Source organism: Allocoprococcus similis (assembly GCF_054660775.1).
In genome coordinates, this window is sequence record NZ_BAAHSG010000044.1 from 1 (window position 1) to 57,014 (window position 57,014).

The window sequence follows — 57,014 nt, forward strand, 5'->3', positions numbered from 1 at the left end:
TCCATCAGAAAGGTGAAAAATGTTAAAAGAAAAGATTCAAACGTTGATGAAATCTCAGATGCTGAGAAACGTGACGAAGATTTCATCTGGTACAATGCTAGGTCAAGCAATTTCAATCGTCACATTGCCCATTTTCACTCGTTTATATGGTGCTACAGTTATTGGTTACTGGACATTATTTACATCTGTTGCTGTAATTGTTAATGCATTTTCGGATTTGGGTTTGTCAAACGCCATTATGATGGATGATGAAGGTGAACAGAGTGAAAAACTATTTTCAGTTATAACGACTATTTCATTTATTATTAGTCTTATTGTAGGAGTTGGGTATTTTGTCATTAAATCTGTTACACCCGATCCAAGTGGTTTACATCCGCTATTTTATTCGATTGTACTGTTTGTTTTGATATTCACACAGCAGCAAGTCAATGTATGTTATAATTGGTTAAATAAGAAAAAACAATATAATATATTGATGAAGAATCCGATTATAAATAATGTTTCAGTAGCAGTTATTGCTATTCCTTTGGGCTTAATGGGATTCACAAAATACGGATATTATATTGGTCTTGTGTTAGGTCAGGTATTTACACTTTTTCATATGAGAAGATACCTTCCACGTATATTTTTTGATTTTAAGTTTCGAGATCACTTCGATGTTATTCGAAGTCATTTGACTTATGTTAAATTTCAAATGCCAACATATTTGGTTGCCCAAGTTAAGAACCAAGCACCGGTATTTTTTATTCGTAGTTTCTTTGGAGTTGAAATACTTGGTTATTATTCAGTTTGTATGCGAGTTTTAAATATACCAGTAAACCTCTTAGCGTCATCTATAGGAAAAGTATATTATCAGACAGCGGCTGAAATGAAGAAAAAAGGGCAAGAGGTAGGAGATTTTACTTTCCGTAATATAAAGCGCGCTATGTATGTGGCAATAGCTCCAATGATTGTTATTATGTCTTTTGGAGACATTGTATGTACGTTATTTTTGGGAAACGATTATGTTATAACAGGTAATCTTTCTAGAATTATTGTATTTATGACATTTTTCCAATTTCTTATGATGGCAACACAAGGCATTACAATTGTTTTAGAAAAACAGCATTATGCTTTGATATCAGGAATTGTGCAAATCATAGGTTATGTGGCTGGTCTTTCAATTGGTAAGTATGTTTTTTCAAGCTTATACATTGCAGTTGCTCTTATGACAGTTGTATTTTGTGTAATTCAAATTATTTATTTTAGCAAATTATTTAAAATTGCTGGTGTAAGCGTAACACTATATCTTAAACATGTGTTTAGTACCTTGGGATTAATTATTGTGATAACAGCAGTTATTAGAATTACACTAATAGCGTTAAATATCGTTCCAAATTTATAAAGGGAGGATATCTATGGACAGATTATATATGGCTGCAAAAAGTATTTCAAATGATGTGAGAAGAAAAAGCGCTTCAGGTGGTATTTTTTTTGAGTTAGCAAAACTTGTTTTGGATGAAAATGGAATTGTGTATGGGGCGGCATTTACAGAATCATGGGAAGTGCAGCATATAAGAGTATCTAAAGAGGAAGAACTTCCAAAATTACAGGGTTCTAAATATCCGCAAAGTACAATAGTTACTGTATTGGCCGATATAAAAAAAGATTTAAATGAAGGAAGAAGGGTATTGTTTTGCGGGACACCTTGTCAGGCAAACGCGGTGTTAGCCTATGTGGGATATTCCAATAGAGATAAATTACTATTATGCGACATTGTCTGCCATGGAGTGACGAACTCTCGATTATTTAAGGATTTTATCGAATTATTAGAAAAAAAACATGGACGAATCGCTGAGTTTAAATTTAGAAATAAAGAAGCTGGATGGAAAAAGCAGAAATGGTCAGCTGTATTTTATACCGGAAAAGAATGCATAGAAACAGAGGAAATTAATGCATTTCACAATTTATATAGTAAAAATCTAATACAAAGACCAAGTTGCTATAAGTGTCCGTTTACAACATTGGATAAACAAACAGATATAACATTAGGTGATTTTTGGGGAATTGAGCGCCTTAACAGCAATATCGAAGATACATTAGGTGTAAGTTTAATTATTATACATAGCGATAAAGGACTTAAATATATTAATAAGTTAAATGACAAAATTATTACAATAGAGTGTTCTAAAGATCAATGTTTACAACCACAACTTATATCGCCAACTGTGAAACCGACAGATTACGATGATTTCTGGAATGAATATGTGCGATGCGATCAGTTTATAACGGTTCTAAAGAAATATGGATACCCACCGATTATGAGGCGTATAAAGAATAGAATTAAACATATCATAAGTAAAGAGGATTAATAGGATGGTCGGTTGTGTTAAAATGAGTCCAGAGGAATGCTGTGGTTGCGGTTTGTGTGCAGCTATATGCCCAGCTGGAGCTATTGAGATGAAAGTTGATGATTGTGGTTTTTCTTACCCTGTTGTACAACAGGATAAGTGCATACGCTGTGGTATGTGCATTAAAAGATGTATCTTTAGCCTGAGCGAGAAAGAGGGATAAAATGCAAAGAATCAATAATATTGAACTGAAGTTTATTTGTGTTGAAATACTATCAGAGATTGATAGAGTTTGTGCAAAGTATGGACTCCACTATTTTGCAAATTTTGGTACACTTATAGGTGCAGTCAGGCATAAAGGATTTATTCCTTGGGATGATGATGTTGATGTTTGTATGCCAAGAAAGGATTATGAGCAATTTTTGGTCATAATGGAGAAAGAGTCGAAGTATCAAGTAATGCATGATGGCAATAGTGAAAACTATTATTTTAATTTTGCTCGAGTGTATGATCCTAAGACAATTTTGGAAATATCTGGTATAACGGAATTGAAAGGTTTAGGCGTATTTGTAGATGTTTTTCCTTTAGACAATGTGCCAGAGAATGAAGAAGAACGTAAAAAGTTTTTTGCTGAAATTAATGAATTGAATGCTATGGTAACAATTTCTATGCCTGAAAGACTTAATAGAACGATTCCAATTAAGAAAAGAATTCGTACGATAATGCGTTTGGATAGGTTTGTGAAGTGTAAAATACTAGGACCTAAAAAACTTATTGAGCGTAGAAAAGCAGCAATGCTTCGATATGAAGGACAAACAGCCGTAATCTCTTGTATGTGCCCTCCGGATGATAGAATGACATTTGAAAGTGATATATATCAAGGGACGATAGAAATGCCATTTGAAAATCTAATGGTAAAAGTGCCTGTAAATTATGATACTATTTTGAGAAAATACTATGGAGATTATATGGAACTTCCTCCAGAAAATCAGAGAGTATCTGCACACCATTTTAAAGCGTTTTATATTAAAGAATGAATCAAGTGAAGTTTGAGGATTTGAAAAACGAAAGATAAAGGGAGAAGGCTATTTTTAAGGTAGGTACAGTAACGCAAAAATAAGAGGGATACAGGTGAATTTCTGCTATGGCCATTATCTTTTCTTAGAATATTGTGCCGGGGAAAATAACAAGTCCTGTATTTGGAAAGCTGAGATGTTTAAATAACATGAATCTATACTAAGGCACAATTAATCCGGTCTTTTTGGAGAACATCCGGAAGATCGGATTGTGTTTGATTTTATGTTCATGAAAAAGAAAGAGAGGAAGTATATGAACAAGCAAGAAAGCGATGTTTTAAATGTGCTTTTGCTGGAGCCTTTTATTAATCAGAGAATTTTGGCGGAAGTATCAGGCCATTCATTGGGAGTAGTAAACCGTTCGATTAAGGAACTTATCAAAGCAGATTACCTAGATGAATCCATACGCCCGACAATGAAAGCAATAATGGAATTTAAACAAAAAAAACCACAACGTGCTGTTATTCTAGCTGCGGGATTTGGTATGCGAATGGTTCCCATCAATACCGAAATGCCAAAAGGTCTTCTGGAAGTCAATGGCGAGCCGTTAATCGAGCGTATTATCAAACAGCTTCATGAAGTGGGAATCAAGGAAATCTATGTTGTTGTAGGCTTCATGAAAGAAAAATACGAGTATTTGATTGATGAGTATGGTGTAGAACTGCTAGTGAATGCCGATTATGCTGCAAAAAATAATCTGCATTCGGTCAAACTTGTAATAGAGCATTTAGAGAATGCATACATTATTCCTTGTGATATTTGGTGTGATCGAAATCCATTCCATCAGCATGAACTATATTCATGGTATATGGTCAGCGATCTTGTAGACAACGACAGTAATGTCCGAGTTAACCGTAAAATGGAGCTGGTAACTGTACCAGAAAGTTCTGGCGGTAATGCAATGATAGGTATCTGCTACCTGGTAAAAGAGGATGCCGACACAGTTGCAAAACGTATTGAAGAACTATGCAAAAATCAGAGGTACGATGGAGCATTCTGGGAGGAGGCACTTTATAATAAGGATCGGATGATAGTAGCAGCTCGTGTGGTTCATTCAGCAGATGTAGTGGAAATCAATACTTATGAGCAACTCCGGGAAATTGACAGCGATTCTAACCAGTTGAAAACAGATGCAATTCAGGTGATTTGTGAGGCTCTGGATGCAAAGCCAGAAGCAGTTACAGATATTACAGTTCTTAAAAAGGGCATGACGAATCGTTCTTTCCTGTTTACCTGCAAGGGAAAAAAATATATCATGCGAATTCCGGGCGAAGGAACTGATCAGCTCATCAATCGTCGTCAAGAGGCAGCGGTTTATCAAACTATTGATGGAAAGCATATTTGCGATGATATTGCATATATCAACCCTCAAAATGGCTATAAAATCACGGAATTCTTGGAAGGCGCGAGAGTATGTGATCCTTTGAATTATGAAGATGTTAAAAAGTGTATGAAGCGGCTACATGCGTTCCATGACTTAAAATTGAAAGTAAACCACGAGTTTGATATTTTCGGACAGATGGAGTTTTATGAAACGCTATGGGAGGGGACTCCTTCTGTTTATAAAGACTATGAAAAAACAAAAGCAAATGTTCTGTCGCTAAAGCCTTATATTAATGCACATGTTGGAGAAAAAGTCCTGACCCATATTGATGCAGTGCCGGATAATTTCCTTTTTGCGGAGAAAGATGGCAGGGAAGAAATCCGACTGATTGACTGGGAGTATGCAGGAATGCAAGATCCTCATGTGGATGTGGCAATGTTCTGTATTTATTCTCTTTACAATAAACGTCAGGTCGATCGTCTGATTGCAGCCTATTTTACGGAAGCTTGTAGTGATGAGACTAGAATCAAGATTTATTGCTACATCGCTGCTTGTGGTCTGCTGTGGAGTAACTGGTGTGAGTATAAGAGAAACCTCGGCGTAGAGTTTGGTGAGTATTCACTTCGGCAGTACCGATATGCCAAAGACTATTATCGAATTGTTCAAGAAGAACTGAAAAAACAAGGGGAGGAAGAATAAATGCCAAAAGTAGAAAGAGCCATAATTATGGCGGCCGGCTTAGGAAATCGAATGCACCCGGTGACGCTGACAACACCGAAACCGTTGGTTAAAGTGAATGGGGTGCGGATGATTGATACCGTGATTGATGGACTACATAAAAACGGAATCAATGAGATCTATGTTGTTGTTGGATATCTGAAAGAGCAGTTTGTGACACTTGAAAAGGAGTATCCTGGTGTTAAGCTGATTGAAAATTCTTATTATGATACCTGTAATAACATTGCATCGCTTTACGTGGCAAGAGATTATATTGAAAATGCGATTATTCTGGATGGTGATCAGATTATTTATAATCCGGAAATTCTTGCACCAGAGTTTGAACGCTCTGGATATAACAGTGTTTGGACAGATGGAGAAACGGATGAGTGGCTTCAGACTGTAGAAGATGGCATCGTTACCTCCTGCAGTCGGACAGGTGGAAAAGGTGGATGGCAGCTGTACAGTATTTCCCGCTGGACTGCAGAGGATGGAAAAAAACTGAAACGCCACCTTGAAATTGAGTTTGAACAAAAGAAGAACCGACAAATCTACTGGGATGATGTGGCGATGTTCTGTTACCCGGAGGAGTATCAATTGGGTATCCGTCCTATGAATAAGGACGATATTATAGAAGTGGATAATCTGAGCGAGCTAATTGCTCTGGATGTCAGCTACAAAAAATATGTGGAGGAAAAGTAAGTGAATACGAAAAAAGAACATGGAAAAATAGACTGGATGATAACACTGGTGCCTTTGGCAATCGTGATTGCATTATGTGTTCTATTCTTTTTTGTACCGGAACAATCGAATGCTGTACTGAGTCAGATTCGTTTTTTCTTTGGTGATACCTTTGGTACATATTACTTAGTAATTGGATTAGGAATTTTTATTCTTTCTCTGTATATTGCTGGTTCTAAGTACGGTAATATCGTCCTTGGCGAGCAGAATGAGAAGCCGAAGTATTCCTTCTTTGCGTGGGGCTCAATGATGTTTACCTGTGGTCTTGCAGCAGATATTTTGTTCTATTCGTTCTCGGAATGGGTGCTGTATGCGACTGATCCGCATCTGGCAGAGATGGGAAGTATTCAGGATTGGGCAGGCGTATATCCACTGTTCCATTGGAGTTTCATTCCATGGGGATTCTATCTGGTACTGGCCGTTGCATTTGGCTTTATGCTCCATGTGAGAAAAAGAAACCGTCAGAAGTATTCAGAGGCTTGTCGCCCGATTCTTGGAAAGTGTACCGATGGCTGGGCAGGTCGCATTATTGATCTGTTAGCTGTGTTTGCCCTCCTTGCTGGTACTGCTACTACTTTTAGTGTAGCAACACCGCTTATGGCAACCATTATCAGTGAATTGTTCCATGTTGCCGTTAGTCGTACTGTAATCAACATTATTATTCTTCTGATTACCTGTGCTGTATATACATATTCCTTGCTGCATGGATTTAAGGGAATCAGCAAGTTGGCAAACATTTGTATTTATATGTTCTTTGGTCTGATTGCCTTTGTGCTGCTGTTTGGTGGAGAAACAAGGTACATTATTGAAACTGGTTTTTCTTCCCTTGGACGGATGATTCAGAACTTTGTTGATCTGTCTACGTTCACTGACCCGCTCCGTACATCGAATTTCCCACAGAACTGGACGATTTACTATTGGGCTTACTGGATGGTCTGGTGCGTGGCTGCTCCGTTCTTTATTGGCAGCATTTCTCGTGGCAGAACAGTACGTCAGACGATTCTTGGTGGCTATGTATTTGGTGTTGGCTCTACGTTGACGAGCTTTGTTGTACTTGGTAACTATTCTATGGGAATGCAGGTCACTGGAAAGGCTGACTTTATTGCACAGTATCTGGAAAGCGGAGATCTATATGGCATGATTGTGTCTATCATCAAAACGATGCCGGGTGCGCCTGTTATCATGGTGGTTGTTCTGCTGACGATGATTGCTTTCTATGCGACTTCTTTCGATTCGATCGCTTTGACAGCATCCTGCTATAGCTATCACACACTGGAGGATGGTGAGCAACCAAATAAAGGCATTCAGTTGATGTGGTGTATTCTGCTTATTTTGCTTCCGATTGCTTTGCTGTTTGCAGAAAGCTCCATGAACAATCTTCAGTCGGTGAGTATTGTTGCAGCTTTCCCGATTGGTGCGGTAATCGTGATGATTGCAGTCAGCTTTATGAAGGATGCTAAAAAATACATGGAAGAACTCGGTAACAAAAAATAATTTATGGTTTTGTAATTTTAAACGAAAGAGAGAAATTAAGATGAAAACAACATTACTTATCATGGCCGCCGGTATTGGCAGTCGCTTCGGAACAGGAATTAAGCAGTTGGAACCAGTGGACGATGCTGGACATATTATCATGGACTACTCAATCCACGATGCAATTGAAGCCGGATTCAATCATGTAGTATTTATCATCCGCAAGGATATCGAGAAAGAGTTCAAAGAGGTGATCGGTGATCGCATTGCCTCCACTTGCTCTTCTCATTACGTAACTGTAGACTATGCTTTCCAGGATATCAATGATATCCCGGGAACTCTGCCAGAAGGCAGGACAAAGCCGTGGGGAACGGGTCAGGCTGTGCTTGCAGCGAAAAATGTCATCAAGACCCCGTTCATCGTCATTAACGCAGACGATTACTACGGCAAAGAAGGTTTCAAGGCTGTTCATGACTATTTGGTGAATGGCGGCGAGTCCTGCATGGCAGGCTTTGTTCTGAAGAACACCCTGTCTGACAATGGCGGTGTGACTCGTGGTATCTGCAAGATGGACGAGCAGAATAATCTAACTGAGGTTGTTGAGACTAAGAATATTGTAAAGACTGCGACTGGAACAGAGGCGGACGGCGTGACTGTTGACGTGAATTCACTGGTCTCCATGAATATGTGGGGCTTAACTCCTGATTTCCTGAGTGTACTGGAAGAAGGCTTTAAAGAGTTCTTCGAGAAGGAAGTGCCGGGTAATCCTCAGAAAGCCGAGTATCTGATTCCTATTTTCATCGGTGAGCTGTTGCAGCAGGGCAAGATGTCTGTGAAGGTTCTGAAGACCAACGACACCTGGTACGGAATGACCTACCACGAGGATGTCGCAGTCGTAAAGGACAGCTTCAAGAAAATGTTAGAAAAAGGCGTATACAAGGCTGACCTGTTCAGTGACCTGTAATGGAAATAATAAAAGTATTGGCCAAAATCCTCACAAACATCCTGACTGCACTCTATGAGCCGTTTGGATTCTCACTCCTGCTTTCCTTTTTGGCTATGTTTTTCTACTTATATGCTTATGAGCCTCAAGACGCCGGCAAAGGTTGGAAGAGTGCCATGGTGACATGGTATCAGAAGTTCAAAGAGGACGTGTTCTTTAGAAAACTATTCTTCTTGGCCTTTGTGACCTCCATGATCTTGTTCAGAACGTTACTGAATCGAAATCTGTGGCTGAATCCTTTATCTGATGTCATGGGCGGCTGGGGCATCTGGGAGATAAAAAATGGTGAACAGGTTCTGACCACCGAGTGCATCGAGAACGTGATCATGATGGTTCCGTTTTCAGCAGTAGTGATGTGGACATTCAAAGAAAAGATAAGAAGCGGCAGGAAGAAGATACTGTGGTATAGCGGAAAACTAGCGTTCATTTTTTCGGTGAGCATTGAGATGTTGCAGTTATTACTTCGCTTGGGAACGTTCCAGCTATCAGACATTTTCTACAACACAGTCGGCGGAGTGCTAGGCGGTTTATTGTATTGTGTAGCGATGAAGGCAAGAAAGCGTCTGTAAAAGAGTATAGTTTTGTGATATACTAAAAAAAGAGACTTCTATGTTGTTCTCATACCTACACAATACTTAATTTAAACGATTATAATTTTGGAAAGAGGTTTGTGTCCTATGCCCAGAACTAAAGGTAGCAAGAATAAGCCCAAAACTGTGACTGCAGATTTTGCAACACAGATTGCAGAAAAGCAGTCCGCAAAGCAAGCACTCACAGCCGAGATCGCATCCATCACCGCCAACATTGACACTTTGAAGGCTGACCTGAAAGAGAAGAAGACTGCTCTGAAGAAGGCCGAAAAAGAAGAGGCATCCCTGGAAGCGAAGAAGGCAAAGGCAGATGCTAAGGCTGCTGAAGAAGCTAAGAAGGCTGAAGCCGAGAGTGTACTGAAGAAGCTGCTGGCAAGCGGCATGAGTGCGGATGAGATCCTCGAAAAACTGAAATAAAACCATAAAACTATAAATCACACGCGACCGTGTGGGAAAGGAAAGAATAAAATGGAAGAAATCGTAAAGTTCTTAAAAGAAGCTGAAACATATTACTTGGCAACGGTCGAAGGCGACCAGCCGAGAGTGCGTCCGTTTGGCACGGCACATATTTTTGAAGGCAAGCTGTACATCCAGACTGGCAAGAAGAAGGATGTTTCCAAGCAGCTGCATGCCAATCCGAAAGCAGAGTTGTGTGCATTTAAGGGCGGCGAGTGGATTCGCGTTGCCGGCGAACTGGTAGAGGATGACCGTGTGGAAGCGAGAGAATCTATGCTGGATGCCTATCCGAGTTTAAAGAAGATGTATGCCGCAGATGATGGTAACACTGAGGTGTTCTACTTCAAGAACGGTGTGGCTACCATTAGTTCTTTCACCCATGAGCCGAAAGTAATCAAGTTTTGATGATATGCCGTGTGGACAAACTGAACTCCAGGAGTTCACACGGTATTTTTTGAAGGTTGCTGTATAGTTTGCAACGGAAATAAAAGAAATGGAGCGTGTCACAAAATGAACTTATCTAAAATACATCATATTGCAATCATCGTATCTGACTACGAAGCCGCGAGGGATTTCTATGTGAACAGGCTGGGATTCTCTGTCATCAGAGAAAACTACCGCTCGGAGCGTAAGGACTGGAAACTGGATCTGCGTGTCAATGAGCTTACGGAGTTGGAGATTTTCGCTGAGGAAAATCCACCGAAGCGTGTGAATCGCCCGGAGGCATGTGGGCTGCGTCACCTTGCGTTCTGCGTTGATAGCGTGGAACAGACAGTGAAAGAACTGGCAGCGGTCGGAATTGAATGTGAGCCAATCCGTGTGGATGATTATACCGGCAAGAAGATGACTTTCTTTCATGACCCGGATGGTCTGCCGCTGGAGCTGCATGAGTAAAGAGGTGGACAAAATGATATTTCGTAAGGCAGAAAAAGAAGATTTTTACAAAATAAGATCCCTGTACTGGAACTTGATTGATCAGGAGAAGGATGACCCGTCATTTCCACAATGGAAGAAAGGAATCCATCCATCGGATGAAATGATACAGGCCAGTATTGATAAGGGAGAACTGTATGTGCTGGCAGATGGTGATGAAATTGCGGCATGTGTGATAGCAAATGATGAAAAGGTCGATGGCTATGCAGATGCTCCGTGGCAGATTAATTCGGATGAGATAATTGTTCTTCATGTTCTGGCAGTGAATCCGGGGCAGAGAGGAAAAAGGCTGGCGCGGAGATTAGTGGAGAATGTGATTGAACTGGAGAGAAAAGCTGGCAGGAAAGCATTGAGGCTTGATGTAATCGAGAACAATACAACTGCCGAAAAGCTGTATCAGAAACTGGGCTTTCAATATGTTCAGACAAAAACGCTCTATTATGATGTAGTCGGGAAGATGACGTTCAAATTGTATGAGCTGGTGCTGTGAGCTATGGGAGAAAAAAGAGCGTATAAATCTCGGAAGCCAGGTGGCGGTCGAAAGAAGCTAAAGCCGGAGTATGATGCCGGTAAGAATCTAAAAGAGCAGATGGAAAGTGCTGTGGCACTTTATGAGGAGGAATGCTCCCTCCGATCCATTGCAGATGCGCTAACTTTAAATCCAATCAAAGCAAGAAAGCTGCTCATCACGGCTGGTGTGTATGAATCGGATGTGGCGGAGAAGGTACAGGATACCTTTGAGGAGTATCGGAAAACACAGAACTATAAAGAAGCCATCCTCTCAACCGCAAATACTCTTCAACTCTCCAAAGCCTCCGTGACCTCGTACCTACCATATCAGAAAGGTGTGTACTTCCCGAGTACAGCAGATAAAGAAAAAATTAGTGCTGGAGCGGAACGGCGGCGGAGATACAGAGCAGTGAGAAAACTGAGATCAGAGCCAACAGAGGAGCACCTGTGGGAGACGATCTTGCTTTATTCTGGTGTGCGCTTTAAAACCTATTCCGGCTTACCCTTTACCTATGAAATACGAAAAGGCAGAAGCGGCGAATACACAAAAGAACTGTGGATAGACCGCCGAGAGAACAGTAAAAGTCTGGCATGGAGTTCAGTGCTGCTGGCACTGAACAATATAAAAAAGGTAGGAGAAGTGGTAAACCGCCCGAAAGCTCTGGGGGATATCCGAGGAGTGACTTATATTTACGGAATGTTCTATCGGTTCGGACTGATCGACATGCCAGATGAAGTGAAGCAGAAGATGGGCCATCCGAAAGGCCGCAAAAAATAGGTTGCTATGTACAAAAGTGTGCGGTAATATGTGCCGTAACTGAGGATGTGAATCTCAGTTGGGAAGGATGGTAGCATTATAGAAAAATTGAAAGAAGTGCTGGAGGATTGTATTAAGAAAACGGAGCCGGAGTATTATCCGCCAGTGGAGAATCTGCTGGATCTGATCTACGAGCATTACACGGAGAATAATCCAGTAGAGAAAAACACAGTTGCCGGGAAAGTAGCAAAGGAAAAAGAAAAGGAACTGGAAGAGTGGCTGCGTGGCTTGGAAGGTATGGATAGGCTGGTAGATGACTACATCGGCGATAAGATTCCTCTCTGGGAGAAGATCATGGACCGGCAGGGAACGGTGTGCTGTGCATGGGAGAAGACCGCTTTTGAGGAAGGCCTGAAAGTTGGAATTTGACTCATGATGGAAGTATACGGTATGTAACATTTAGTTTGTGATGGAAATAAAATGAACTCCTGGAGTTCAAAAAAGCCCTCGCTTGTTACGGCGAGGGTGTGTGTTCTTATTTTTCAGGCTTTTCATCTTTTTTCTTCTTCGGTGCAATTTTGTGGCCGGAGTAAATTGCCATACCCATGCAGACCAGAGAGCCACAAGCAAAATACTTGTGGGCCTGCATCAGCTTCTTGCAGCCTGTGTAGAAACACCCTGCCATGCAGGCAAGTGCGCCGAGTGACCAATATTTATGTGCTTTCATTTTGTGTGTCCTCCTTATCTTCTTTCCGTATTCTGAGCAGTTTCTCTTTTTCCATTTTACTCGCTAAGCGCACCGCTGGCTTCTCTTTATAGGTTTGTGCCCCGCAGTCAGGGCAACGATCCGGCAGCTTCTCAGCAGAGAAGCAGTAGCGGCAGGCGTCGCAAAAGTAGCAGTTCAAGTCATATTCACCCCAATCTCTAATATATCCTCAAATGCAATAATGGTCGGCAGCTCTTTGCCGGTATCATTTATAAATCCTGTGTAAACTCGTAGCTCTTTGTTTATTGCATCCACAGCATCCAGTACTCCGGCTATATCTTCATAGTAGCCGTCCGTGAAATATTTTATTGTGATCTCTTGTCCCTTCCGAAGCTGGCTGATCTTTTGATTCAGTGCTTGTTTGCCTTCTTCAGACAGTTCAATTCTATTTCCTTTGAGGTGATCTCTGCCCTCGGAAGCAATCTCATCCTCATAGCCTCGTAAGGCGGCAAAAGGAGAGAAGATTTTAGCGCGAGTTGACATCGGCATCCGGGGATGATTATGTGGTGGCTCTGGGCGGGGAGCATGGAGGATTTTGCCATACTTACTTTGGACGGCTCTGCCTTCCGGTGTGTTTTTGTAGTCCATGTTTTCCCTCCTTATGTGGCTTTATGACCGCCTATCTGCTGATTTCTTTCCCTCATCGTTGCACCAGCCAGATAGTTGGTTCCCTTCAGAACAGCGTTCTTGCCGAACTTCTTCTTAAGTCCCAGCATTGCATTTTGTAGCTTTCTCTCTTTTTCCAGCCTGGTCGTGTCCGTGAACAGGTCAACTTGGAAGAATCCCTCATCCTTGACCACACGGTTGACGGCTATTGTGATTCTCCGTACTGTTAGTTCTTTATTTATGATTTGGTCGAACAGTTCAGTTGTGGCAGAGATCAGGATGCTGCCAAGGTTGGTCGGATTATCCAGTTTTGCGCTGCCATGAGTACCCTTCGGAACAGTGCGGCCGTAGTGATCGATGTGTACCGGACCTTTATACTTACCGCTGTCACAGTTTTCCCGGTCATAGCCAACATCCAGTGTCAGGCTATCCGTTACCAGCCCTTTGTCCGTCAGCTGTAATACCAGGCTGTCAGCCATCTCCATGACAATGATTCTGGCTTTGTCGTATGGGTAAGGGCAGGAGAGAACCTGTCCCTCGGAGATGCTGTTGGTGCTGGGTTTGTAGGCTTTGATTTCTTTCATGCCGCAGGGTTCCAGCCCCCAAGCATGGTCGATCAGCAGTTCGGCATCAACGCCGAATTCCTTATATAAGATATTCTGATTGACAGTGCTGAAATATGCCAGTTCACCCATCGTATGGATGCCGTGTTTTTCTAATCGTTTGACGGTGCCGGGACCAGTCATCCAGAAGTCTGTGAGCGGCTTGTGATCCCATAGGAGATAGCGGAAGCTCTCTTCATCCAGTTCAGCGATACGGACCCCATCCTTGTCCGGCGCAGCGTGCTTGGCGGTGATGTCCATTGCCAGCTTCGCCAGATACAGATTCGTACCGATCCCGGCAGTGGCGGTGATGCCGGTCGTATAAAGCACTTCCCGGATCATTGTCATGGCAAGGTCGTGTGCAGTCATATTGTAGTGGGATAGGTACGCGGTGGCATCGATGAACACCTCGTCGATACTGTAAACCATAATATCCTCCGGGGCAATGTATTTCAGATAGATGCCATAAATTTGCCGCGACACCTTTTCATAATATGCCATCCGGGGCGGTGCAACAAGGTAAGAGAGTTCAAGTGATGGGTCGGCGGCAAGGGATAAGGAATCATAGGAGGCTGAGGAAAAGGATGGTTTACCGTCCTTATACACCGCTTTTCTTAATCGTACCGCTTCCCTTAACCGATTTGCATTGACCTCTTTGACCTTCTGCACGACCTCGAACAGTCTGGCGCGACCCGGAATGCCATAGGCTTTCAGGGAAGGAGACACAGCGAGACAGATAGTCTTCTCAGTGCGGGAGGAATCTGCCACGACCAGATTTGTGGTAAGCGGGTCAAGGTGGCGAGCGGCGCATTCCGCACTCGCATAATAGCTTTTAAGATCTATCGCAAGATATGTGCGTTGCATCGTGTAATTTCCTCCTTTCCGACTGTATTCTCATAATATTGCGGTTAATGTCCGGCTCTCTCGACAAACCACCGGCCTAACCGACCGTTGAAGCGTGGATCAAGGTGCTCGAAGAACAGGTGCTTTTCCTGCCCCTGTATGAGCACAGTAAAACAGTCACCGGAGTAACCGTTATCGGCAGTCCCGGCGGGACGGAAGTCGCGCACTGTTTCGATTGGGAAGGTACGTCCATCCGACCAGGTGATCGATGTCGGCTGCATAAAACCGGTTGGGTCGAATGTAGAATCGACTTTTACATAGACTTTTTCTTTATTCATGATGGCCACCTCTTACAGCAATCCATACTTCTTCTTGAATTCCCGGACTTCCTGGGCTTTTACTTCTTCAAGTAGAGGAATGTCATCATCAGCAGGAAGTTCCAGCGGGCTTACCTTTCCGAGAACCATACCGACGATTGTGACATGATCATCTTCAGACTTTTCACCGTAGGGGAGTGCCTTATTTAAAGAGTAGAGTTTGTGGTTCAGCATCTGCTTGATGACGGCACCATCTGCAGTAGAGCAGATAACAATATCGCCATCTTCAACAGACTGAGTATACTTTACATATACCAGATCGCCATTATGATACTGTGGTTCCATACTTGCACCGGATACACGAATCAACGCATCAGCAGATTCGTTGTATCCGTTTTTCTTTATAAACATATACTTCGGTGGTGTGTCGATAAAAGCACAGCCGGGACCTGCGGCAGCAGGAGTAGACTGCAACTCGGATAGGAAATAATTCTCGTCCAGGTATCTGTCACGGGCATCCTGCTCTTCACCCATGACGGATTCGATCATCCGGTCTACGATGCGCTGGCCGACGGGACTCAGTTTTCGGTACTGTCCGAACACAACTTTTTCATGGGAAGACAGCTGGGAACCGTTTGGCAGAGCAAATAGCTCATAAAGAGGAATTCCAAGCATACTGCAAAGAACCCGGATGGTTTCCACTTCCGGGCGGGCGCGGTCATTTTCCCAGTTTGTGATAGTGTTACGCGACACTCCCAGAAGCTCCGCCAGCTTTGGCTGGCTCAGTTCGTTTTGCGTTCTGTACTTGCGGATCACTGCACCGAATGCAAATTCAGGCTGTTCGTTTTTATCTGTCTGTGGAAAGTGAACAACAGAGCTGGAAGTAGATGATCGTTTTACAGTAACAACGGCTTTTTTTGATTGTTTAGCCATAGTGTTTCCTCCTTTGTCAGACCGTTCTGCTCAGTATCTGACAGCCTTATAATAGCACAATATTATTGTGCGCTCAAGAGGAACTAAATGGAAAATAGATAAAAATATTGTGCGTTGCTATTGGAATCAGGTTTCAGGTTGTGTATAATTGAGATAAAACGAATGTTCTGAGGGACGATAGGATTGCACTATGAGATATTGGATACTAATGTAGCGCAGGGGGCCGGAGCAGTTGGAGAATGGAAACTTTACGGAAAAAGGTTTCATGGTATCACTATTTGCAAATGATACTGTGAAAATTTTTTACATAAGAAACCAGACAAGGGAACAATCATCCAGATTAAAATGGACTTTCCAGTCCATTTTCACTAAGAAACAACCCAACTTCTGTCACGCTCTTACACTTTCGATTGATGCAAATGATAATTCCGGAATCAACAGGGATTTTAGGATAAAGTTGTGAGCATCCTGCAAGAGTAAGAGCTTTTTGCGTTTCTTTTAAGGTCATATGTGCACCAATGCAGAAAGCGACTAATTTGTATTTTGTTGGATGTTTCGTACCGTTGCAGATTGGATAGACGTAGTTTCTACTCAGATTAGAATCCTGGATAATAACAGAAGGGGTGATATCCGGGTGCTGAAAAAAGTAATCATCGATATAATCCTTAAGAGAAAGATAGTTCTGTTCATTTTTTTGGTGATTTAAAAAGGTTGTATAGGATTTTTGACCTTTAGAAATTTCGTCTAATTCCTGAAATAAAGCAGTCGTTCTGGTTTCATTTTACGGGTTCATAGTAAAGCTCCTTATTGTAGATAAAAGTAAAAATAAATGTTATGATTATCATAAAGGATTTTTACAGAAATAACAAGAGGTGAGGGTGGTATGACATTAGAGGAACAATGCAGATTGTCTTATTATAAAAAGATAGCAGATATCAGTACACATAAAAATGTGATTCTGGTGCAGCATGTGGAGAACGGGCATATTTTTGTGATGAAGGAGCAGGAGGTTTACTGCAGGGAAGTCTATGAGTATCTGAAGGATTGTGGGAATCCGCATATTCCTAAAATTATCGAATGTGTGGAAGATAACGGAAAGCTGATAATTGTAGAGGAATATGTGCAAGGAGAGTCTCTGGCAGAGCATCTGGAAGAAAAAGGAGTCTATTCATTGGAGGAGGTCTGCCGTTTGATGCTGACAGTTTGCGATGTATTAGAGCATCTCCATAATCTTCCGCAGCCTGTTATACACAGGGATTTAAAGCCGGAGAATATTTTGATACAGGAAAATGGATATTTGAAAATTATTGATTTTAATACAGCAAAGCAATATGAGGATGGTAAAGATAATGATACTGTTATTATCGGAACCAGGAAATATGCCGCACCAGAGCAGTTTGGTTTTAGTCAGTCAGATGCCAGAACGGATATATATGCAATGGGTGTATTGATGAACTATTTGCTTACAAAAAGATATCCGGACGAGTATTTGTATATAGCTGAAAGTCCCAGAGAAAAAGTGATGTCTGGTATTATACGGAAATGTACAGAGTTTTCACCGGACAGCAGATATCAGACTGCGACAGCACTGAGAGAAGAACTTCAGAAAGTTTTATCATGGACAACCGATCGTTATTTTTATAATTATAATGCAGAAAAAACAGGGGTAGAAAAAGTTCCACGAAAGGGACGGTGGATGAAGCCGTTTTTACCGGTTGGTTTCCGGACAGGAACAATCTGGAAAATGGTATCTGCAATAATAGGATATTATTTTATTTTCTGGCTTGGTATATCATTGGAGGTCACGCAAAAGGATGGTAATGCTGTTACAGGATTTGCTTTGTGGAGTAATCGGCTGGCATTTCTTATCTGGGTATTATTGACGGTTGCATTTTACGGAAATTATCTTGGTTTACGGAATAAATTACCTTTTATGGAGCATAAATATCTTCGGTGGATCGGATATTTTTTGTGGCCGATGGTATTTCTGATAGTGGTTATTTTGATCATTATACCAATCAGTAATTAGAGAGGTATTGTGTGCTGACAGCACACCAAAGAAAATGGCATAAGTGATACACTTTCTTTAACAACAGAAAGGAGGTGTTACAGATGCCAAGTTATATTATTAACAGAGAAAAGACGGATGGTCGTTATAATGAAGTGCATACTACAACATGCGGACATAGACCGGCAGCATATAATCAGGTAAGCCTGGGATGGCATGCAGATGAGATCGATGCGGTAGCTTATGCAAAAAGAAATGGTTATCCGGATGCGGATGGTTGCTATTATTGTTGCGAGAGAGCACACCGCGGATAGAAAAGAAAGTTCGGCAGCAGTTCTGAGAAAGGATTGCTGCCGAATTTGCGAAGTGGGTATGATATGAAGTCAATACGGACACAAAAATTTTTTTAACCATATATTTAGAAAGTCTGGTTTTCGTTGAATGAGTAGAATAGGACTTGGATTTTCTACCGGAAAGATTAACCCATTTAAAAAATAGCATTTTTTCAGTTGGTGCGGGGAAATCTGATCAAAACATGTGGTACTCCTTTCGATGAAAAAGTTAATCAGTTATTTATTTTATGATAACATGGAGAATTTTGTTTAAAAAGTGAGCACTTGTATAAAATAAATGTATATGATAAATTATAAGCGTAAAAAAATTACGATCAAAAATAAAAGAAAGGGAAAAAATATGTTAAAACGAGTGATTGCTAAGAATTTCAAGTGTTTTAAGAATGAAACTATTTTTGATTATACAAAAACGAATTATAAATTATTAGAGCAAAATACGGAAGGAAAGAACTTGAAAGGAGTGCTTTTTGTAGGAGATAATGCTTCAGGGAAAACAACAGCATTACAACCAATAAAGCTAATGCTGGATTTATTGTTTAAAGATAGAGATATATCATTGGTAATGTATAATTGTCTTTTTTCAACGGAGAAAATAACAAGTTTACAATTTGAATTTGATGTAGACAATCATGAAATTAAATATGAATTTTCTTTTGATAGAAATGTGTTTATAGAAGAGAGATTGACAGTTGATGATCAAATAGTGATAGAACGTGTAAAAAAGAATGTAAGATTACAATTAGAAGAGGAAAAGTCTTTTCACGAAGTAGATGATACTTTACTTTTCTTAAAACGAGTTTATTTTAGTACAAAATTTGCAGGAAACAAAATACTGATTCAGTGGTTTGATGAATTAAAAAAATCAGTGTATATCAATGCATATTCGAGAAGAATTGTATCGTATAACGGAAAAAGCCTTTCTGTAAATAAATATCTTGAGGAGAATGGAACAAATCATATAAATAAGTTTTTTGAAGACAATAATTTTCAATTTGCTATTCAATATGAAAAAGTTGTTGAAAAAGAAGGGCTACGTTTTGAATTAGATGAGAATGAAGGGAAAATGGTATTTTTTGAAAGACAGGGAATAGAAACACCACTCCCTATATTTATGGAGTCTACGGGAAACCAGACACTTATTAATATATTGCCAGCTATTCTTTCTGTTGTAGAAAACGGAGGAATGTTGTTAATTGATGAATTTAGTAGTGGATTGCACAATAAATTAGAGGAATTACTTATTAGATATATTATGAGAAATGGAAAGGGTATGCAGTTATTTTTTGTATCACATTCAACGAACTTATTGTCAAATTCCATTTTGAGACCTGATCAGATTTATGCAGTAGAAATGGAAGGAAAAGAGGGAAGTAAAATAAAACGTTTTTCAGATGAGCAGCCAAGAGCGGCACAAAATCTTGAAAAAATGTATCTGAGCGGAGTGTTTGGGGGAGTACCTGAGTATGGAATTGATAGAAAATAAACGTGTTGGTAAAGTGTTGCTGATTGTTGAAGGAAGTAAGCATGAATTTAGTTTGATGAAAAAAATATTTGTAGATGTGCTTGGATATACGCAAATTGAAAAAAGGCGTGAAAGAGAAGAATATTATGTTCGGGAAGGAGATAAACATAGTATAGTTGCTGTTGTTAATACAAAAACATCTAATATTTCGTCAATTAATAGTGAAGAATATTTGGATCAAATATATGAAGAGTTGATCGAAAAGTATGAGTTTGATATTGATAATACAGCTATTTATTATTTATTTGACCGTGATCGGATGCGAAAAAATATATTAATGAACATGCTAAGACTATTTCAATGAATAAAATATGTAAAGCAAATATTATACATGCAGGGGTGAAAATGCTGAAGTATCTAGAACAAAAGAAAATACCTCTTGATTTAGATGAATTTAACAATACGAATGGTATGGTTTTTGATGAACAGGAAAAAATTTTTCGGGAATCTGATACATTTAGAATATTGTCTATGATTTCCTGTGTGCTTATGGATTTAGGAGTACTAATACAAAGGGAATAATGAATTTGAAAAGGATAAACTGAGATGCTGTTTGTTAAATGATATGTGTGGATGGTTAATTTTTATCTGCTGGGAAGTCTTCCCCGCGCTAATCTTAGCGCAGGAAGCCTCTCAGCATTTTTTCTTTCCAGAACCGGTACTTCTGGTACCGTACCGGCAGATCCATCCAGGTCTTTTTATCTACAACACTTCTCTGATGGGTAAAACATGCAAATCCATCCTTTCCATGATAGCATCCCATGCCGCTTTCTCCGACACCGCCAAATGGCATCTGGCTGGTAGCAAGATGGATAATGGTATCGTTGATGCAGCCACCGCCAAAATGACATCTGGCAAGGACTTTCTTTTTGGCAGCAGGATCTTCGGTGAAAAGATAGAGTGCAAGCGGGTGCGGATGAGCTTCAATCTGTCGGATCGCATCATCAAGGTTTGAATAAGTAAGCACCGGAAGAATCGGCCCAAAGATTTCTTCGCCCATAACCGGATCGTCCCAGGTGACATTTTTCAGGATCGTAGGTGCGATGTGCAGGGCAGACGGATCGGACTCGCCGCCACAGACCAGCTTATCGGTGGCAATCAGATTCTGCAGCCGGTGAAAATGTTTTTCATTGATGATTTTTCCATAATCTGGATTTTGCAGTGGCTGTTTGCCAAATTGCCGGTGGATTTCTTTTTCCAGTGCCTGAAGCAGCTGGTCGCGAATGGAAGCATCGCAGAGTATATAATCCGGAGCAACGCAGGTCTGTCCGCAGTTGAGATATTTTCCGAATACAATCCGTCTTGCAGCGAGTGGGATTTTCGCTGTGGAATCTACGATACATGGACTTTTTCCGCCAAGCTCCAGAGTGACAGGAGTCAGGTATTCGGCAGCATGACGAAGGACTTCTTTTCCGACCGTTTTTCCGCCGGTGAAAAAGATCTTATCAAAACGCTGGTTTAAGAGTGCCTGATTTTCTTCTCTGCCTCCGGTGATCATTGTTATATACTCCGGCGGATAACATTCGGTGAGAAGCTGGCTCAGAACCTGACTGGTGCGTGGAGCGTAGGCGCTTGGCTTTAAGATGACGGTGTTTCCGGCGGCAAGTGCATCGATTAACGGTTCTAAAGTGAGGAGTACCGGGTAATTCCAGGGACTCATGATCAGCACCGTTCCGTATGGAGATGGCGCCTGAAAGCTTCTGGCGGCGAACTGCGCCAGTGGAGTCGGCACGGTTTTGCAGCGCATCAGCTTTGGTAAATGCTTTTGCATCCAGGTAAGTTCAGAAAGTGTCAGCCCGATTTCGCACATATAGCTTTCCATCCGGCTTTTTCCAAGATCCGCCTTTAGCGCTGTGTACAGATCTTGTTCATGGCGTTTGAGTGCAAGTTTTAGCTGTTCTAATTGTTTTAATCGAAAAGGAAGCGGAAGTGTTGCACCGGTCGCGTAAAATTCGCGCTGCGCGGTGATCCGTTCTTTGATTGTCTGCTCGTCCATAGTTTTAACCTCCTCATATCTGAATATTTAAGTTTTATTTTTTGCTCAATAAATGATGCTTTTCTCTTTAAATAAGTTTTTCATGTAGAAAGTAATTTTACTATTGGAATGATAAAATTTTATCGGAGGGAAATAGTTGTTGAGACTGATTGAATGCATAGTAAATTCCCTTGATTATAGAAAATAACTTATATTTCCTTTATGATAACGAAATTACAGGAATTCTTCAACGGTGTGAGTGGCGAAAATGAAAAGAATGTGCTAAAATATCTTTGTTTGCAGAAACAGACAGACATTATCTTACCAAGACAGGAGTTTTAATATATATGGGTTATGAGCGTTTGAAAAAAAGTTTAATCGATCTGGTGAAGGAAGAGCAGGCAAAGCTTGGATATCGGAAAGAGATGATCCGGCTTTATTATCCGCTCAGTTCACTGAATCATTTTATGGAGGCGAATGCAGATGCGGAAGAGATGCAGGAACTCCTTGCAGATTTTCCGAAAGCAGCAGAAGATATTTTCGGGGAAGTCGGGATTACACATGTAAAGGACCGTTTTTGCTTTGCTTTATCGGACAAGGCATCCGAATATGTACATGCAAATATGAAGCCGAATGAATTTATCAAAGAGCTGGTGGAGCTTGTCGCAAAGCATGGCTGCACGATGGAAGAGATCGAAGCACTGTTCCGTTCCCATTCGGATAAAATCGTGACAGAACCGATGGACAATGGAGAATTTGACCGGATGATCCGTTTTGAAGAGGGCGAGGACAAGTATTATTACTGCTTCAAGGATGAAGGATGCCATATCATTTATCACCGTTTCCTTCCGGAAGATTATGCAGATTTTGACTTTTAAGTCAGATAAGACAATAAGAAATCGAGGTAATACCAATGAAAATCGGAATATATGATTCAGGAATCGGCGGACTTTCGGTGCTTCACCGCGCACTGAAAAAAATGCCGGAAGCAGAATTTGTATATTATGCGGATACAAAGCATGTTCCATACGGAGAAAAGACAAGGGAACAGATCAAAGGATATGTAGAAGAGGTTCTGAACTTCCTGATCGCGCAGGATGTCGATGCAATTGTGATCGCCTGCAACACGGCAACCAGCGTGGCAACCAAGGAATTCAGAGGCGAATTTGCCGTGCCGATCGTCGGTATGGAACCGGCAGTCAAGCGTGCGCTCAAACTCTATCAGGATATGCAGAAACGGATCCTGGTAACAGCAACTCCGGTTACGATCGCCGGAGAAAAACTGCACAACCTTCTGGAACAAGTAGACACTGAGCATGAAGTCGACCTTGCGCCCCTTCCAAAGCTGGTTCGCTTTGCAGAAGCCGGAAGATTCCAGGATCCGGAAATAGATGAATACCTGAAAAACAGCCTTCAGGACTATACCCTCAACCAGTACGCCGCAGTCGTACTCGGCTGTACCCATTTCAATTACTTCAAACAGTCCTTCCGCAAAATCTTCCCGGGAGAAATCCACTTCGTAGACGGCAACGAAGGCACCCTCCGCCAGCTAAAACGAGTTCTCCCGGAAGAAACCACCCCGGGAGAATCAGGCAAAGTCACTTTCTACTTCTCCGGAGCCCCAGCCGATGAGGACGGAATGCAAAAAATTCAGGCATGCATGGCACAGTTAGATAAAGTATACGAGATCAAGTAAATACTGATATCGAATTATTAAAAAAATACTAAAACCAGCCAAATAGTTCCAATGAAAAATATAAGAACTGGTTGGCTGGTCTTTATATAATCAAACTTCTAAAAATCCAAAAAATATTTTCATAAAACTTTCACCATCAAAGTACATCCCCGCCACAGCACCATGATTCACTTCTGGCATTCAGGAACACTCAAGTGTATTCAATAAATTCGAGCGCCGCCAGAGAAGAATAAAATCCGCCACATTCCTATCTTGTGCAATGGAGATGAGACTCAAGAATCGTGGAAGCCTTTGCTGAACACGATTCTCGCCCTAAGAGGCTCATCGGAATGGTTTGCACAACTTGGAATGTGTCGGATTTTATTCTTCTCTGGCGGTGTCACAACCCATATTTACAACACTTCCTGTATCCCGGAAATATCACTATCTATCATCATCGAGTAATTTGTATAGTACACCACAAACCCCGGCTTGCTTCCATTCGGTTTCTTAACCTGCTTTTTCTCCACATAGTCAACCTCCACCTTTTCAGCCCCGGAATTCTTCGAATAATGTGCCGCAAGTCTTGCCGCCTCTTCAAAAGTACGGTCCGGAAGTTCTTCCCCGTTAGTTTTGACGATGACATGGGAACCCGGTGCCTTTTTCGCATGGAACCACCAGTCCCCGCCATTTGCAAAATGGAAGGTCAGTTCTTCGTTCTGAAGATTATTTTTTCCAACATACATATGGAAACCGTCCGAAGAAATATAGTGGAACGGTTTGCTTGTGATCTTCACCTTTTTGGAAGACTGCTTTCTGCGGATAAATCCACTTTCAATCAGTTCTTCCTTGATCTGGATCAGGTCGTCCTCACTCCGCGCAATATCCAGTGACTTGCTGACAGATTCCAGATAATCAATCTCATCTTTGGTCTCTTTGATCAGCTCGGACAGTGCTTCAAAAGTACGTTTCTGCTTATTGTAGCGGTCAAAATATTTTTTTGCATTTTCCTGTGGCGTTTTCTGTGGATCCAGCGGAATTTTGATCATTTCGTTAGTATAATAATTGAGTGCTTCCAGTTCTTTTGCACCATCCTCCAGATTGTAGCCGTAGGTGTGGATCAGCTCGCCGTATACCTTGTATTTATCACGGTTTTCCGTATCGCGGAGCTGTTTTAACTGCAGGTCATATTTCTTACGGTTTCGTTCAAGTGCCGTCTGTACTACACGGCGGAGATCCGAAGATTTCTGACGGATCCGGGTGATCAGATCACGGGAAGAATAATAAGTTCGGATGACTTCAGAAATCGAGTCAAAGGATTTCACCTGATAGTTGGAAAAGTGGGTGAGTGGAAGAGAGGAGAACTCTTTTGGCTCATTTCCTTCATAATAAATAGCAGGAGAGAATTTTCTTTCTGTCACCTGCTCCATAAAATAGGTAAATTGCCGGTACAGGTGGGAAAGCAGATCGGCAGACATCTCAGATGCCGGAATGGAAGAATCAATCCCTGCGAGATGACAGATCTCTTCGGCGACAACCGGACTGATCCCGGTAAAACTGTTGTAGATCGCTTTGCCGACAGGCATCGGTTTGGAGAGTAATTCCTGTGTGAAATTCTCTTCCGGAATGTCAAGCGGATTCTCCTTTTTCATGGTGTCCGGGATAAAATATTCCCTGCCCGGAAGGACCTCACGCACAGAGCTCATCTGAGCAGAAACATGCTTGATACTGTCGATGATCATTCCCTTTTCATTGCAGAAAATAATATTGCTGTGTTTGCCCATGATCTCAACGATCAGGGATTTGCGGCACAGATCTCCAAGTTCATCCAGGTGCTCGATCTCGAAGCGGATGATCCGCTCCAGGGAAGGCTGGGAAATGCCTACGATGCGGCCATTTGCAATATGTTTTCTCAGAAGCATACAGAAATTCGGCGCAGTCATAGGACTTGGTTTGTTATCTCTGGACAGATAGATCAGCGGCAGGGATGCACTTGCGGAGATGACCAGTCGCACCTGCCCTTTCGCAGGTTTGATCGTGAGAAGCAGTTCGTCATTTTCCGGCTGTGCGATCTTGGCGATTCGTCCGTTCAGGATCGTATCATTTAATTCTTTTACGATATTTGAAATTGTAATTCCATCAAAAGCCATTTTAAAAATTCACCTCATATTTATCCGTGAATATGCCAGGGCACATTCTTTTTTCAATGGGCTCATTATAGCATAGAGAGGCATAGATAGACAAGTGAAAATGCCCCGTCACCCGGTTGACGAGTAAGTGTAAATGAACTATAATAATCGATAGTAAAACGGCCCTTAAAAGGTCAGTAAGAAGAGGGAAAATCAAATGATAAAAAGTATGACAGGCTTTGGACGGTGTGAGATCGCCGAAGCAGACCGCAAATTTACCGTAGAGATGAAAGGGGTTAATCACCGTTACCTGGATGTGAATATCCGTATGCCGAAAAAGCTCAATTTCTTTGAGTCGGCACTCCGCAATCTGCTCAAGCAGTACGTGCAGAGGGGAAAGATTGATATTTTCATCGGGTATGAAGATATGACAGAAAGCCAGATGACTTTAAAATATAACCAGAAGCTGGCAGAAGAATATATGGAAAGTTTTAAACAGATGGAAGAACACTTTGGCCTGGACAATGATATCCGGGTATCCACACTGGCACGTTGTCCGGAAGTGCTTACGATGGAAGAACAGTCCGCAGATGAAGAGGAACTCTGGAACGGACTTGAGAAGGCAATGAAGGGTGCCTGTGAGCAGTTCGTACAGACCAAGACAGCGGAAGGTGAGAACCTGAAAAAGGATATCATCGGCAAACTGGACGGTATGCTGGAGGTTGTCGGAAAAGTGGAAGAACGCTCGCCACAGATCGTTGCCGAGTACCGTGAGAAGCTGGAAACAAAGGTGAAAGAGCTTCTGGAAGATACCCAGATTGATGAGGGAAGGATCGCCGCTGAGGTTGTGATCTTCTCTGACAAGATCTGTACAGATGAAGAAGTGGTAAGACTGAAAAGCCATATCAAGCATATGAAGGAAACTTTGGAACAGACCGAAGGAATCGGCCGTAAGCTTGATTTTATCGCTCAGGAGATGAACCGGGAAGCGAACACGATCTTATCCAAGGCAAATGATCTGGAAGTATCGAATTACGCGATCGATCTGAAGACCGAGATTGAAAAAGTACGTGAACAGATTCAAAATATTGAATAAAGCTTTGAAAAATGTAAAAAGATGTGTTAAAATAACATTTCAATGTCTGAGTATGCAGGAGAACTGATTATGAGAGAAAAAAAGGGAATCCTTATCGTAGTATCCGGATTTTCCGGAGCCGGTAAGGGAACATTGATGAAAAAGCTGATGCAGGACTATGATAATTATGCATTATCAATCTCTGCAACCACGCGTCAGCCTCGTGTCGGGGAAGAAGACGGAAGAGAGTATTTTTTCAAAACCAAAGATGAATTTGAAAAAATGATTGCGCGTGATGAGCTTATAGAGTATGCTAGATATGTAGAAAATTACTATGGAACTCCGAAACAGTATGTTATGGAGCAGTTAGAAGCAGGCAAGGATGTGATCCTTGAGATTGAGATCCAGGGAGCACTGAAGGTGAAAGAAAAGTATCCGGATACCCTGCTGATGTTCGTGACTCCGCCGAGTGCGCAGGTACTGAAAGACAGACTGGTAGGACGGGGAACCGAGACCGCAGAAGTGATCGATTCGAGAATGAAGCGGGCAGTAGAAGAATCACAGGGCGTAGAGAAGTACGATTATCTTGTGATCAATGATGACCTGGAGCGCTGCGCAAAAGAGATGCACAGTATTATTCAGGGTGAGCATGACCGGGTGAGCCGGAATGCTGACTTTATAGATGATATCAGAAAAGAACTGAAGGAACTGTAAGAAAGGAGCAGAATTTATGTTACATCCATCATATACCGATTTGATGAAAGTAGTAAATCAGGACGTGGAAGAAGGCGCAACTAAGATTGTCAACAGCCGTTATTCTATCGTTCTTGCAACAGCAAAGAGAGCGAGACAGATCATTGACGGCGAGATGCCGCTTGTTCCTGTTAAGGACGGCGAAAAGCCGCTTTCTATTGCAATTGATGAGCTGAACAGTGGAAAGATCAAAATTATTGCAGAAGACGCTGATAAATAAAAGAAATTCCAATACCCTGCAGCTTTCTGCGGGGTATTTCTGGGATATGGGTATTTTTATAAAAGAATATGCGCGGATGTAAAAAGCGTGTCTGGCATATTCTTTATCTGAACTAGAAATTATGCTTGAGGAGAAAGTTATTTTATGAATATATTATTCATTTCGTTAGGCTGTGACAAGAACCTTGTGGATTCGGAGGTCATGCTTGGGATTCTTGCAAAGGACGGTCATCAGATGGTGGACGATGAGACAATGGCAGATGTCATTATCATTAACACCTGCTGCTTTATCCATGACGCAAAGGAAGAGAGTATCCAGAATATTCTTGAGATGGCAGAACTGAAGAAGACCGGCAGATTAAAAGCCCTGATCGTAACAGGATGTCTTGCACAGAGATACAAAGAAGAGATCATTCAGGAGATTCCGGAGGTTGATGCGGTTCTCGGAACGACTTCTTATGAAGAGATCGCACACGTGATCGATGGAATTTTAAGTGACAGTCCGATGGAGCGCGGAGATGTACGCATGACCATGAAGGATGTGGATTATCTCCCGGTGACAGACACACACCGTATGGTGACGACCGGCGGACATTTCGCTTATTTGAAGATCGCAGAAGGCTGTGACAAGCACTGTACTTACTGTATTATCCCGAAGGTGCGTGGAGATTTCCGAAGTGTACCGATGGAGCATCTTCTTAAGGAAGCGCAGGAACTGGCAGACGGAGGTGTCAAAGAACTGATCCTGGTAGCACAGGAGACGACTATGTATGGAACCGATCTGTACGGAGAGAAGAGACTTCCGCAGCTTTTAAGAGAGCTCTGTAAGATCAACGGACTTCGCTGGATCCGTATTTTATACTGCTATCCGGAAGAGATCACAGACGAACTGATCCAGGTGATCAAAGAAGAACCGAAGATCTGTCATTATCTGGATCTTCCGATCCAGCATGCAAGTGACGGTATCCTGAAGAGAATGGGAAGACGTACTTCTAAAGAACAGCTGATCGAGACAATCGAAAAGCTGCGCCGTGAGATTCCGGATATTGCACTTCGCACGACATTGATTACCGGATTCCCGGGAGAGACACAGGAACAGCATGAAGAGCTGATGGATTTTGTGGATCAGATGGAATTCGACAGACTTGGCGTATTTACTTACTCACCGGAAGAGGATACTCCGGCGGCATCTATGCCTGATCAGATCCCGGAAGAAGTCAAAGAGGACCGTCAGGCAGAGCTCATGGAACTTCAGCAGGATATCGTATTCGACCAGGCAGAAGACCGGATCGGGGAAGAACTGCTTGTGATGATCGAAGGCAAGGTAGCAGATGAGAATGCCTATGTGGGAAGAACCTACCGGGATGCGCCGAATGTAGACGGACTTATTTTTGTGAACACATCGGAAGAGCTGATGTCGGGAGATTTTGCAAGGGTAAAAGTGACCGGATCGGCAGATTATGATTTGATAGGAGAGTTATTATGAATTTACCAAATAAGTTAACGATTTTACGAGTGATTTTAATTCCGTTTTTTGTAGTGTTTATGTTATTTGATATTACCGGAGCAGCAGACAAATGGATCGCACTTGTGATTTTCTGCGTTGCCAGCCTGACGGATATGCTGGATGGAAAAATTGCAAGAAAATACAATCTGGTAACGAACTTCGGTAAATTTATGGATCCGCTCGCAGATAAGCTGTTGGTATGTACTGCGCTGATCTGCCTGACATCTATGGACAGACTGAATGTCATTGTTGTTCTGGTGATCATTGCCAGAGAATTTATCATCAGCGGATTCCGTCTGGTTGCTTCCGACAATGGAATCGTCATTGCGGCAAGCTACTGGGGCAAATTTAAAACCGTATCACAGATGGCACTGATTATTGTGTTGATCATGGATCTGGGTGGTGTGTGGAATATTGTAGGAACAGTCCTTACATGGGTGGCACTGATCCTGACAGTCGTTTCACTGATCGATTATATCGCAAAGAACAAACAGGTATTAACACAGGGAGGCATGTAAAATGGTTGTAGAGCTGATTTCTGTCGGCACTGAAATTTTACTTGGCAACATTGTGAATACAAACGCAGCATACCTAGCAGAGAAATGTGCTCTGCTAGGTTGTTCTTTATATCACCAGACTGTTGTCGGCGACAATGAAGAGCGTATGGAAGAAGCAATCCGCCAGGCAATAGAGCGCGCTGATATCGTAATTCTGACAGGGGGACTTGGACCTACCAAGGATGATCTGACAAAAGAAGTAACTGCAAAGGTATTTGGCAGAAAACTTTATATGGATGAACATTCCAAGGCACGAATCCGGGACTATTTTGAGAAGATTAAGAGCAAAAAGGTGACAGAAAATAATTGGAAGCAGGCGTTGGTTCCGGAAGGCGCGATCGTGATCGACAATCTGAACGGAACGGCACCTGGACTGATCCTGGAGGATAAAGAGCGCGGCAAAGCAGCGATCCTGATCCCTGGGCCTCCGAATGAGATGAAGCCGATGTTTGAACACGACATTGCACCGTACCTCAATAAAAAGCAGCCGGAGGGAATCTATTCCCATATGGTAAAAGTGTGCGGGATCGGGGAAAGCCGGGCAGAGACCATGGTTGCGGATCTGATGGATGCACAGACCAATCCGACGCTTGCGCCTTATGCAAAGACAGGAGAGGTACATTTCCGTGTGACGGCAAGAGCCTGCTCGGAAGAAGAGGCGGAGAAGCTGATGCAGCCGATAATCGAAGAGATGAAGAAGCGTTTTGGGGATGCCGTATATACGACAGAGGAAGAGGTGACTCTGGAAGAGTCGGTGATCCGTCTTCTGGAAGAGAAGAAGATGACTGTGACAACAGCAGAGTCATGCACCGGCGGGAAGCTTTCAGGAAGACTTCTGAATGTATCAGGAGCGTCAAATGTATATAACGAAGGCTACATCACCTATGCCAATGCATCGAAAGAAAAAATTCTTGGTGTGAAGCATGAGACACTGGAAACCTACGGGGCAGTCAGTGAACAGACTGCAGCAGAGATGGCGCTTGGAGCAGCAAAGGCGGCAGGTGCGGATGCGGCGCTTAGTGTAACCGGAATCGCAGGACCTGGCGGCGGTACAGCGGAAAAACCGGTCGGACTTGTGTATATCGGATGTGCGGTAAATGGAGAGGTAACGGTAAGAGAGTACCGTTTTACCGGCAATCGTGAGAAGAACCGGGACTATGCGGTTGCACGTGCGATCACACTTTTGAGAGAAGAGCTTTTAAAGAGGGCATAAAAAGACGAGGTAAAGACAAATGATCATAAAAAGACTAAACACCAGCCGGGAAGTTGTGGCAGGTCTGCATCTGGTATGGGATGTATTTATCAGAGAAAACGCCGGCTCCTGTACACAGCAGGGAATCGAAGAATTTGCCCGCTTCATCAAGATGGAGAATTTCATGCCGCTTGTGGAAAGAGGAGAGATGATCGTCTTTGGCGTGGTGGAAGGACAGGAGCTGGGCGGTATCGGAGCGGTACAAAGTGACGGGCATATTTCCCTTCTTTTTGTCCGTCCGGATCTGCGAAGAAGAGGGATTGCAAAGGCGCTTGTAAATGAAATGTGCAGATTCTGTACGATGCAGCTTGCCCTGATGCGCATAACCGTCAATGCATCGGTTGTGAGTACGGAGGCTTATCATCATATGGGATTCCGGGATCTGGCACCGGTTCAGGAAAAAGACGGGATCCGGTTTGTCCCGATGGAGCTTATGGTATCACCGGCAAACGTAAGACCTTCACATTATGGAAAGAAGCATACCGGACTCTTTATCGGAATTGCAGTAACGGCGGTTATTTTTCTGATTTTCCTAGGGCTTCTTTTCGGAAAGATCATCATCAATTTCTCAAATGCTGACAGAAACCGGCAGGATTCATCACAGATCTTTGAATATGATCCAAACGGGGACGGAAGCTTCGGGGATCTCTTTGGCGGGGATGAAAGCGGAGAAAATGGTGAAAGTGAAAGCTCTGAAGAGGCGCAGGGAATCGAAGCGATCGAGGGCTATGAAGCGGAGAATCTGCCGTATACGATCACGGAGGAAAATTATACGTATTTTTCCAATGGAAATAAAGGCGAATATCCGATGCAGTTTGATGTCAAATATCCGCAGATCACAGGTGTGGAAGGCGAAAATATTGACAAGATCAATGAAATGCTGAAAGACTGTGCGATGAGTACAGTAAATACTCTGTATCTGGATCCGAGTGATTCCATGAAAGAGAAAATGCTGGAAGAATCGGATCCATTTATGGCAAGCCTTGTGACCTATAGGGTTTCTTATGCAGGAGAAGATTTTATCAGTGTGGCATTCAATGATATTTATTATGCAGGAAATACTTCTTCCCAGTACTGTGACCTTCGTACCCGCAATATCCGTATTTCGGATGCAAAGCAGTTTGAGGTGTCGGATATTGTGGATCTAAGTGATGCATTTATGCAGGACTGGATGAAAAAGATGAAGGGCGAAGCACCATCTGCAGAGGTGTTAAGTAATGTGAAATTAAATGATTTCCGCCAGATTTTAAATGGTGAAATCCTGGAGAACCGGTATTTTGATGCGTTCTTTGTGGACAAAGACGGCATTGAAATTGGAATCACTTATCACTATCCGGGAGACGGAAAAGAATCATCTGCGGAGAGTGGATGGATCACAGCGCCGTTTAATATGAAAGAAATAATTGAATATAAAACGGACAGTGAGTTCTGGAATCTTGTACAAAGTAACAATTGACGAATGTCGAAAATTGTGCGAAAATAAATACATATGGTGTTAAAACAATCACAAACGCCTTATAAAAGAAAAACAGATGTATTTGAAAGGAGTTTTAACATGATTTATTCACATGAAGTAGAAATGATGTGTCCGGTAGCTCAGGGTGCAAACCACGGACCAGCTCCAATTCCGGAAGAAGCAAAATGGGTAAAGGCTAAAGAAATCAAAGATATTTCCGGTCTTACACATGGTGTCGGCTGGTGTGCTCCACAGCAGGGTGCATGTAAGCTCACTTTGAACGTTAAAGATGGTATTATTCAGGAAGCACTTGTGGAGACAATCGGATGTTCAGGAATGACTCATTCCGCAGCTATGGCTTCAGAAATTCTTCCAGGAAAGACTATTTTGGAAGCACTTAACACAGACCTTGTCTGTGATGCAATCAATACAGCAATGAGAGAACTTTTCTTACAGATCGTATACGGAAGAACTCAGAGTGCATTCTCAGAAGAAGGACTTCCGATCGGTGCAGGACTTGAAGACCTTGGTAAAGGACTTCGTTCACAGGTTGGTACAATGTACGGAACTCTCGCAAAAGGACCACGTTACCTGGAAATGGCAGAAGGTTATGTAACAGGAATCGCTCTTGATGATAAAGATGAGATCATCGGATACCAGTTCGTAAGTCTTGGAAAATTCACAGACTTTGTCAAAGCAGGCGATACTCCGAACGAAGCTTGGGAAAAAGCTAAAGGACAGTACGGACGTGTAGCTGATGCCGCTAAGATCATTGACCCACGTAAAAACTAATTACATAGATAGTTGAACGGGTTATATAGGCAACAATATTTTCAGGAGGACAATTAAATGGCTTTATTTGAATCATATGAGAGAAGAATTGATAAAATCAATGAAGTTTTAAACAGCTATGGCATTGCTTCACTCGAAGAAGCTGAAAAGATCACAAAGGATGCCGGACTGGATGTATACAACCAGATCAAAGGCATTCAGCCAATCTGTTTTGAAAACGCATGCTGGGCTTATATTACAGGTGCAGCAATCGCAATCAAAAAAGGATGTACAAGAGCAGCAGACGCTGCAGCAGCAATCGGAGAAGGTCTTCAGGCTTTCTGTATTCCGGGATCTGTAGCAGATCAGAGAAAAGTAGGTCTGGGACATGGTAACCTTGGAAAGATGCTTCTTGAAGAAACAACAGACTGCTTCTGCTTCCTTGCAGGACATGAATCATTCGCAGCTGCTGAAGGTGCAATCGGTATCGCTGAAAAAGCAAACAAAGTTCGTCAGAAACCTCTTCGTGTTATCCTGAACGGTCTTGGAAAAGATGCTGCAAAGATCATTTCAAGAATTAACGGATTCACATATGTTCAGACAGACTATGACTATTATACAGGAGAACTGAAAGAAGTTCAGAGAATCGCTTACTCTGACGGACTCCGTTCTAAAGTAAACTGCTACGGTGCAAATGATGTACGTGAAGGAGTAGCTATCATGTGGAAAGAAGGCGTTGACGTTTCTATCACAGGTAACTCTACAAACCCGACACGTTTCCAGCATCCGGTTGCAGGTACATACAAGAAAGAATGCGTAGAAGCAGGAAAGAAATACTTCTCAGTTGCTTCAGGTGGTGGTACAGGACGTACACTTCACCCGGACAACATGGCAGCAGGACCGGCTTCTTACGGTATGACAGATACACTCGGACGTATGCACTCTGATGCACAGTTCGCAGGATCTTCATCTGTACCGGCTCACGTAGAAATGATGGGTCTTATCGGTGCAGGTAACAACCCGATGGTCGGAATGACAGTCGCTGTTGCTGTAAGTATCGAGGAAGCTCACAAAGCTGGTAAATTCTAAGAAATTTATTTACAGGGCGTGTGAAAAAACGAAAGTTTTTTCATGCGTCCTTTTGTTTTTGGATGCGACAGTTGTTATATTTTATAAAAAAGTGTATAACTCCCCTTACCCCATAAGAATGCTATTATGAAATCCTATGCGGCAGTTGCAACTTTTTTTCTGTTTGTTATGATATTTATAAAGATTACACTGATCCTCCAGTTCACGCAATGATATATAGCCATGCGTCATGAATCCAAACAAAACTGTTTTCAGCATGCTGACCGGGTCATATCTGAGTCTTCCTGTATAATGATGAGGAATATTTTTCAGATATTTCTCCAGTTCGATTCCTCCCATAAATCTGTCAAAAGTCAGCACCGGATCACAAATGTCCAGATAATCTTGAATTAGCATTGGCAAAACTGCCTGTTTGGGGTTAGAATAGATTATGTTATTAATTTTTTTCACAAGTTAATTATAACAGAAAGAAAGACCTTGAGTTCATTATAAACTCTTGGTCTTTCTTTTTTTCGGGACTTTTTTCACAGCCCCTTTTTTTTTTCTGCAAAAACATGAAGATATTTGTTCCTGTTATAATAAAAATCTTTGTTGTAAAGATTGGAGTCGCAAGTTAATATATGATACATATGGCGGAATGAAGAGATCTATTTTCTGTAAAAAAGTATAATGAGAATATGAGTATCCGTAAAACGAAAGGAGATAGAAGATGAAGATAAAATCAGTTGCAGTTTTAGGTGCAGGGGCGGTAGGCTCCTATGTGATCTGGGGACTTTCACAGAAACCGGAAGTCCGGCTTGGCGTGATTGCCGAGGGAGAAAGAGCGGATCGTCTAAGGAAAAATGGATGTGCGATTAATGGCAGGATTTACCATCCGGAGGTGTGGTCACCAGAAGAAGCACATAATGTGGATCTGCTGGTGGTTGCTTTGAAATACGGTTCACTGGAAGGCACATTGAAGAGTATACAAAAAACAACGGGTGGACATACAGTGATCATGAGCCTGATGAATGGAGTCGACAGTGAAGAAATAATCGGAAGAACAGTGGGCACGGAGCATGTCTTACCGGCACTGATCAAAGCGCTGGAAGAGAAAAATGATGGTAAATTCAATTATACCGGGAATCAAAAACCAATCATCGAAATAACTGTAAATGAGAATGCTGTGATACACTTTGAACTCTGGCCGGAAATCGCACCGATTGCCTGCAGAAGTGTTATGCAGCTCGCAGAGAAGAAAATATTTGACGGAAGAGCCATTGAACGTCTGGAACCGGGATTTGTCCTCCAGCCACTGTTTTTTGATGGTGTTGATCCACAGATCGATATCATGGTCGAACCGGAATTTAAAACCAATCCTGAAAATGCTAAAATCGTTTTTGAACGGGGGATTGTTGCCATGGCAGGAGATCCAGAGAATAGTTCTGGCAGCCAGTACTATATCACCCTTGCTGCTTCTGAGAGATTGAATGGTAATTTCACTGTAATCGGAAAAGTGATCGATGGCTGGGATGAGATTGAACGACTGGAACATGTAGAAGTAGAAGAAGCCATTGAACCGCAGTCAGGATTTGTCTATCACAGACCGGTAAAAACCGAGATGATCACGAAAGTCAGATGCATAAAATAAATCCTTCAACAACGGAGATGTGTTATACTATAACCAGCATGTATTGAAAAATACAACATAATCCAAGGAGGATTTTTAAGTAATCGATAACATTGATATTAGTGATTAAATGTGTCAAAATGTGCTCATGGAGGTATTGCTATGAACACATCGAATATCACTAATTATAAACCAAAAGATTTTGCTGAATTATTAGGTGTCTCTGTGAAAACATTACAGCGTTGGGACAGGGAAGGAACGCTAAAAGCGAATCGAACTCCAACTGACAGGCGTTATTATACTTACAACCAATATCTTCAATTCAAAGGCATAGATACAGAGAATGATACTCGACAAGTTGTTATTTATGCAAGAGTTTCTACAAGAAATCAAAAGGATAATTTACAGAATCAAGTATCGTTTTTACGTCAATTCTGTAATGCCAGAGGAATGATTGTAGACCAATGTATTGAAGATTATGGCAGTGGTTTAAACTATAACCGCAAAAAGTGGAATCAGCTGTTAGATGAAGTAATGGAACAAAAAATTAAAACCATCATAGTTACACATAAAGACAGATTTATCAGATTTGGATATGACTGGTTTGAAAAATTCTGTATGAAGTTCAATACAACTATAGTGATAGTGAACAATGAAGAACTATCACCGCAAGAAGAACTTGTACAGGATATTGTATCTATACTTCATGTTTTTTCCTGTAGATTGTACGGACTTCGTAAGTATAAAAAACAAATAGAAAGGGATGAAGAGATTGCTAAAGAGCTTCAAGACGGAAATCAACCCAACTGAAGAACAGAAAGCCCGAATCCGCAAGACGATAGGCACTTGCCGATATGTTTATAACTTCTACCTTGGTCACAACAAAGCCCTGCATGATAATGGTGAAAAGTTTATGACTGGTAAGAGCTTTAGTCTATGGCTTAACAACGAATACATTCCAGATAATTCTGACAAAACATGGATCAGGGAAGTGTATTCAAAAGCCGTAAAAAAGTCTATCGAAGATGGATGTGCTGCTTTTACAAGATTTTTTAAACATCAGAGTGATTTTCCTAAATTTAAAAAGAAAGGTAAATCTGATGTGAAAATGTATTTCGTCAGAAATAACCCAAAGGATTGTCAATGCGAAAGGCACAGACTTAAGATCCCAACTCTGGGCTGGGTCCGTATCAAAGAAAAAGGATATATCCCAACAACAAAGGATGGATATATGATCAGAAGTGGTACAGTGTCTGTTAAGGCTGGCAGATTTTATGTTTCTGTTCTTGTAGAGATTCCCGATGTCAATATTAACAATAACTTAAACGATGGAATCGGTATAGACCTTGGGCTAAAAGATTTTGCTATTATTTCAAGTGGAAAGACATACAGGAACATCAACAAATCGGCAGGATTAAAGAAACTTGAAAAACAACTGATCCGGGAACAGAGAAGTCTTTCCCGAAAGTATGAAAATTTAAAGAAAGGAGAGTCCACTCAAAGAGCAAATATACAGAAACAAAAGCTTAAGGTACAAAAACTTCATCATAAAATGGATAATATCCGTACTGATTACATTAACAAGACAATCGCTGAGATAGTGAAAACCAAACCGTCTTACATAACGATTGAAGATTTAAATGTAAAAGGAATGATGAAAAACAGGTGTCTTTCAAAAGCTGTTGCATCTCAGAAGTTTTATGAATTTAGAAAAAGGCTTAAAGCCAAGTGTGATGAAAAAGGCATTGAATTAAGGGTAGCAGATAGATTTTATCCATCTTCAAAGACATGTCACCATTGTGGTTCTATCAGGAAAAATTTAAAGCTTTCAGATAGAATTTACAGATGTGAATGTGGCTATGTTGCAGACAGGGATCTCAATGCGGCACTTAATTTAAAAGATGCTAAAACTTACAAGATTGCATGATTAAAAGCAAATGTAAGTATGTACCGAAGGCTATTTCGGGAATTAACGACTGTGGAGTGTACAAGAACCTGTGAGTAGCGTATTGTCTGCAATCGTCAAAACATACACAATGAAGCAGTAAGAAGTATTCGTGAGGACTTCAATTTCTCGATGTGTTTGAGTATATTTAAACATATTTTGAGTGGCAGGAAACCAAAATGGGGAAAAAACGGATTCGGGACTTTGGGATTGTACCCGGAAGAGTAAAAACAGGAGAAAGGAATGCGATTACGGACGTGCCAGGTGTACGGGTAGGGCATTGTACGGTGAAGACAGAAGAAAATCATACCGGTGTAACCGTGATCGTTCCTGGACCGGACAATGCATTTGCCAAGCACTATACGGCAGCTGCATACATTCATAATGGATTTGGAAAAAGTGCTGGCGTGGTGCAGGTAGAGGAACTGGGGACCCTCGAGACACCCATTGCTCTTACCAATACCTTAAATGTCGGAAAGGTTTTGGATGCAATGGTTGATGTCGTGATCGAACAGAGCCGTAAGGACGGAATTGAGCCACAGAGTATCAATCCGGTTGTTGGCGAGTGCAATGACTGCCGGATCAATCATATCCAGAAATGGGCGATTGGCGAAAAGGAAGTGCGTGAGGCTTTTGCGGCAGCATCAGAAGAATTCGAAGAAGGTGATGTAGGTGCCGGTGCCGGTACGACCTGCTATGGCATGAAGGGGGGAATCGGTTCTGCATCCCGTGTGATCACGATTGGTGAAAAAGAATACACCATTGGTGTTCTGGTTCAGTCAAACTTTGGTGCAACGGAAGATTTTGTACTGAACGGAGAAGCTGTTGGTCCGAAGATTCTGGAATGGAAGCAGGAAAAGAGTGATATGGCTGCATCTGAAGAAGATAAAGGTTCTATTATGAGTATTCTGGCTACAGACCTTCCATTGACAAGTCGTCAGCTCAAACGGATTCTGAAAAGAACCGGTGTTGGTATCGCACGAACCGGCGGTTACACAGGCCATGGCAGCGGGGAGGTTATGATCGGATTTACGACTGCAAACAGAATCCCATCCGGTTATGAGGAGGAACTTGTGCAAATATCAGCAATTCCGGAAAATATAATCGACCGTGCTTTCCTTGCTGCGGCAGAAGCAGAGCAGGAGGCAATCTTGAATTCCATGACCGCCGCAGAGCAGACACGTGGAATTGCAGGTGAACTGTATTACAGTCTTGCAGAATACCTTGAGGATAGAGAAAGCTAAAGACTGTACAAAAGAATAAGTGTAATATGTGAACTACTCGGTAATTGAATTACCGAGCTTCCGCCAAAAAACTCCTCGCGGAATTTCATGGTTTCTTTTGATTCCTACATACGCGGGTGACATATTATGGGATGACTGCGACCATCCAACCCCGTAGTGATGAAGGCTAACCCCGGCGTCCCTACCGGTTTTTCTATCAATGTTCTATTTTATGCAGATAACAGGATCCGCAATCCTTCCAGATCAATGTTGATAGCTGTCTGCTCATCCCAATCGATGAGATTTCCACAGACAGGGCAAACATAAGTCCGGTCAGAAAGCTGCAGTTCTTTGTGGACATACCCACACTCACTGCAGGTTTTGCTGGATGGGAACCATTTATCGATCTTGATGATGTAACAGCCGTTCCGTTTCCCTTTATACAGGAGCATGGTCACGAACATTCCCCATCCATTATCACTATAGGACTTTCCAAGATTGAGTGTCTGTTTCAAAGCAGACATCTTTTTTCACAGCCCCTTTGCATATACAAATCAAAGAAGAACCTGCCGGTCCGATTATTTTATATCAAATCTTTCTTTTATCACTAAATCCTATCTCTCACATATACTAATACCACATCTGATAGAATTATTTTTCAAAAGAAATCTTCCTTAAAATCCCCAAAAAGAAAGGCAGGCTATCCAGATAATGGAGCAACTTATGGATTATGTAAAACCTGAACTGCTGATCGTAACGGCAGTTTTATACTTTTTTGGAATTGCACTCAAACAGGCAGAATTCATCAAGGACAAATACATCCCAATCACGCTTGGAGTGACAGGTATCGTCATCTGTGGAATCTGGGTGACATCTACTGCACATTTTGCAGGGATACAGGATGTGTTGACCGCAGTTTTCGCATCTGTAACGCAGGGCATTGTTGTTGCAGGACTGAGTACCTACATCCATCAGATCATCAAGCAGGCAGGAAAAGAAGAGTAGGAGTAGAAGTGGTATGGCATTAAATGGAATTGACATCAGCAACTGGCAAAGTGGGATCAATCTTGCGGTTGTCCCGTGTGATTTTGTGGTGATTAAGGCGACAGAAGGAACCGGTTATGTAAATCCGGATTACGAAAGAGCCTACCGTCAGGCGAAAACAGCAGGGAAATGCCTGGGCATTTATCACTATGCGTCTGGTGGAAATATACAGGCGGAGGCAGAATATTTTCTGAAGAATGCAGGGAACCGTGTGGGGGAGGCAATGCTTGTGCTGGACTGGGAAGGGCGGTCCAATCCGGCATTTGGTGTGAATGACCGGGAATGGGTGAAAGCCTGGTGTAATTATATTTCAACAAAGACCAGCGTCAATCCTGTGGTTTATGTGCAGCAAAGTATGATGAGCCGGTTGCAGAATATCGGAAACTATGGACTGTGGGTAGCGCAGTACGCGAGTATGGAGCCAATCGGATACCAGGAAAATCCATGGAATGAGGGTGCATATGCCTGTGTGATGCGGCAGTACAGTTCTTCGGGAAGATTAAGCGGATGGAATGGCAATCTGGATTTGAATAAATTCTACGGAGACCGGCAGGCGTGGAGCCGGTATGCTGGAAAAGGAAACCAGACAACTCCAGAAAAACCTTCTGAAGAGGAAGAAAACCAGGAAGGAACTACGCTGGATCTGGTTTTTCGGACGATGCGTGGAGAATTTGGAAATGGGGAAGAACGGAAAAGCTGGCTTGGAACCAGATATGGAGAAGTGCAGGGGATGATCGACTATATTTCCGGTGCCAGTACAGAGACACTGGCAAAGGAAGTGCGTGCCGGGAAATATGGCAACGGGGAAGTGCGGAAAACGGTTCTGGGAAAACGGTATGAAGAAGTGCAAAGCAGAGTCAATGCCGAAGAAAACAAGTATCATATCGTCAAATCCGGGGATACGCTTTCGAAAATTGCAGCGATATACGGAACATCTTATCAGGAAATTGCAAGGTTGAACAAACTACAAAATCCGAATCTGATTTATGTCGGTCAGAGGCTGCGGATCAAATAACCGGCTAATAGATTTGATATTCAGAATCTGATCTTTGAATTCAGTAATTTGACAAAAAGAGCTATTGTTTTCAGCTTTTTGGTGTGCTATGATGAAAAAAATGAATACACAGGAGGTTTTGGGATATGGATAATAACTTAAATGACCAGACAACTGAGAATAGTGAAGGGGAGGAAAAGAGTCCATCTTCTTACATCGATCCCAATGCAGGATATACAGAAGCAGAGCCGCAGGCAAAGAATGACAACAGCGTGCCAAAAGAGGCAGCGGACGATAATTTAAAGCAGGAAGAAAAAAGTCATCCGGCATATACTTACGGTGAAATGCCAAAGTCAGAAAACGGAAGCGGCTACGGACAGTCAGCACCGGGCGGAAGCACTTGCCATTCCGGAACTTCGGATGGAACTTATGAAAATAATACTTACAACGGAAATTCGTATTATAACGGAACCAATCAGAGCGGAGCTTATACCAATGGGTATTCTGACAACCAGTACCAGAATAGCAGTTATAATACCGGATTTAACGCGAATGGCTACAACAACAGTTACAATGGACAGAATAATTACCAAAACAACTACCAGATGCCGCAAAAGCAGCTGGATCCGTCGCCGCTTTCGATGGGTGAATGGCTTTTGACACTGATCGTTGGTGTCATTCCGTGTGCGGGATTGATCCTGTATATCATCTGGGCATTCAGTAATAGTGGCAATCTGAACCGGCGCAACTACTGCAGAGCATCCCTGATCCTTCAGGTGATTTCCTATGTGCTTGTGATTTTCTTTGTTATCATCGCAGCGATCGGCGGAGTAAGCTATTATGGTTATTAAATAAGTATCTGGCAGGCTTTTCGGCAGGGCAGCAGTGCTTTGCTGAAAAGCTTTTTCGTTTTTTTAGAAATTCTTTAGAAATCTATTCCGGTTCTCTTTAGCTTTAGGAGATAGACTATAGTCAAGGATGAGAAAAAGAGGAGAAAAGCAGTTATGGAAATGAATCATGTACTGGTCGTTGAAGACGACAAGGAAATCAGAGAAGGTGTGGAAATTTACCTGAAAAGTCAGGGATACGAAGTATTTCAGGCGGCAGACGGGATTGAAGGTCTGGAAGTGATCGAGAAAGAAGAAATCCATCTGGCAATCGTGGATATTATGATGCCACGTATGGATGGGATTCGTATGACGATGAAGCTTCGGGAAAAATATGATTTTCCGGTGATCATGCTGTCAGCAAAATCAGAGGAAGTGGATAAGATCATGGGGTTGAATATCGGGGCAGATGATTATGTGACGAAACCATTTACACCGATGGAGCTTCTTGCAAGGGTGAATTCACAGCTCAGAAGATACCGGATGTTTGCAGAGAAGCTGAGAGACCGTGAAGAAAATCAGAATATCCATGTGATCGGCGGCCTGGAGCTGAATGAAGATACGGTGGAGGTATCGGTTGACGGAGAGCCGGTGCGCCTGACACCGATTGAGTACAAAATCCTGCTTCTCCTTATGAAAAGTCCTGGAAGAGTTTTTTCGGCAGAGGAAATTTACGAGCGTGTATGGAATGAAAAAGCGATCAATACCGATACGATCATGGTCCATATCCGGAATATCCGTGAAAAAATTGAGAGCTGCCCGAAAGAACCAAAATATTTAAAGGTGGTGTGGGGGGTTGGATACAAAATCGAAAAACAGGCATAAACTTGGGATTGTCCTGATTTTAGGCGTAATCTTACTTGCGACGGTGATCGTGTTAGGAAACTATAATATTTTTTATAAGAATGCAAAAAAGGAGCAGGACAGTCTGACACAGAACTACCGGACGAGTGAGTCCTTTATGAAGACATTTATCCGGGATTGCTATGTATTGTATTCCAAAGAATCCGGAAACGAATATAACGTAAAGTTTCTGGATGATTATTATCCGGAATTTGATGAGAAATTTAACCGGCAGATCGCATATATGAATTACCAGGTGCAGGATGCAAAAGGAGAGGTAATCGATGGATACCGGTCGAACAGAGATTCCTGGGAAAAAGTGAAAGATACCGAGCTTGCAGATTATGCTCTTGGGATTAAGATCTCGTTTGACAAAAACGGTGAAATCAAGATTGATCAGGTGATAGGAACGGAAGTAACCAAACAGGAAGCTGTTCTGAAGATCCTGACCTCAAATATGCCGGAAAAAATATTTGAATATGAAGATGAAAGTGAGATTGAAAATATTTCACCAAAAGACAGGACCTATTATTTCATGATGACGGAAGCAAAGCTGAATGCTTATGTTATGCGGGTATATCCGATTACTTCAATGGTGGGAAACGCGGCGGTTTATACAATCTTGACACTTATATTGTTGGTCGCACTTCTGGCATGGCTGATTCCGATGAAGAAAGATCTGCATACAGGAGATGAAAAAATTTTCCATGTACCATTTGAAATTGCGATAGTGACTGGTATTACTGGAATTAGCCTGATTTTCAGCTATCTTGGAGAACTGATTACGCACGCGAAAGGAAATGTGTGGCCAATCGATTTTCTGGTCTGGTTTGCTTTCTTTGCAGTCATGTATTGGGTATCCGGCTGTGTACGCCAGATCCGGCTTCTTGGAGTAAAGGAATATGTGAAAAAAAGAGTTCTGCTGATCCGGATCTGGAGAAGATTCAGAAACGGAATCCGAGGCGGTATTCGCTGGTGCAAGAATAAAATCGAAGCATTTTATCATTCTCTGGATCAGTTTGATTTCAAGGAAAAGAACAATAAGATTATTTTAAAAATCGTGCTGTTCAATTTTGCGATTCTGCTGGTGATCTGTTCATTCTGGTATTACGGAATTGCAGGACTGATCGTATATTCTATAATACTGTTCCTGATCCTGCAAAAATATTTTAATGATCTTCGGAAAAAATATGCATTGCTTCTGGAGGCAACCAATAAAATTGCAGATGGAAATCTGGATGTAGAGATTGAAGGTGATCTTGGTGTGTTCAGTCCGTTCCGTAATGAAATCCAGAAGATCCAGAGCGGATTTAAGAAAGCGGTAAAGGAAGAAGTAAAAAGCCAGCGTATGAAAACAGAACTGATCACAAACGTATCACATGATCTGAAAACACCGCTGACTGCGATCATAACCTATGTGAATCTGTTGAAAGACGAGAAAGATGAGGAAAAGCGAAAGGATTATATTGATATTCTGGAACGCAAATCTATGCGTCTGAAAGTCCTGATCGAAGACCTATTCGAGATCAGCAAAGCAAGCAGCCAGAATGTAACCCTGAATCTGATGAATGTGGATATCGTCAATCTGTTCAAACAGGTGAAATTTGAGCTGGAAGATAGGTTTGAAGAAAAAAATCTGGAGTTCAGGACCACTTTCCCGGAAGAAAAAGTGATCCTTCGTCTGGACAGTCAGAAGACCTGCCGGATCTTTGAGAATCTTCTGAATAACATTGTAAAATATGCACTTCCGGGAACAAGAGTTTATGTGGAAATCGAAAAGACAGAGAAAGATGTATTTATCCGCCTGAAAAATATTTCCGCAACCGAGCTCACCTTCAATCCGGAAGAAATTACAGAACGCTTCGTCCGCGGAGATGAATCCCGCAATACCGAAGGCTCCGGTCTTGGTCTTGCAATCGTAAAAAGCTTCGTAGGTCTCCAGGGTGGAAGCTTCCACATCGAAACCGAAGCAGACCTCTTCAAAGCCGAAATCCGCTGGACTTTGCCGGGAGAAGAGACAGTGAAGCAGGAAGCATAAGAAAAATAAATGGCACCAGATTCAACTTTTGCACAACTGAATCTGATGCCATTTATTTTTTCTGATTTGTCTCACAACCTACATCATTCAACTTTTTTACTTCGGAAACCCACTGGAGTAATGAATCTCATAATCATCCGTGATAAAGAGTGCCTCCGCCCCCTTGATTCCTTCGATATATTTCAATCCATCATCTAACCCCATCGCAAAGCAGGTCGTACTAAGCGCGTCCGCCTCCGTAGAAGAGCTACAGACAATACTCACCCCAAGCAGATCATTTTCATAAGGATACCCGGTTTTCGGATCTAAGATATGGTGATAAATCTTGTCAGCCACCTTAAAATACCGCTCATAAATCCCGGAAGAAACCACAGATTGATCCTTGATCTTTACACTGGTGATCGCTTCTCCATTCTGTGCAAACGGCTTCTGGATCCCGATATTATAATCCGAGCCATCCGGTTTCCCGCCGAGAGCCAGCACATTTCCGCCCAGATTGATCAGCGCATGGGATACATTCTGCTCTTTCAGATATGCCTTCAGCTGATCAGCAATATATCCCTTTGCAATTCCGCCAAGATCAATAGCCGTCTCCGGATCCAGAAGCTGAACCGTATTTCCATCAACCTTCACATTCTCATATCCGATATGACTTTTCGCTTCCTGAATCGCCGCATCATCCGGAACGGTCCCCGTATTATTCTTGAAATCCCACAAGTCACTGAGTGGAGCGATTGTAATATCAAACTTTCCTTCTGCCAGGCGGCTGTATTCCACGCCTTTCTGAATGAGATCCACCGTATCATCCGAAAGCGTTACAGGCTCCCCGTCTGCATGGTTCAGTTCATAGATCTCGCTCCCTTCCGAAGTTCTGCTAAACCGTGCATTATAATCCTCGCACTTCGCCACACAAGCATCCAGCACATCTTCCGAATCCTTATCATAAACCGTAATCGTCACCACCGTATCAAACACGGTAACCGTCCGAGACACCGGCTGCGGCGAACTCCCGGAACATCCGCCCAGACAAAAAATCCCAAACAAACTCAAACAAATACCAATTCCCAAACTTCTTATTTTCATCGCAAACCTCCTACCATTAAAACACTAATTACATAAAATTTTCCCAATACAGTAAAATTTATCAAAACATAATCCACAGCATTATTTTTTTCATAAACCGTCAACAAACAACATAATGAAAATTTGTGAATCCCAGGTCTGTGCAAAAAGTCAATAACCAGCCGAGGGAGGAAATGGAAGTGTGCAGCTCTCTATTTTGTGCAATGGAGATGAAACTCAAAAATCGTGGAAGCCATTGCTGAACACGATTTTCGCCCTAAGAGGTTCATCGGAATGGTTTGCACAACTTGAGAGCTGCACACTTCCATTTCCTCCCTCGGCGTCTCTATTCCATTTTTTCCCACAGACCGTCCCATTCGCCAATTATCCCCCATTATACGTTCCCCCATGAAAAAAATCAATCGAACACTTGATTGCATTAGATAAAATGATGTGTTAGAATAAACAAAGAAAAAGGAGAACCCTATGAGCTACAAAGAAAATAAGAGCCCTGAGGAGAAAGCATCCGGCTTCAAAAAGAATGATTTGATTCTTGCCTTACTTGTACTTGCTGTGTCAGGCATTTTTTTTGCAGGACATTTATTCAAGAGCCAGAAAAGCGCAGGCGTTGTAGAAATACAGATTGACGGGAAAGTGGTAGAGACACTGGATCTGAAGAAAGAGCGTGCATTTAAGATCAACGGAGGAACGAACACCGTCCAGATCGAGAACGGAAAAGTGAAAATGGCAGCGGCCAACTGTCCGGATCAGATCTGTGTACACCAGAAAGCAATTTCAAGGAACGGAGAGAGTATTATCTGCCTTCCGAATAAGATCGTTCTGAAAATTGTCGATGGAGAAGAAGCCGAACTGGATGCGGTGACGAATTAAGATATGAAGAAAAATACAGTCAGAACAGCGTGGTTTGGTGTATTTACTGCCCTTGCGCTGATATTTAGTTATGTAGAGACTCTGATCCCGTTTCAGATTGGGATCCCGGGCGTCAAGCTTGGACTGGCGAATCTGATCGTTGTGGTGGCACTGTACAAGATGGGTGCAAAGGACGCCCTGTTGCTTTCGGTGACACGTATCGTGCTGTCCGGATTTATTTTTGCCAGTCTGTTCAGTATTTTATACAGTCTGGCAGGCGGACTTTTAAGCCTTGCAGTGATGGCGGTTTTGAAAAAAAGGGGATCGTTCAGTGTTTTCGGAGTCAGCATGGCAGGAGGTGTCTTTCACAATGTTGGTCAGCTGATCATAGCGATGCTGGTCGTGGAGACATTCAGCATTGCCTATTATGTGCCGGTGCTTCTGATCGCAGGAGTGATCACCGGATTTATTATCGGGGTTGTGGCAAATGAGATGCTTAAAAGACTTGGCGGCATCGTATTGTCATAGCATGGGAGGAAGAGATGATTTCATATATAAGAGGAGAGCTTGCAGCTCTCGAAGAAGATAAAGTGATCGTAGATGTAGGCGGTGTAGGATACGGGATTTTCATGTCCGGACAGGCGATGGGACAGCTTCCGCCGGTTGGAAGTGAGGTGAAGATACATACTTATCTGAACGTGAAAGAAGATGCCATGCAGCTGTATGGATTTTTAACCCGCGATGCACTTTCGGTGTTCAAGCTTCTGATCGGTGTCAGTGGGATCGGACCGAAAGGAGGCCTTGGAATCCTGGCCCAGCTTACACCGGATGAACTTCGATTTGCCGTGATGTCGAAGGACGTCAAGGCAATTTCAGCAGCACCGGGCATTGGTAAGAAGACGGCGGAGAAGCTGATCGTGGAACTGAAGGATAAGCTGAAGATCGAGGACGTACTGGAGCACCAGGTGGAGGCGGCAAATGGAGCAGCCGAAGATGCAGTAAATGCGCAGGGGCTTCAGGCAGATGCGGTGCAGGCACTTACAGCACTTGGCTATGGAAGTACAGAAGCGCTGCAGGCAGTACGAAAAGTGGAAATGGATGAGAGCACGACAGTGGAAGATCTGCTAAAGGGCGCACTCAAATATTTGATATAAGAGGACTAGGATGGGAAGAAGAATTATTACCACAGAGAATCTGGAAGAGGATGTAAAAATTGAGAGTCATTTAAGGCCCCAGCTTCTGGAAGATTATATTGGACAGGCGAAGGCAAAAGAGACGCTTAAGATTTATATAGAAGCGGCAAAAAGCAGAGGAGAGGCGCTGGATCATGTGCTGTTTTACGGTCCGCCGGGACTTGGAAAGACAACCCTCGCCGGGATCATTGCGAATGAAATGGGCGTAAATATCAAGATCACGTCGGGACCTGCGATCGAGAAACCAGGTGAGATGGCGGCGATCCTCAACAATCTGCAGGAGGGAGATGTGCTTTTTGTGGATGAGATCCACCGGCTGAACCGACAGGTGGAAGAAGTACTTTATCCGGCGATGGAAGATTTTGTGATCGATATTATGATCGGGAAAGGTGCTTCGGCAAGATCGATCCGTCTGGATCTGCCACATTTTACACTGGTAGGAGCAACCACCCGCGCCGGAATGCTGACAGCTCCGCTCCGAGATCGTTTCGGGGTTGTGAGCCGCCTGGAATTTTATACGGAAAAAGAACTGCAGACCATCATCATCCGTTCAGCAGGCGTGCTGGATGTGGAGATTGATGAAAAGGGAGCTCTTGAGATGGCGAGACGTTCCAGAGGAACACCGAGACTTGCCAACCGGCTTTTGAAGAGAGTCCGGGATTTTGCACAGGTCAAATACGATGGGGTGATCACCGAAGAGGTGGCAAGACAGGCACTGGATCTTCTGGATGTGGACAGGCTTGGACTCGACCACGTAGACCGTAATCTCTTGACGACAATGATCGAGAAATTTCAGGGTGGTCCGGTGGGACTGGATACCCTTGCGGCAGCGATCGGGGAAGATTCAGGAACCGTAGAAGATGTCTATGAGCCGTATCTTCTGAAGAATGGATTTTTACAGAGAACTCCAAGAGGAAGGGTTGTGACAGATCTTGCCTATACCCATCTTGGATTTAGCAGGAACAGAGAATAGAAAGGATAGGGACGATGCTGAAGATAAAACAATATGTGAAAGCAGAGAGTCTGGAGCAGGCATATGAGCTGAACCAGAAAAAGACGAACCGGATCATTGGCGGAATGCTCTGGCTGAAAATGAGTACCGCACAGATCCAGACTGCGATTGATCTGTCCGGACTTGGACTGGACCAGATTGAGGAGACGGAGGATGCATGGAAGATAGGCTGTATGGTATCCCTGCGTGATCTGGAGTTACATGAAGGATTAAATGAACTGAGCTGCAATATGGTCAGAGAAAGTGTGAGAAGTATTGTCGGTGTACAGTTCCGGAATCTTGCGACGATCGGCGGAAGTATTTTCGGACGGTTTGGATTTTCGGATGTACTGACCTGTTTCCTCGCACTGGATACAGAAGTAGAACTTTATAAAGGTGGAATCATTTCTCTGGAAGAGTTTGCAAAGATGGAGAGAGACAATGATATCCTTGTCCGTGTGATCGTAAAGAAAACACCGGGAAAGGGAAGCTATCAGTCACACCGCAATACCAAGACAGATTTTCCGGTACTGGCGGTTGCTGCTGACCGTTATGGAGATGAACTGAAGGTGGCAGTTGGGGCAAGACCGATGAAAGCAGTCTGTCTTCACATTCCGGCAGAACAGCTGGATGCATGCACAGATCTGAAAATATTTGCAAAAGAGCTTGCAGATCAGGTGCCGATGGGAAGCAATATGCGTGGAAGTGCAGCGTATCGTACCCATCTTGCAGAGGTTCTGATCCGCAGAGCGTTAGAGAAAATTACAGACGGAGGTGAAAAGAATGCAGATTAGTCTGACACTGAATGGAAAAAAGATTACAGAAGAGATCGCAGATGATCTGCTTCTGATCGATTTCGTGAGAAATCATGGATGTTACAGCGTAAAGCGTGGCTGTGAGACTTCCAACTGTGGACTTTGTACCGTATTTTTAGATGAGAAGCCGGTACTTTCCTGTTCCGTGCTTGCTGCAAGAGCAGACGGGCACAAGGTAGATACGCTTGAAGGACTGCAGGAGGAAGCAGAAGAATTTGGTTCTTTTATCGCAGGACAGGGGGCGGAGCAGTGCGGATTCTGTAATCCGGGTATGATCATGAATGCAATCGCACTTTTCCGTGAGAATCCGGATCCAAGCGATGACGAGATCCGGGAGTATCTTGCGGGAAATCTCTGCCGTTGTTCGGGATATGAAGGGCAGCTCAGGGGGATCCATGATTTTCTGGAGTACAAAAGAAAAGGAGGAGCCAGATGAAAGCAGTAGGAGTACCATTTGTAAAAAAAGATGCGATGGCGTTGGTGACTGGAAAGCCGGTATATACAAATGATCTGGCGCCGAAGGAATGCCTGATCGTTAAGCTTCTGAGAAGTCCGCATGCCAATGCAATGATCCGGGAGATCAAGACAGATGTGGCAATGCGCGTGCCGGGAATCGAAGCAATTTATACCTGGAAGGATGTACCGCAGCATCGCTTTACAACTGCAGGTCAGACCTGGCCGGAGCCAAGTCCGTATGACCGGCTGATCCTGGATCAGCATGTGCGTTTTGTGGGAGATCCGGTGGCGATCATTGCCGGAGAAAATGAAGCGTGTGTGGAACGTGCGATGAAGATGATCAAGGTCAAATACGAGGTCCTTCCGGCAGTACTGGATCCGGAGGAAGCACTGGATGGTCCGGTTCTGGTGCATCCGGAGGACAGCTGGAAGGCACTGTGCCCGGTAGGAGCGGATAATAAGAGGAATNNGAGATGTGGAAAAAGTACTTGCTGAATGTGATGTGGTTGTGGAGCACACCTATCATGTAAGAGCTGCGCAGCAGGCAATGATGGAAACATTTCAGACGGTCTGTTTTATGGATATGTATGGAAGACTGAATGTGATGAGTTCTACGCAGATCGTTTACCATGTGCGCCGTATTGTTTCCAATGCACTTGGCATCCCGAAATCTAAGATCCGTGCATTCAAGCCGAGGATCGGTGGTGGATTTGGTGCAAAGCAGTCGGCAGTATGTGAGGTATATCCGGCATTTGTTACCTGGAAGACCGGTAAACCGTCGAAAATTGTATTTACAAGAGAAGAGTCCCAGATTGCGTCCTCACCGCGTCATGATATGGCAGTGACAGTCCGTATGGGAGCGGATAAAGAGGGAAATATCCGTGCAATTGATCTGTATACACTTTCTAACACAGGAGCATACGGGGAACATGGACCGACAACGGTCGGACTTTCCGGACATAAGGCGATTCCGCTTTACGGTTCGGCAGAGGCCTATCGGTTCCGTTACGATGTAGTTTATACGAACCGGATGTCAGCCGGAGCTTATCGTGGATATGGAGCTACTCAGGGAATTTTTGCGGTCGAGACATCTGTTAACGAACTGGCAGAAAAACTTGGTATGGATCCAATGGAGATCCGTATGAAAAATATGGTAAAAGAAGGACAGTTCATGCCGGCATATTATGGGGAGACAGCGAACAGCTGTGCACTTGATAAATGCCTTGCGAGAGTAAAAGAAATGTCCGGATGGGACGAAAAGTATCCAAGAAAAGTTATGCCGGATGGCAAGATCCGCAGCGTCGGAGTAGCACTTGCCATGCAGGGGTCCTGCATTTCCAATGTAGATGTGGGATCTGCGACGATCAAACTGGGCGAGGATGGTGTCTACAATATGTCAATCGCGGCAGCGGACATGGGAACCGGGTGTGATACGATTCTGGCACAGATGGCAGCAGAATGTCTGGACTGTGATCTGGATGATATTGCAGTATCAGGTGCGGATACCGATACTTCGCCGTATGATTCAGGCTCTTATGCATCAAGTACGACTTATGTGACCGGTATGGCGGTGACAAGAGCCAGCGAGGAGCTGAAAAAGCGGATCGTCAGACAGGCAGCGAAGATGCTGAAATGCGAAGTGGATGAGGTTGATTTCGATGGACACATTGCAAGAAGCGATAAGACCGGAGAAGAGGTGACACTTGCGGCAATCGGAGCAGGGGCAATGTGCGGAAGTGATATTGCGCTGCAGGTAACAGAAAGCCACAGCTCGCCGGTATCTCCGCCGCCTTATATGGCAGGCGCTGTTGAGATCGAACTGGATCCGGAGACCGGACATGTCGAGATCCTGGATTACTATGCAGTGGTTGACTGCGGAACTGTTATTAACCCGAATCTTGCGAGGGTACAGGCGGAAGGCGGAATCGTGCAGGGAATCGGCATGACTCTTTATGAGAATATCCAGTACACGGAAAAAGGACAGCTTCTGAACAATTCATTTATGCAGTACAAGATTCCTACCCGGATGGATATGGGAAATCTGCATGTGGAATTTGAGAGCAGCTATGAGCCGACCGGACCGTTTGGTGCAAAATCGATTGGTGAAATCGTCATCAATACACCGGCTCCGGCACTGACGCATGCAATCGCAAATGCAACAGGTCTGTGGTTCCGTGAACTCCCGATCACAAGTGAACAGATTGCAATGGGAATTATGGAAAATGAAAATTAAACTGATTTATCTGGCGGCTGGAAACAGCCGCCGTTTTAACAGCCAAAGGATGCAAAATACAGAACCGTCACAATCAGAAGCAGAGAACAAACTGCTTTATCTGCTGGATGAAAAGCCGATGTTCCGCTATTTATTCGACCGTCTGGTAAAAGTCTGTCAAAGGCATCCGGAATGGGAAGTGATTGTGGTAACACAGTATCCGGAGATTGAGCATCAGATAAAAGCATTTCAGGAAACCGAGCAGCAAAGTAAAGGTTTCCCGGTAAAAACAGTGATTTCAAAAGACAGCTATAAAGGAGCATCCTATTCGGTAAAAGCAGGAATCCGTGCGGCAGGAGATGCTGATGCTTATGCATTTTTTGTGGCGGATCAGCCTTATTTTACAGAAGAAAGCGTGGAAGGATTTCTGGAAAAGATGGAACGGGAGGCAAAAGCTGTACCGGGATGTGTGACCTGGAATGGACACGAAGGCAATCCGGTCTGGTTTCCGGCAAAGTACGGGAAAGAACTTCTGGAACTGGAAGGAGATGCAGGAGGAAGAAAGGTGTTCCGCAGATACCGGGAAAAAGCAGTATTTTACGAGGTGAGCCGGGAAAAAGAGCTGGAAGATATTGATTATATGCCGGAAATAGAAAAAATGCAGGTAACAGAAGGAAGCAGAGAGAAAACTTTCCATGTATATGTCATCGAAAATGGAAAGCTTCAAAAGAAAGAGTCTCTGCTTATGGCACTTGGAGTTACGGAGCAGATGGTACCGAGAATTGCTGCTGTGGGTGCGGGAGGTAAGACTTCTCTTTTGAAACAGCTGCTTGCTGAATACAAAGAGAAGGATGCCCTCCCGGTCCTGGTGACTACAACACATATGAAAAAAGAGACTGCCCCTTATTTTGTAATGGGGGATTCCATCGGAAAAATTCTGGAAGTGCGTAAAAGAGAAGGCATGGTGATCGCCGGTCTGGATGCAGGAAACGGCAGGATCAAAAGCCTCTCTGTACCGGTAATGGAAAAGATCTGGGAGCTTCCTGCGCCGGTTCTTGTGGAAGCGGATGGAGCACGGATGCTTCCGGCGAAAGTGCCGGGGGAGAAGGAACCGGTTATTCCAAAGCAGATCCAGATGGTCCTTTCTGTATATGGACTCGATGCCATCGGACAAAGGATAAAAGACTGCTGTTTCCGGCCCGAGCTTGTGGCGCAGGTGCTGGGAAAAGCTGTGGAAGAGGTTCTGACGGAGGAAGAACTGGCAGGGCTGGCTGTTTCTGCCAAAGGTGGAAAAAAGAATGTCCTGCCGGAAATGGATTTTTATATTGTGCTAAACAAAGCAGATGACGAAAAACGTCTGAAAATGGCAGAGAGAATTGCCTTAAGAGTGGAACAGGCTTCCGGTGAAAAAGTACGGATCACATCGTTTCGTTAATATTTTGGAAAAATAAAGCAATTCTGTGTTGAAAAAATGGAACATTGCCGAATTGTCATTGAAAACCAATCGTGCTATCATAGATACGATAGCTTTGACAACGAAAGTTGTAAGTGGGTAGAGAAGGAGGCAAAAAAGTGAGTACGAAGAATAGTAATACTTCACAGGAACTATTTAACCTTAACGGAAAACCATCCTTTGGTCAGGCACTTCCGCTGGCATTCCAGCATGTAGTGGCGATGATCATTGGCTGTGTTGCGCCGGCGATCATTCTTGCCGGTGTGTCCGGACTTTCAGAATCAGACACGGTTGTCCTGATTCAGGCATCTCTTGCAATGTCAGCGATTTCGACATTCATTCAGCTTTTTCCGTTTATCAAATTTAAGTCTTATCAGATAGGAGCCGGGCTTCCGGTTATTATGGGAATCAGCTTTGCGTATGTGCCGATCATGCAGTCAATTGCACAGGATGCAGATGTTGGAACAATACTTGGTGCACAGATCGTGGGTGGTATTGTTGCGATCATTGTAGGAATATTTATCAAACAGATCCGTCATCTTTTCCCGCCGCTGGTTACGGGAACGGTTGTATTTGCAATCGGACTTTCGCTGTATCCGACCGCGGTCAATTATATGGCAGGTGGAACAGGAAGTGCGGATTATGGTTCATGGCAGAACTGGCTTGTTGCGATCATCACTCTGGCAGTCGTAACAGGATTGAATCATTTTGGAAAGGGCTTTTTAAAGCTTTCTTCCGTTCTGATCGGAATCATAGTTGGATATGTAGTTGCGCTTGGCTTTGGAATGGTGGATTTTTCTTCCGTATTAACGGCAAAATGGGTACAGTTCCCACAGCCGATGCATTTCGGAATTAAATTCGAGCCATCCTCATGTGTTGCGATTGCGGTATTGTTTGCAATCAGCTCCATTCAGGCAATCGGAGACTTTTCAGCAACGACGACCGGAGGAATGGACCGTATGCCGACGGATGAGGAATTAAGCGGTGGTATCATTGGTTATGGAGTCAGCAATATTGTCTGCGCATTTTTCAGCGGACTCCCGACAGCGACCTACAGTCAGAATGTCGGAATCGTAAGCTCTACGAAAGTAGTAGCAAAGAGAGTGTTTGGAATTGCAGCGATGATCATGCTGGTTGCAGGAATCATGCCAAAGATCGCCTACATTCTTCTGACTATTCCGTCATGTGTGCTTGGAGGCGCAACAATTTCTGTATTTGCAATGATTTCCATGACGGGTATCAAACTGATCAATAATTCAAAGATGAATTATAGAAATACATCCATCGTAGGACTTGCCATTGCACTCGGAATGGGTGTGACACAGGCAAATGCAGCACTGGCACAGCTTCCTGCATGGGTAACAACCATTTTCGGTAAATCACCGGTTGCACTGTCTACTCTGGTTGCAGTGTTCCTGAACCTGGTTTTACCAAAGGAGAAAGAAGAGTAAATGAAGATCCTGATAAGAGGAGCCGGGGATCTTGCCACGGGAATTGCAGCAGAGCTGTGGGAAAGAGGATATCAGATCCTGATGACGGATGTTGCCATTCCACTCACCGTCAGGCGTGAGGTGGCATTTTCAAGAGCGGTGTACGAAGAACATGCAGTGGTAGAAGGAATGGAAGCAGTTCTTGCCGGAAATTTTGAAGAAGCAGAAAGAATTATGGCAACGCGGAAAATTGCTGTCATGGTGGATGAAAAAGCAGAAGTGCGGAAAGAATATCTGCCGGATGTACTGGTTGACGGAATCATGGCAAAAAAGAATCTTGGGACCCGGATCAGTGACGCTCCTCTTGTTATTGGTATCGGACCGGGCTTTACGGCAGCCGGAGACTGCCATTTTGTGATCGAAACGCAAAGAGGTGAGCATCTGGGCGAGGTGATCCGCGAGGGAAGTGCAATCCCCAACACCGGAATTCCGGGAAATGTTGGCGGCTATACGGTGGAACGCCTTTTAAAGGCATCCGCAGACGGAATCATGCATCCGGTCGCGCGAATTGGTGATGTGGTGAAAAAAGGGCAGATTGTTGCAAGGTGCGGAGATGAACCTGTCTATGCGAGGCTCCACGGGATTGTCCGTGGGATGCTCCAGGAAGGCGTACCGGTCAAAAAAGGACTGAAGATCGGAGATGTGGATGCAAGGATAGAGGAAAAACTTTGTTATACGATTTCGGATAAAGCACGAAAGATCGGAAACGGAGTTGCGGAAGCAATCGATTTTGTCTATAAAACAAAATAAAAAAGTTGTCTGGACAACTTATTTATCCATCCTTTTTATGGTAGAATATAAAAAGGTTTGGGCAGAATACCTGCCGTAGTGACGGCAGGTATTTTTATGCCATAATCCATATAAAGTGAGGAACAAAAAATGAAACTGGTAAGAACAGAAGATGCAGTGGGGCAGGTGCTGTGCCATGACATTACACAGATCATTCCGGGAGTTGTAAAGGATGCGGTTTTCCGGAAGGGGCATATTGTTACCGAAGAAGACATTCCGGTACTTTTATCTGTGGGAAAAGAGAATCTTTATATCTGGGAAAAACAGGAAGGCATGCTTCATGAAAATGAGGCAGCTGAGATCTTGCGTCAGATCTGTCAGGGTGAGCATATGCATCCTTCCGGGGTGAAGGAAGGAAAGATCGAACTGATCGCCGACTGTGAAGGAGTATTGAAGATCAATACCGAAAAGCTGAATGCGGTGAACAGTCTCGGTGAGATGATGATCGCCTCCAGACATGGAAATTTTCCGGTGAAAACCGGAGATAAGATTGCAGGAACAAGGATCATTCCGCTTGTGATCGAAGAAGAAAAGATGCAGAAAGCCTGTGAAGTGGCAGGAAAAGAACCGATTTTCCAGATCCTTCCGTATCAGAAGAAAAAAGCGGGAATCGTAACGACGGGAAGCGAAGTGTATTATCACCGGATCGAGGATAAATTTACTCCGGTTGTGATCGACAAACTGAAAGAATGTGGCGTTACAGAGGTGAAGCAGATCCAGTGCAACGATGATCATGAGATGATCACAGAGGCAATCCAGACTTTGATCGAGGATGGTCTTGA

The 57,014-nt window shown here is 43.1% G+C and carries 58 protein-coding genes and 2 pseudogenes (1 of these 60 running past the window's edge); 50 read left to right on the forward strand and 10 right to left on the reverse strand.

The features are described from left to right. Nucleotides 1–19 precede the first annotated feature (19 nt). The 15 genes from ACYQ5K_RS14825 to ACYQ5K_RS14895 all read left to right on the forward strand — a co-directional run bounded on the left by ACYQ5K_RS14825 (nt 20) and on the right by ACYQ5K_RS14895 (nt 12,339). Nucleotides 20–1,384: an oligosaccharide flippase family protein gene (locus ACYQ5K_RS14825; RefSeq protein ID WP_459777836.1), complete on the forward strand. Its 1,365-nt coding sequence runs from the start codon at nt 20–22 to the stop codon at nt 1,382–1,384. Between the two features lie 13 nt (nt 1,385–1,397). Next, the gene (locus tag ACYQ5K_RS14830) at nt 1,398–2,351 is read left to right on the forward strand and encodes a Coenzyme F420 hydrogenase/dehydrogenase, beta subunit C-terminal domain (protein WP_459777837.1); all 954 of its coding nucleotides are present in this window, start codon (nt 1,398–1,400) and stop codon (nt 2,349–2,351) included. Nucleotides 2,352–2,373: 22 nt separating this feature from the next. Then, nucleotides 2,374–2,553, forward strand: coding sequence for a 4Fe-4S binding protein (locus ACYQ5K_RS14835; RefSeq protein WP_459777878.1), 180 nt, complete (start codon nt 2,374–2,376; stop codon nt 2,551–2,553). Between the two features lies 1 nt (nt 2,554). Beyond that, nucleotides 2,555–3,367 (forward strand): LicD family protein, encoded by an 813-nt coding sequence (locus ACYQ5K_RS14840; RefSeq protein ID WP_459777838.1) that lies wholly within the window; start codon nt 2,555–2,557, stop codon nt 3,365–3,367. A 292-nt stretch (nt 3,368–3,659) separates the two neighbouring features. Further along, complete coding sequence (locus tag ACYQ5K_RS14845; protein WP_459777839.1) at nt 3,660–5,429, forward strand: NTP transferase domain-containing protein; 1,770 nt, start codon at nt 3,660–3,662, stop codon at nt 5,427–5,429. Continuing rightward, nucleotides 5,430–6,149: an NTP transferase domain-containing protein gene (locus ACYQ5K_RS14850; RefSeq protein WP_459777840.1), complete on the forward strand. Its 720-nt coding sequence runs from the start codon at nt 5,430–5,432 to the stop codon at nt 6,147–6,149. A gap of 36 nt (nt 6,150–6,185) precedes the next feature. Then, on the forward strand, nt 6,186–7,682 hold the full coding sequence (locus tag ACYQ5K_RS14855) for a BCCT family transporter (protein ID WP_459777879.1): 1,497 nt from the start codon (nt 6,186–6,188) through the stop codon (nt 7,680–7,682). A 40-nt stretch (nt 7,683–7,722) separates the two neighbouring features. Then, nucleotides 7,723–8,625 carry a sugar phosphate nucleotidyltransferase gene (locus ACYQ5K_RS14860; protein WP_459777880.1) on the forward strand — a complete coding sequence of 301 codons (903 nt, stop codon included), beginning with the start codon at nt 7,723–7,725 and terminating at the stop codon, nt 8,623–8,625. Then, entirely contained in the window at nt 8,625–9,233 is a 609-nt protein-coding gene (locus tag ACYQ5K_RS14865) for a VanZ family protein (RefSeq protein WP_459777841.1), read from the forward strand. Before ACYQ5K_RS14860 ends, ACYQ5K_RS14865 begins: the two co-directional genes overlap by 1 nt. A 108-nt stretch (nt 9,234–9,341) precedes the next feature. Beyond that, nucleotides 9,342–9,671: a hypothetical protein gene (locus tag ACYQ5K_RS14870; RefSeq protein ID WP_459777842.1), complete on the forward strand. Its 330-nt coding sequence runs from the start codon at nt 9,342–9,344 to the stop codon at nt 9,669–9,671. Between the two features lie 51 nt (nt 9,672–9,722). Further along, nucleotides 9,723–10,115: a pyridoxamine 5'-phosphate oxidase family protein gene (locus ACYQ5K_RS14875; protein WP_161283975.1), complete on the forward strand. Its 393-nt coding sequence runs from the start codon at nt 9,723–9,725 to the stop codon at nt 10,113–10,115. A gap of 105 nt (nt 10,116–10,220) precedes the next feature. After that, nucleotides 10,221–10,604: an SMU1112c/YaeR family gloxylase I-like metalloprotein gene (gene gloA2, locus ACYQ5K_RS14880; protein WP_459777843.1), complete on the forward strand. Its 384-nt coding sequence runs from the start codon at nt 10,221–10,223 to the stop codon at nt 10,602–10,604. Nucleotides 10,605–10,617: 13 nt separating this feature from the next. Then, nucleotides 10,618–11,133, forward strand: coding sequence for a GNAT family N-acetyltransferase (locus ACYQ5K_RS14885; RefSeq protein ID WP_459777844.1), 516 nt, complete (start codon nt 10,618–10,620; stop codon nt 11,131–11,133). A gap of 3 nt (nt 11,134–11,136) precedes the next feature. Then, a complete protein-coding gene (locus tag ACYQ5K_RS14890) occupies nt 11,137–11,931 on the forward strand; it encodes a hypothetical protein (protein WP_459777845.1) in 795 nt (264 codons plus the stop codon). Between the two features lie 96 nt (nt 11,932–12,027). Continuing rightward, entirely contained in the window at nt 12,028–12,339 is a 312-nt protein-coding gene (locus ACYQ5K_RS14895) for a hypothetical protein (RefSeq protein ID WP_459777846.1), read from the forward strand. A gap of 106 nt (nt 12,340–12,445) precedes the next feature. On the opposite strand, the gene ACYQ5K_RS14900 is transcribed toward ACYQ5K_RS14895, so the two are convergent. The 5 genes from ACYQ5K_RS14900 to ACYQ5K_RS14920 form a co-directional block, all read right to left on the reverse strand. Continuing rightward, entirely contained in the window at nt 12,446–12,637 is a 192-nt protein-coding gene (locus ACYQ5K_RS14900; RefSeq protein WP_173688891.1) for a DUF6219 family protein, read from the reverse strand. Between the two features lie 174 nt (nt 12,638–12,811). Beyond that, the gene (locus tag ACYQ5K_RS14905; protein WP_459777847.1) at nt 12,812–13,264 is read right to left on the reverse strand and encodes a YolD-like family protein; all 453 of its coding nucleotides are present in this window, start codon (nt 13,262–13,264) and stop codon (nt 12,812–12,814) included. An 11-nt stretch (nt 13,265–13,275) separates the two neighbouring features. Then, complete coding sequence (locus ACYQ5K_RS14910; protein WP_459777848.1) at nt 13,276–14,748, reverse strand: Y-family DNA polymerase; 1,473 nt, start codon at nt 14,746–14,748, stop codon at nt 13,276–13,278. 44 nt (nt 14,749–14,792) lie between these two features. Next, nucleotides 14,793–15,065, reverse strand: a complete 273-nt coding sequence (locus ACYQ5K_RS14915) for a hypothetical protein (protein WP_459777849.1) — start codon at nt 15,063–15,065, stop codon at nt 14,793–14,795. A 12-nt stretch (nt 15,066–15,077) separates the two neighbouring features. After that, entirely contained in the window at nt 15,078–15,977 is a 900-nt protein-coding gene (locus tag ACYQ5K_RS14920; RefSeq protein ID WP_459777850.1) for a S24 family peptidase, read from the reverse strand. 883 nt (nt 15,978–16,860) lie between these two features. Here ACYQ5K_RS14920 and ACYQ5K_RS14925 point away from each other — a divergent pair. The 4 genes from ACYQ5K_RS14925 (at nt 16,861) to ACYQ5K_RS14940 (ending at nt 20,164) form a co-directional block, all read left to right on the forward strand. After that, nucleotides 16,861–18,006, forward strand: a complete 1,146-nt coding sequence (locus tag ACYQ5K_RS14925) for a serine/threonine protein kinase (protein WP_459777851.1) — start codon at nt 16,861–16,863, stop codon at nt 18,004–18,006. Between the two features lie 83 nt (nt 18,007–18,089). Further along, on the forward strand, nt 18,090–18,299 hold the full coding sequence (locus tag ACYQ5K_RS14930) for a hypothetical protein (RefSeq protein WP_173688898.1): 210 nt from the start codon (nt 18,090–18,092) through the stop codon (nt 18,297–18,299). A gap of 379 nt (nt 18,300–18,678) precedes the next feature. After that, nucleotides 18,679–19,821 (forward strand): AAA family ATPase, encoded by a 1,143-nt coding sequence (locus ACYQ5K_RS14935; protein WP_459777852.1) that lies wholly within the window; start codon nt 18,679–18,681, stop codon nt 19,819–19,821. Next, nucleotides 19,802–20,164 (forward strand): hypothetical protein, encoded by a 363-nt coding sequence (locus ACYQ5K_RS14940; RefSeq protein ID WP_173688900.1) that lies wholly within the window; start codon nt 19,802–19,804, stop codon nt 20,162–20,164. Before ACYQ5K_RS14935 ends, ACYQ5K_RS14940 begins: the two co-directional genes overlap by 20 nt. Nucleotides 20,165–20,476: 312 nt before the next feature. Here ACYQ5K_RS14940 and ACYQ5K_RS14945 read toward each other — a convergent pair whose 3' ends face one another. Beyond that, complete coding sequence (locus ACYQ5K_RS14945) at nt 20,477–21,856, reverse strand: aldehyde dehydrogenase (RefSeq protein ID WP_195231493.1); 1,380 nt, start codon at nt 21,854–21,856, stop codon at nt 20,477–20,479. Between the two features lie 326 nt (nt 21,857–22,182). On the opposite strand from ACYQ5K_RS14945, the gene ACYQ5K_RS14950 reads away from it, so the two are divergent. Both ACYQ5K_RS14950 and murI read left to right on the forward strand, forming a co-directional pair. Further along, a complete protein-coding gene (locus tag ACYQ5K_RS14950; protein WP_459777853.1) occupies nt 22,183–22,713 on the forward strand; it encodes a DUF3877 family protein in 531 nt (176 codons plus the stop codon). 35 nt (nt 22,714–22,748) lie between these two features. After that, complete coding sequence (gene murI / locus ACYQ5K_RS14955; RefSeq protein ID WP_459777854.1) at nt 22,749–23,531, forward strand: glutamate racemase; 783 nt, start codon at nt 22,749–22,751, stop codon at nt 23,529–23,531. 392 nt (nt 23,532–23,923) lie between these two features. On the opposite strand, the gene ACYQ5K_RS14960 is transcribed toward murI, so the two are convergent. Then, nucleotides 23,924–25,660, reverse strand: coding sequence for an Rqc2 family fibronectin-binding protein (locus ACYQ5K_RS14960; protein ID WP_173688905.1), 1,737 nt, complete (start codon nt 25,658–25,660; stop codon nt 23,924–23,926). A 196-nt stretch (nt 25,661–25,856) separates the two neighbouring features. On the opposite strand from ACYQ5K_RS14960, the gene ACYQ5K_RS14965 reads away from it, so the two are divergent. From ACYQ5K_RS14965 to ACYQ5K_RS15005, 9 genes are all read left to right on the forward strand, one after another. Beyond that, nucleotides 25,857–26,735 carry a YicC/YloC family endoribonuclease gene (locus tag ACYQ5K_RS14965; protein WP_173688906.1) on the forward strand — a complete coding sequence of 293 codons (879 nt, stop codon included), beginning with the start codon at nt 25,857–25,859 and terminating at the stop codon, nt 26,733–26,735. Between the two features lie 69 nt (nt 26,736–26,804). Continuing rightward, nucleotides 26,805–27,428: a guanylate kinase gene (gene gmk, locus ACYQ5K_RS14970; protein ID WP_117556048.1), complete on the forward strand. Its 624-nt coding sequence runs from the start codon at nt 26,805–26,807 to the stop codon at nt 27,426–27,428. Between the two features lie 16 nt (nt 27,429–27,444). Then, nucleotides 27,445–27,687, forward strand: a complete 243-nt coding sequence (gene rpoZ / locus ACYQ5K_RS14975) for a DNA-directed RNA polymerase subunit omega (RefSeq protein ID WP_022220478.1) — start codon at nt 27,445–27,447, stop codon at nt 27,685–27,687. 144 nt (nt 27,688–27,831) lie between these two features. Then, nucleotides 27,832–29,172, forward strand: coding sequence for a 30S ribosomal protein S12 methylthiotransferase RimO (rimO, locus tag ACYQ5K_RS14980; protein ID WP_173688908.1), 1,341 nt, complete (start codon nt 27,832–27,834; stop codon nt 29,170–29,172). Beyond that, nucleotides 29,169–29,711: a CDP-diacylglycerol--glycerol-3-phosphate 3-phosphatidyltransferase gene (pgsA, locus tag ACYQ5K_RS14985; RefSeq protein WP_173688909.1), complete on the forward strand. Its 543-nt coding sequence runs from the start codon at nt 29,169–29,171 to the stop codon at nt 29,709–29,711. The genes rimO and pgsA overlap by 4 nt, the downstream gene beginning before the upstream one ends. Before the next feature lies 1 nt (nt 29,712). Next, complete coding sequence (locus ACYQ5K_RS14990) at nt 29,713–30,963, forward strand: competence/damage-inducible protein A (RefSeq protein ID WP_173688910.1); 1,251 nt, start codon at nt 29,713–29,715, stop codon at nt 30,961–30,963. A gap of 19 nt (nt 30,964–30,982) precedes the next feature. Next, nucleotides 30,983–32,458, forward strand: coding sequence for a GNAT family N-acetyltransferase (locus ACYQ5K_RS14995; RefSeq protein ID WP_173688911.1), 1,476 nt, complete (start codon nt 30,983–30,985; stop codon nt 32,456–32,458). A 99-nt stretch (nt 32,459–32,557) separates the two neighbouring features. Next, on the forward strand, nt 32,558–33,250 hold the full coding sequence (locus tag ACYQ5K_RS15000; protein WP_173688912.1) for an iron-sulfur cluster assembly scaffold protein: 693 nt from the start codon (nt 32,558–32,560) through the stop codon (nt 33,248–33,250). A 57-nt stretch (nt 33,251–33,307) separates the two neighbouring features. Beyond that, a complete protein-coding gene (locus ACYQ5K_RS15005; RefSeq protein ID WP_008375150.1) occupies nt 33,308–34,318 on the forward strand; it encodes a GGGtGRT protein in 1,011 nt (336 codons plus the stop codon). A gap of 180 nt (nt 34,319–34,498) precedes the next feature. On the opposite strand, the pseudogene ACYQ5K_RS15010 reads toward ACYQ5K_RS15005, so the two are convergent. Next, nucleotides 34,499–34,714 (reverse strand): annotated as a pseudogene (locus ACYQ5K_RS15010) (transposase); the annotation flags it as partial. A 313-nt stretch (nt 34,715–35,027) separates the two neighbouring features. Here ACYQ5K_RS15010 and ACYQ5K_RS15015 point away from each other — a divergent pair. From ACYQ5K_RS15015 to ACYQ5K_RS15030, 4 genes are all read left to right on the forward strand, one after another. Further along, nucleotides 35,028–35,948, forward strand: coding sequence for a peptidylprolyl isomerase (locus tag ACYQ5K_RS15015; protein WP_243259272.1), 921 nt, complete (start codon nt 35,028–35,030; stop codon nt 35,946–35,948). A gap of 156 nt (nt 35,949–36,104) precedes the next feature. Continuing rightward, nucleotides 36,105–36,737, forward strand: coding sequence for an IS607 family transposase (locus ACYQ5K_RS15020; RefSeq protein WP_173688933.1), 633 nt, complete (start codon nt 36,105–36,107; stop codon nt 36,735–36,737). Beyond that, nucleotides 36,691–37,854: an RNA-guided endonuclease InsQ/TnpB family protein gene (locus ACYQ5K_RS15025; RefSeq protein WP_173688913.1), complete on the forward strand. Its 1,164-nt coding sequence runs from the start codon at nt 36,691–36,693 to the stop codon at nt 37,852–37,854. Before ACYQ5K_RS15020 ends, ACYQ5K_RS15025 begins: the two co-directional genes overlap by 47 nt. A gap of 197 nt (nt 37,855–38,051) precedes the next feature. Next, the gene (locus ACYQ5K_RS15030) at nt 38,052–39,116 is read left to right on the forward strand and encodes a P1 family peptidase (protein WP_459777855.1); all 1,065 of its coding nucleotides are present in this window, start codon (nt 38,052–38,054) and stop codon (nt 39,114–39,116) included. 209 nt (nt 39,117–39,325) lie between these two features. Here ACYQ5K_RS15030 and ACYQ5K_RS15035 read toward each other — a convergent pair whose 3' ends face one another. Next, a complete protein-coding gene (locus tag ACYQ5K_RS15035) occupies nt 39,326–39,619 on the reverse strand; it encodes a zinc ribbon domain-containing protein (protein ID WP_459777856.1) in 294 nt (97 codons plus the stop codon). Nucleotides 39,620–39,806: 187 nt separating this feature from the next. Between ACYQ5K_RS15035 and ACYQ5K_RS15040 the strand changes: the two genes are divergently transcribed. The 5 genes from ACYQ5K_RS15040 (at nt 39,807) to ACYQ5K_RS15060 (ending at nt 44,901) form a co-directional block, all read left to right on the forward strand. After that, nucleotides 39,807–40,100 carry a phage holin family protein gene (locus tag ACYQ5K_RS15040; protein WP_459777857.1) on the forward strand — a complete coding sequence of 98 codons (294 nt, stop codon included), beginning with the start codon at nt 39,807–39,809 and terminating at the stop codon, nt 40,098–40,100. A 13-nt stretch (nt 40,101–40,113) separates the two neighbouring features. Beyond that, nucleotides 40,114–41,154 carry a GH25 family lysozyme gene (locus tag ACYQ5K_RS15045; protein WP_459777858.1) on the forward strand — a complete coding sequence of 347 codons (1,041 nt, stop codon included), beginning with the start codon at nt 40,114–40,116 and terminating at the stop codon, nt 41,152–41,154. A gap of 125 nt (nt 41,155–41,279) precedes the next feature. Next, on the forward strand, nt 41,280–41,984 hold the full coding sequence (locus ACYQ5K_RS15050; RefSeq protein ID WP_459777859.1) for a hypothetical protein: 705 nt from the start codon (nt 41,280–41,282) through the stop codon (nt 41,982–41,984). Nucleotides 41,985–42,137: 153 nt separating this feature from the next. Then, nucleotides 42,138–42,845 (forward strand): response regulator transcription factor, encoded by a 708-nt coding sequence (locus ACYQ5K_RS15055; RefSeq protein ID WP_055155580.1) that lies wholly within the window; start codon nt 42,138–42,140, stop codon nt 42,843–42,845. Beyond that, on the forward strand, nt 42,817–44,901 hold the full coding sequence (locus tag ACYQ5K_RS15060; protein WP_459777860.1) for a sensor histidine kinase: 2,085 nt from the start codon (nt 42,817–42,819) through the stop codon (nt 44,899–44,901). The genes ACYQ5K_RS15055 and ACYQ5K_RS15060 overlap by 29 nt, the downstream gene beginning before the upstream one ends. 96 nt (nt 44,902–44,997) lie before the next feature. Here the strand turns inward: ACYQ5K_RS15060 and ACYQ5K_RS15065 are convergent, their stop codons facing one another. After that, a complete protein-coding gene (locus tag ACYQ5K_RS15065; protein ID WP_459777861.1) occupies nt 44,998–45,984 on the reverse strand; it encodes an FAD:protein FMN transferase in 987 nt (328 codons plus the stop codon). 465 nt (nt 45,985–46,449) lie between these two features. Between ACYQ5K_RS15065 and ACYQ5K_RS15070 the strand changes: the two genes are divergently transcribed. From ACYQ5K_RS15070 to ACYQ5K_RS15120, 11 genes and pseudogenes are all read left to right on the forward strand, one after another. Next, complete coding sequence (locus tag ACYQ5K_RS15070; protein ID WP_178024770.1) at nt 46,450–46,854, forward strand: NusG domain II-containing protein; 405 nt, start codon at nt 46,450–46,452, stop codon at nt 46,852–46,854. 3 nt (nt 46,855–46,857) lie between these two features. Further along, a complete protein-coding gene (locus ACYQ5K_RS15075; RefSeq protein ID WP_178024768.1) occupies nt 46,858–47,361 on the forward strand; it encodes a Gx transporter family protein in 504 nt (167 codons plus the stop codon). 14 nt (nt 47,362–47,375) lie between these two features. Continuing rightward, on the forward strand, nt 47,376–47,987 hold the full coding sequence (gene ruvA / locus ACYQ5K_RS15080) for a Holliday junction branch migration protein RuvA (RefSeq protein ID WP_178024766.1): 612 nt from the start codon (nt 47,376–47,378) through the stop codon (nt 47,985–47,987). Between the two features lie 10 nt (nt 47,988–47,997). Beyond that, on the forward strand, nt 47,998–48,999 hold the full coding sequence (gene ruvB, locus ACYQ5K_RS15085; RefSeq protein WP_173688923.1) for a Holliday junction branch migration DNA helicase RuvB: 1,002 nt from the start codon (nt 47,998–48,000) through the stop codon (nt 48,997–48,999). Nucleotides 49,000–49,013: 14 nt separating this feature from the next. Then, complete coding sequence (locus ACYQ5K_RS15090; RefSeq protein WP_195231497.1) at nt 49,014–49,811, forward strand: FAD binding domain-containing protein; 798 nt, start codon at nt 49,014–49,016, stop codon at nt 49,809–49,811. Next, nucleotides 49,801–50,268, forward strand: a complete 468-nt coding sequence (locus ACYQ5K_RS15095; protein WP_173688925.1) for a (2Fe-2S)-binding protein — start codon at nt 49,801–49,803, stop codon at nt 50,266–50,268. The genes ACYQ5K_RS15090 and ACYQ5K_RS15095 overlap by 11 nt, the downstream gene beginning before the upstream one ends. Beyond that, a pseudogene (locus ACYQ5K_RS15100) lies at nt 50,265–52,521 on the forward strand (xanthine dehydrogenase family protein molybdopterin-binding subunit). The gene ACYQ5K_RS15095 and the pseudogene ACYQ5K_RS15100 overlap by 4 nt, the downstream one beginning before the upstream one ends. After that, on the forward strand, nt 52,511–53,935 hold the full coding sequence (yqeC, locus tag ACYQ5K_RS15105) for a selenium cofactor biosynthesis protein YqeC (RefSeq protein ID WP_459777862.1): 1,425 nt from the start codon (nt 52,511–52,513) through the stop codon (nt 53,933–53,935). The pseudogene ACYQ5K_RS15100 and the gene yqeC overlap by 11 nt, the downstream one beginning before the upstream one ends. A gap of 137 nt (nt 53,936–54,072) precedes the next feature. After that, on the forward strand, nt 54,073–55,404 hold the full coding sequence (locus tag ACYQ5K_RS15110; protein ID WP_330586061.1) for a uracil-xanthine permease family protein: 1,332 nt from the start codon (nt 54,073–54,075) through the stop codon (nt 55,402–55,404). Beyond that, nucleotides 55,405–56,193, forward strand: a complete 789-nt coding sequence (yqeB, locus tag ACYQ5K_RS15115) for a selenium-dependent molybdenum cofactor biosynthesis protein YqeB (RefSeq protein ID WP_459777863.1) — start codon at nt 55,405–55,407, stop codon at nt 56,191–56,193. It abuts the gene before it with no gap. 129 nt (nt 56,194–56,322) lie between these two features. Beyond that, nucleotides 56,323–57,014 carry the 5' portion of a molybdopterin-binding protein gene (locus tag ACYQ5K_RS15120; RefSeq protein ID WP_459777864.1) on the forward strand. It continues 346 nt past the right edge of the window, so the window shows 692 of its 1,038 coding nt (coding positions 1–692); it begins with the start codon at nt 56,323–56,325; its stop codon lies off the right edge, out of view.

What these genes read in the sequence shown, in the direction of transcription:
- ACYQ5K_RS15095 (WP_173688925.1), top strand. Translation starts at nt 49,801, where the DNA reads ATGCAGATTAGTCTGACACTGAATGGAAAAAAGATTACAGAAGAGATC.
- ACYQ5K_RS14960 (WP_173688905.1), bottom strand. Translation starts at nt 25,660, where the DNA reads ATGGCTTTTGATGGAATTACAATTTCAAATATCGTAAAAGAATTAAAT.
- yqeB (WP_459777863.1), top strand. Translation starts at nt 55,405, where the DNA reads ATGAAGATCCTGATAAGAGGAGCCGGGGATCTTGCCACGGGAATTGCA.
- ACYQ5K_RS14890 (WP_459777845.1), top strand. Translation starts at nt 11,137, where the DNA reads ATGGGAGAAAAAAGAGCGTATAAATCTCGGAAGCCAGGTGGCGGTCGA.
- ACYQ5K_RS14925 (WP_459777851.1), top strand. Translation starts at nt 16,861, where the DNA reads ATGACATTAGAGGAACAATGCAGATTGTCTTATTATAAAAAGATAGCA.
- ACYQ5K_RS15045 (WP_459777858.1), top strand. Translation starts at nt 40,114, where the DNA reads ATGGCATTAAATGGAATTGACATCAGCAACTGGCAAAGTGGGATCAAT.
- gloA2 (WP_459777843.1), top strand. Translation starts at nt 10,221, where the DNA reads ATGAACTTATCTAAAATACATCATATTGCAATCATCGTATCTGACTAC.
- ACYQ5K_RS14990 (WP_173688910.1), top strand. Translation starts at nt 29,713, where the DNA reads ATGGTTGTAGAGCTGATTTCTGTCGGCACTGAAATTTTACTTGGCAAC.
- ACYQ5K_RS14965 (WP_173688906.1), top strand. Translation starts at nt 25,857, where the DNA reads ATGATAAAAAGTATGACAGGCTTTGGACGGTGTGAGATCGCCGAAGCA.
- ACYQ5K_RS15000 (WP_173688912.1), top strand. Translation starts at nt 32,558, where the DNA reads ATGATTTATTCACATGAAGTAGAAATGATGTGTCCGGTAGCTCAGGGT.
- ACYQ5K_RS14940 (WP_173688900.1), top strand. Translation starts at nt 19,802, where the DNA reads ATGGAATTGATAGAAAATAAACGTGTTGGTAAAGTGTTGCTGATTGTT.
- yqeC (WP_459777862.1), top strand. Translation starts at nt 52,511, where the DNA reads ATGAAAATTAAACTGATTTATCTGGCGGCTGGAAACAGCCGCCGTTTT.
- ACYQ5K_RS15075 (WP_178024768.1), top strand. Translation starts at nt 46,858, where the DNA reads ATGAAGAAAAATACAGTCAGAACAGCGTGGTTTGGTGTATTTACTGCC.
- rimO (WP_173688908.1), top strand. Translation starts at nt 27,832, where the DNA reads ATGAATATATTATTCATTTCGTTAGGCTGTGACAAGAACCTTGTGGAT.
- ACYQ5K_RS15090 (WP_195231497.1), top strand. Translation starts at nt 49,014, where the DNA reads ATGCTGAAGATAAAACAATATGTGAAAGCAGAGAGTCTGGAGCAGGCA.
- ACYQ5K_RS14995 (WP_173688911.1), top strand. Translation starts at nt 30,983, where the DNA reads ATGATCATAAAAAGACTAAACACCAGCCGGGAAGTTGTGGCAGGTCTG.
- ACYQ5K_RS14945 (WP_195231493.1), bottom strand. Translation starts at nt 21,856, where the DNA reads ATGGACGAGCAGACAATCAAAGAACGGATCACCGCGCAGCGCGAATTT.
- ACYQ5K_RS14920 (WP_459777850.1), bottom strand. Translation starts at nt 15,977, where the DNA reads ATGGCTAAACAATCAAAAAAAGCCGTTGTTACTGTAAAACGATCATCT.
- ACYQ5K_RS14850 (WP_459777840.1), top strand. Translation starts at nt 5,430, where the DNA reads ATGCCAAAAGTAGAAAGAGCCATAATTATGGCGGCCGGCTTAGGAAAT.
- ruvA (WP_178024766.1), top strand. Translation starts at nt 47,376, where the DNA reads ATGATTTCATATATAAGAGGAGAGCTTGCAGCTCTCGAAGAAGATAAA.
- ACYQ5K_RS14875 (WP_161283975.1), top strand. Translation starts at nt 9,723, where the DNA reads ATGGAAGAAATCGTAAAGTTCTTAAAAGAAGCTGAAACATATTACTTG.
- ACYQ5K_RS14910 (WP_459777848.1), bottom strand. Translation starts at nt 14,748, where the DNA reads ATGCAACGCACATATCTTGCGATAGATCTTAAAAGCTATTATGCGAGT.
- ACYQ5K_RS14865 (WP_459777841.1), top strand. Translation starts at nt 8,625, where the DNA reads ATGGAAATAATAAAAGTATTGGCCAAAATCCTCACAAACATCCTGACT.
- ACYQ5K_RS15055 (WP_055155580.1), top strand. Translation starts at nt 42,138, where the DNA reads ATGGAAATGAATCATGTACTGGTCGTTGAAGACGACAAGGAAATCAGA.
- ACYQ5K_RS14835 (WP_459777878.1), top strand. Translation starts at nt 2,374, where the DNA reads ATGAGTCCAGAGGAATGCTGTGGTTGCGGTTTGTGTGCAGCTATATGC.
- ACYQ5K_RS14930 (WP_173688898.1), top strand. Translation starts at nt 18,090, where the DNA reads ATGCCAAGTTATATTATTAACAGAGAAAAGACGGATGGTCGTTATAAT.
- ruvB (WP_173688923.1), top strand. Translation starts at nt 47,998, where the DNA reads ATGGGAAGAAGAATTATTACCACAGAGAATCTGGAAGAGGATGTAAAA.
- ACYQ5K_RS14900 (WP_173688891.1), bottom strand. Translation starts at nt 12,637, where the DNA reads ATGAAAGCACATAAATATTGGTCACTCGGCGCACTTGCCTGCATGGCA.
- rpoZ (WP_022220478.1), top strand. Translation starts at nt 27,445, where the DNA reads ATGTTACATCCATCATATACCGATTTGATGAAAGTAGTAAATCAGGAC.
- murI (WP_459777854.1), top strand. Translation starts at nt 22,749, where the DNA reads ATGAAAATCGGAATATATGATTCAGGAATCGGCGGACTTTCGGTGCTT.
- ACYQ5K_RS14860 (WP_459777880.1), top strand. Translation starts at nt 7,723, where the DNA reads ATGAAAACAACATTACTTATCATGGCCGCCGGTATTGGCAGTCGCTTC.
- ACYQ5K_RS15040 (WP_459777857.1), top strand. Translation starts at nt 39,807, where the DNA reads ATGGAGCAACTTATGGATTATGTAAAACCTGAACTGCTGATCGTAACG.
- ACYQ5K_RS15065 (WP_459777861.1), bottom strand. Translation starts at nt 45,984, where the DNA reads ATGAAAATAAGAAGTTTGGGAATTGGTATTTGTTTGAGTTTGTTTGGG.
- ACYQ5K_RS14905 (WP_459777847.1), bottom strand. Translation starts at nt 13,264, where the DNA reads ATGGACTACAAAAACACACCGGAAGGCAGAGCCGTCCAAAGTAAGTAT.
- ACYQ5K_RS14845 (WP_459777839.1), top strand. Translation starts at nt 3,660, where the DNA reads ATGAACAAGCAAGAAAGCGATGTTTTAAATGTGCTTTTGCTGGAGCCT.
- ACYQ5K_RS15070 (WP_178024770.1), top strand. Translation starts at nt 46,450, where the DNA reads ATGAGCTACAAAGAAAATAAGAGCCCTGAGGAGAAAGCATCCGGCTTC.
- ACYQ5K_RS14915 (WP_459777849.1), bottom strand. Translation starts at nt 15,065, where the DNA reads ATGAATAAAGAAAAAGTCTATGTAAAAGTCGATTCTACATTCGACCCA.
- ACYQ5K_RS14935 (WP_459777852.1), top strand. Translation starts at nt 18,679, where the DNA reads ATGTTAAAACGAGTGATTGCTAAGAATTTCAAGTGTTTTAAGAATGAA.
- ACYQ5K_RS14855 (WP_459777879.1), top strand. Translation starts at nt 6,186, where the DNA reads ATGATAACACTGGTGCCTTTGGCAATCGTGATTGCATTATGTGTTCTA.
- ACYQ5K_RS15035 (WP_459777856.1), bottom strand. Translation starts at nt 39,619, where the DNA reads ATGTCTGCTTTGAAACAGACACTCAATCTTGGAAAGTCCTATAGTGAT.
- ACYQ5K_RS14950 (WP_459777853.1), top strand. Translation starts at nt 22,183, where the DNA reads ATGGGTTATGAGCGTTTGAAAAAAAGTTTAATCGATCTGGTGAAGGAA.
- ACYQ5K_RS15025 (WP_173688913.1), top strand. Translation starts at nt 36,691, where the DNA reads ATGAAGAGATTGCTAAAGAGCTTCAAGACGGAAATCAACCCAACTGAA.
- ACYQ5K_RS14830 (WP_459777837.1), top strand. Translation starts at nt 1,398, where the DNA reads ATGGACAGATTATATATGGCTGCAAAAAGTATTTCAAATGATGTGAGA.
- ACYQ5K_RS14840 (WP_459777838.1), top strand. Translation starts at nt 2,555, where the DNA reads ATGCAAAGAATCAATAATATTGAACTGAAGTTTATTTGTGTTGAAATA.
- ACYQ5K_RS15015 (WP_243259272.1), top strand. Translation starts at nt 35,028, where the DNA reads ATGAAGATAAAATCAGTTGCAGTTTTAGGTGCAGGGGCGGTAGGCTCC.
- pgsA (WP_173688909.1), top strand. Translation starts at nt 29,169, where the DNA reads ATGAATTTACCAAATAAGTTAACGATTTTACGAGTGATTTTAATTCCG.
- ACYQ5K_RS14825 (WP_459777836.1), top strand. Translation starts at nt 20, where the DNA reads ATGTTAAAAGAAAAGATTCAAACGTTGATGAAATCTCAGATGCTGAGA.
- ACYQ5K_RS14870 (WP_459777842.1), top strand. Translation starts at nt 9,342, where the DNA reads ATGCCCAGAACTAAAGGTAGCAAGAATAAGCCCAAAACTGTGACTGCA.
- ACYQ5K_RS14885 (WP_459777844.1), top strand. Translation starts at nt 10,618, where the DNA reads ATGATATTTCGTAAGGCAGAAAAAGAAGATTTTTACAAAATAAGATCC.
- ACYQ5K_RS15030 (WP_459777855.1), top strand. Translation starts at nt 38,052, where the DNA reads ATGGGGAAAAAACGGATTCGGGACTTTGGGATTGTACCCGGAAGAGTA.
- ACYQ5K_RS15050 (WP_459777859.1), top strand. Translation starts at nt 41,280, where the DNA reads ATGGATAATAACTTAAATGACCAGACAACTGAGAATAGTGAAGGGGAG.
- ACYQ5K_RS15005 (WP_008375150.1), top strand. Translation starts at nt 33,308, where the DNA reads ATGGCTTTATTTGAATCATATGAGAGAAGAATTGATAAAATCAATGAA.
- gmk (WP_117556048.1), top strand. Translation starts at nt 26,805, where the DNA reads ATGAGAGAAAAAAAGGGAATCCTTATCGTAGTATCCGGATTTTCCGGA.